Annotated in this window: 59 protein-coding genes (2 of these 59 cut by a window edge); all 59 read right to left on the bottom strand. The window is 38.0% G+C overall.

Annotated features, from left to right (window positions below):
• Positions 1-81 carry the 5' portion of a flagellar type III secretion system pore protein FliP gene (gene fliP, locus EW028_RS18570; RefSeq protein ID WP_048391597.1) on the bottom strand. It extends 585 nt beyond the left edge of the window, so only the first 81 of its 666 coding nucleotides appear in the window; its start codon is at positions 79-81; its stop codon lies off the left edge, out of view.
• A complete protein-coding gene (locus EW028_RS18575) occupies positions 78-755 on the bottom strand; it encodes a flagellar biosynthetic protein FliO (protein ID WP_004269287.1) in 678 nt (225 codons plus the stop codon). Before EW028_RS18575 ends, fliP begins: the two co-directional genes overlap by 4 nt.
• A gap of 10 nt (positions 756-765) precedes the next feature.
• Entirely contained in the window at positions 766-1,128 is a 363-nt protein-coding gene (locus EW028_RS18580; protein WP_004269288.1) for a response regulator, read from the bottom strand.
• 21 nt (positions 1,129-1,149) lie between these two features.
• Positions 1,150-2,373: a flagellar motor switch phosphatase FliY gene (gene fliY, locus EW028_RS18585; RefSeq protein ID WP_131521896.1), complete on the bottom strand. Its 1,224-nt coding sequence runs from the start codon at positions 2,371-2,373 to the stop codon at positions 1,150-1,152.
• Positions 2,366-3,361 (bottom strand): flagellar motor switch protein FliM, encoded by a 996-nt coding sequence (gene fliM, locus EW028_RS18590; RefSeq protein ID WP_004269290.1) that lies wholly within the window; start codon positions 3,359-3,361, stop codon positions 2,366-2,368. Before fliM ends, fliY begins: the two co-directional genes overlap by 8 nt.
• 31 nt (positions 3,362-3,392) lie before the next feature.
• On the bottom strand, positions 3,393-3,821 hold the full coding sequence (gene fliL / locus EW028_RS18595; protein ID WP_131521897.1) for a flagellar basal body-associated protein FliL: 429 nt from the start codon (positions 3,819-3,821) through the stop codon (positions 3,393-3,395).
• Positions 3,811-4,032 (bottom strand): flagellar FlbD family protein, encoded by a 222-nt coding sequence (locus EW028_RS18600; RefSeq protein ID WP_016994570.1) that lies wholly within the window; start codon positions 4,030-4,032, stop codon positions 3,811-3,813. Before EW028_RS18600 ends, fliL begins: the two co-directional genes overlap by 11 nt.
• Positions 4,033-4,125: 93 nt before the next feature.
• Positions 4,126-5,067: a flagellar basal body rod protein FlgG gene (gene flgG / locus EW028_RS18605; protein ID WP_131521898.1), complete on the bottom strand. Its 942-nt coding sequence runs from the start codon at positions 5,065-5,067 to the stop codon at positions 4,126-4,128.
• An 86-nt stretch (positions 5,068-5,153) separates the two neighbouring features.
• Entirely contained in the window at positions 5,154-5,522 is a 369-nt protein-coding gene (locus EW028_RS18610; protein ID WP_131521899.1) for a TIGR02530 family flagellar biosynthesis protein, read from the bottom strand.
• Positions 5,523-5,537: 15 nt separating this feature from the next.
• Positions 5,538-6,230, bottom strand: coding sequence for a flagellar hook assembly protein FlgD (gene flgD, locus EW028_RS18615; protein WP_131521900.1), 693 nt, complete (start codon positions 6,228-6,230; stop codon positions 5,538-5,540).
• Positions 6,231-6,232: 2 nt separating this feature from the next.
• The gene (locus EW028_RS18620) at positions 6,233-7,510 is read right to left on the bottom strand and encodes a flagellar hook-length control protein FliK (protein ID WP_131521901.1); all 1,278 of its coding nucleotides are present in this window, start codon (positions 7,508-7,510) and stop codon (positions 6,233-6,235) included.
• A 25-nt stretch (positions 7,511-7,535) separates the two neighbouring features.
• A complete protein-coding gene (locus tag EW028_RS18625; protein ID WP_009371153.1) occupies positions 7,536-8,144 on the bottom strand; it encodes a MotE family protein in 609 nt (202 codons plus the stop codon).
• Between the two features lie 4 nt (positions 8,145-8,148).
• Positions 8,149-8,598 carry a flagellar export protein FliJ gene (gene fliJ, locus EW028_RS18630; protein WP_131521902.1) on the bottom strand — a complete coding sequence of 150 codons (450 nt, stop codon included), beginning with the start codon at positions 8,596-8,598 and terminating at the stop codon, positions 8,149-8,151.
• Positions 8,599-9,924, bottom strand: coding sequence for a flagellar protein export ATPase FliI (gene fliI, locus EW028_RS18635; protein WP_066037836.1), 1,326 nt, complete (start codon positions 9,922-9,924; stop codon positions 8,599-8,601).
• Positions 9,925-9,929: 5 nt separating this feature from the next.
• On the bottom strand, positions 9,930-10,718 hold the full coding sequence (gene fliH, locus EW028_RS18640; RefSeq protein ID WP_131521903.1) for a flagellar assembly protein FliH: 789 nt from the start codon (positions 10,716-10,718) through the stop codon (positions 9,930-9,932).
• A complete protein-coding gene (fliG, locus tag EW028_RS18645; RefSeq protein ID WP_008180783.1) occupies positions 10,711-11,724 on the bottom strand; it encodes a flagellar motor switch protein FliG in 1,014 nt (337 codons plus the stop codon). The genes fliH and fliG overlap by 8 nt, the downstream gene beginning before the upstream one ends.
• Positions 11,725-11,739: 15 nt before the next feature.
• On the bottom strand, positions 11,740-13,335 hold the full coding sequence (gene fliF, locus EW028_RS18650; RefSeq protein WP_131521904.1) for a flagellar basal-body MS-ring/collar protein FliF: 1,596 nt from the start codon (positions 13,333-13,335) through the stop codon (positions 11,740-11,742).
• 120 nt (positions 13,336-13,455) lie between these two features.
• The gene (gene fliE, locus EW028_RS18655) at positions 13,456-13,761 is read right to left on the bottom strand and encodes a flagellar hook-basal body complex protein FliE (protein WP_004269303.1); all 306 of its coding nucleotides are present in this window, start codon (positions 13,759-13,761) and stop codon (positions 13,456-13,458) included.
• A gap of 26 nt (positions 13,762-13,787) precedes the next feature.
• The gene (gene flgC, locus EW028_RS18660; protein ID WP_054550512.1) at positions 13,788-14,249 is read right to left on the bottom strand and encodes a flagellar basal body rod protein FlgC; all 462 of its coding nucleotides are present in this window, start codon (positions 14,247-14,249) and stop codon (positions 13,788-13,790) included.
• 3 nt (positions 14,250-14,252) lie between these two features.
• On the bottom strand, positions 14,253-14,645 hold the full coding sequence (flgB, locus tag EW028_RS18665; RefSeq protein ID WP_048391621.1) for a flagellar basal body rod protein FlgB: 393 nt from the start codon (positions 14,643-14,645) through the stop codon (positions 14,253-14,255).
• 913 nt (positions 14,646-15,558) lie between these two features.
• Positions 15,559-16,338: a GTP-sensing pleiotropic transcriptional regulator CodY gene (gene codY, locus EW028_RS18670; RefSeq protein WP_004229266.1), complete on the bottom strand. Its 780-nt coding sequence runs from the start codon at positions 16,336-16,338 to the stop codon at positions 15,559-15,561.
• 87 nt (positions 16,339-16,425) lie between these two features.
• Positions 16,426-17,826 (bottom strand): ATP-dependent protease ATPase subunit HslU, encoded by a 1,401-nt coding sequence (gene hslU, locus EW028_RS18675; protein ID WP_004229268.1) that lies wholly within the window; start codon positions 17,824-17,826, stop codon positions 16,426-16,428.
• The gene (gene hslV, locus EW028_RS18680; protein ID WP_004229270.1) at positions 17,826-18,371 is read right to left on the bottom strand and encodes an ATP-dependent protease subunit HslV; all 546 of its coding nucleotides are present in this window, start codon (positions 18,369-18,371) and stop codon (positions 17,826-17,828) included. The genes hslU and hslV overlap by 1 nt, the downstream gene beginning before the upstream one ends.
• Positions 18,372-18,392: 21 nt before the next feature.
• Positions 18,393-19,292, bottom strand: a complete 900-nt coding sequence (xerC, locus tag EW028_RS18685; RefSeq protein ID WP_004229272.1) for a tyrosine recombinase XerC — start codon at positions 19,290-19,292, stop codon at positions 18,393-18,395.
• 287 nt (positions 19,293-19,579) lie between these two features.
• The gene (gene trmFO, locus EW028_RS18690; protein WP_016994086.1) at positions 19,580-20,893 is read right to left on the bottom strand and encodes an FADH(2)-oxidizing methylenetetrahydrofolate--tRNA-(uracil(54)-C(5))-methyltransferase TrmFO; all 1,314 of its coding nucleotides are present in this window, start codon (positions 20,891-20,893) and stop codon (positions 19,580-19,582) included.
• A gap of 19 nt (positions 20,894-20,912) precedes the next feature.
• A complete protein-coding gene (gene topA, locus EW028_RS18695; RefSeq protein WP_131521905.1) occupies positions 20,913-22,991 on the bottom strand; it encodes a type I DNA topoisomerase in 2,079 nt (692 codons plus the stop codon).
• A 91-nt stretch (positions 22,992-23,082) separates the two neighbouring features.
• Positions 23,083-23,979 (bottom strand): DNA-processing protein DprA, encoded by an 897-nt coding sequence (gene dprA, locus EW028_RS18700; protein WP_131521906.1) that lies wholly within the window; start codon positions 23,977-23,979, stop codon positions 23,083-23,085.
• 198 nt (positions 23,980-24,177) lie between these two features.
• The gene (sucD, locus tag EW028_RS18705; protein ID WP_004229280.1) at positions 24,178-25,080 is read right to left on the bottom strand and encodes a succinate--CoA ligase subunit alpha; all 903 of its coding nucleotides are present in this window, start codon (positions 25,078-25,080) and stop codon (positions 24,178-24,180) included.
• 17 nt (positions 25,081-25,097) lie between these two features.
• On the bottom strand, positions 25,098-26,258 hold the full coding sequence (gene sucC, locus EW028_RS18710; protein ID WP_036080495.1) for an ADP-forming succinate--CoA ligase subunit beta: 1,161 nt from the start codon (positions 26,256-26,258) through the stop codon (positions 25,098-25,100).
• Between the two features lie 162 nt (positions 26,259-26,420).
• Positions 26,421-26,723, bottom strand: a complete 303-nt coding sequence (locus EW028_RS18715) for an EscU/YscU/HrcU family type III secretion system export apparatus switch protein (protein ID WP_048391628.1) — start codon at positions 26,721-26,723, stop codon at positions 26,421-26,423.
• The gene (locus EW028_RS18720) at positions 26,720-28,609 is read right to left on the bottom strand and encodes a hypothetical protein (protein WP_131521907.1); all 1,890 of its coding nucleotides are present in this window, start codon (positions 28,607-28,609) and stop codon (positions 26,720-26,722) included. The genes EW028_RS18715 and EW028_RS18720 overlap by 4 nt, the downstream gene beginning before the upstream one ends.
• A 56-nt stretch (positions 28,610-28,665) precedes the next feature.
• The gene (locus EW028_RS18725) at positions 28,666-29,427 is read right to left on the bottom strand and encodes a ribonuclease HII (protein ID WP_131521908.1); all 762 of its coding nucleotides are present in this window, start codon (positions 29,425-29,427) and stop codon (positions 28,666-28,668) included.
• Between the two features lie 164 nt (positions 29,428-29,591).
• On the bottom strand, positions 29,592-30,467 hold the full coding sequence (gene ylqF / locus EW028_RS18730) for a ribosome biogenesis GTPase YlqF (RefSeq protein ID WP_048391635.1): 876 nt from the start codon (positions 30,465-30,467) through the stop codon (positions 29,592-29,594).
• Positions 30,468-30,524: 57 nt separating this feature from the next.
• A complete protein-coding gene (lepB, locus tag EW028_RS18735) occupies positions 30,525-31,094 on the bottom strand; it encodes a signal peptidase I (RefSeq protein WP_048391637.1) in 570 nt (189 codons plus the stop codon).
• 105 nt (positions 31,095-31,199) lie between these two features.
• Positions 31,200-31,544, bottom strand: coding sequence for a 50S ribosomal protein L19 (rplS, locus tag EW028_RS18740; RefSeq protein WP_004269407.1), 345 nt, complete (start codon positions 31,542-31,544; stop codon positions 31,200-31,202).
• Between the two features lie 116 nt (positions 31,545-31,660).
• Positions 31,661-32,398, bottom strand: coding sequence for a tRNA (guanosine(37)-N1)-methyltransferase TrmD (trmD, locus tag EW028_RS18745; protein WP_066037837.1), 738 nt, complete (start codon positions 32,396-32,398; stop codon positions 31,661-31,663).
• On the bottom strand, positions 32,398-32,913 hold the full coding sequence (gene rimM / locus EW028_RS18750; protein ID WP_131521909.1) for a ribosome maturation factor RimM: 516 nt from the start codon (positions 32,911-32,913) through the stop codon (positions 32,398-32,400). The genes trmD and rimM overlap by 1 nt, the downstream gene beginning before the upstream one ends.
• Before the next feature lie 372 nt (positions 32,914-33,285).
• A complete protein-coding gene (locus tag EW028_RS18755; RefSeq protein ID WP_004269410.1) occupies positions 33,286-33,519 on the bottom strand; it encodes a KH domain-containing protein in 234 nt (77 codons plus the stop codon).
• Positions 33,520-33,534: 15 nt separating this feature from the next.
• The gene (gene rpsP, locus EW028_RS18760) at positions 33,535-33,807 is read right to left on the bottom strand and encodes a 30S ribosomal protein S16 (protein WP_004269411.1); all 273 of its coding nucleotides are present in this window, start codon (positions 33,805-33,807) and stop codon (positions 33,535-33,537) included.
• 94 nt (positions 33,808-33,901) lie between these two features.
• Positions 33,902-35,260: a signal recognition particle protein gene (gene ffh, locus EW028_RS18765; protein WP_048391641.1), complete on the bottom strand. Its 1,359-nt coding sequence runs from the start codon at positions 35,258-35,260 to the stop codon at positions 33,902-33,904.
• Between the two features lie 12 nt (positions 35,261-35,272).
• Positions 35,273-35,608, bottom strand: coding sequence for a putative DNA-binding protein (locus tag EW028_RS18770; protein ID WP_054550507.1), 336 nt, complete (start codon positions 35,606-35,608; stop codon positions 35,273-35,275).
• A 300-nt stretch (positions 35,609-35,908) separates the two neighbouring features.
• The gene (gene ftsY / locus EW028_RS18775; protein ID WP_131521910.1) at positions 35,909-37,174 is read right to left on the bottom strand and encodes a signal recognition particle-docking protein FtsY; all 1,266 of its coding nucleotides are present in this window, start codon (positions 37,172-37,174) and stop codon (positions 35,909-35,911) included.
• Positions 37,171-40,752: a chromosome segregation protein SMC gene (smc, locus tag EW028_RS18780; RefSeq protein WP_131521911.1), complete on the bottom strand. Its 3,582-nt coding sequence runs from the start codon at positions 40,750-40,752 to the stop codon at positions 37,171-37,173. Before smc ends, ftsY begins: the two co-directional genes overlap by 4 nt.
• 3 nt (positions 40,753-40,755) lie before the next feature.
• Complete coding sequence (rnc, locus tag EW028_RS18785; RefSeq protein WP_004269416.1) at positions 40,756-41,520, bottom strand: ribonuclease III; 765 nt, start codon at positions 41,518-41,520, stop codon at positions 40,756-40,758.
• Positions 41,521-41,908: 388 nt separating this feature from the next.
• Positions 41,909-42,145 (bottom strand): acyl carrier protein, encoded by a 237-nt coding sequence (gene acpP / locus EW028_RS18790; protein WP_009371143.1) that lies wholly within the window; start codon positions 42,143-42,145, stop codon positions 41,909-41,911.
• A gap of 58 nt (positions 42,146-42,203) precedes the next feature.
• Positions 42,204-42,950, bottom strand: coding sequence for a 3-oxoacyl-[acyl-carrier-protein] reductase (gene fabG / locus EW028_RS18795; RefSeq protein ID WP_054550504.1), 747 nt, complete (start codon positions 42,948-42,950; stop codon positions 42,204-42,206).
• Positions 42,943-43,896, bottom strand: coding sequence for an ACP S-malonyltransferase (gene fabD / locus EW028_RS18800; RefSeq protein ID WP_131521912.1), 954 nt, complete (start codon positions 43,894-43,896; stop codon positions 42,943-42,945). Before fabD ends, fabG begins: the two co-directional genes overlap by 8 nt.
• A gap of 18 nt (positions 43,897-43,914) precedes the next feature.
• Positions 43,915-44,907, bottom strand: coding sequence for a phosphate acyltransferase PlsX (gene plsX / locus EW028_RS18805; RefSeq protein ID WP_048391651.1), 993 nt, complete (start codon positions 44,905-44,907; stop codon positions 43,915-43,917).
• Positions 44,908-44,909: 2 nt separating this feature from the next.
• Positions 44,910-45,482 carry a transcription factor FapR gene (gene fapR / locus EW028_RS18810; protein ID WP_004269421.1) on the bottom strand — a complete coding sequence of 191 codons (573 nt, stop codon included), beginning with the start codon at positions 45,480-45,482 and terminating at the stop codon, positions 44,910-44,912.
• Positions 45,483-45,614: 132 nt separating this feature from the next.
• On the bottom strand, positions 45,615-47,660 hold the full coding sequence (gene recG, locus EW028_RS18815) for an ATP-dependent DNA helicase RecG (protein ID WP_131521913.1): 2,046 nt from the start codon (positions 47,658-47,660) through the stop codon (positions 45,615-45,617).
• 133 nt (positions 47,661-47,793) lie between these two features.
• The gene (locus tag EW028_RS18820) at positions 47,794-48,897 is read right to left on the bottom strand and encodes a mandelate racemase/muconate lactonizing enzyme family protein (RefSeq protein WP_083225383.1); all 1,104 of its coding nucleotides are present in this window, start codon (positions 48,895-48,897) and stop codon (positions 47,794-47,796) included.
• Between the two features lie 33 nt (positions 48,898-48,930).
• Positions 48,931-50,082: a M20 metallopeptidase family protein gene (locus EW028_RS18825; protein WP_131521914.1), complete on the bottom strand. Its 1,152-nt coding sequence runs from the start codon at positions 50,080-50,082 to the stop codon at positions 48,931-48,933.
• Positions 50,083-50,094: 12 nt separating this feature from the next.
• Entirely contained in the window at positions 50,095-51,498 is a 1,404-nt protein-coding gene (locus EW028_RS18830; RefSeq protein WP_066037824.1) for a YfcC family protein, read from the bottom strand.
• Positions 51,499-51,795: 297 nt separating this feature from the next.
• Positions 51,796-52,656 (bottom strand): LysR family transcriptional regulator, encoded by an 861-nt coding sequence (locus tag EW028_RS18840; protein ID WP_131521916.1) that lies wholly within the window; start codon positions 52,654-52,656, stop codon positions 51,796-51,798.
• Between the two features lie 160 nt (positions 52,657-52,816).
• Entirely contained in the window at positions 52,817-53,725 is a 909-nt protein-coding gene (gene sdaAA / locus EW028_RS18845) for an L-serine ammonia-lyase, iron-sulfur-dependent, subunit alpha (protein WP_131521917.1), read from the bottom strand.
• Positions 53,726-53,739: 14 nt separating this feature from the next.
• Positions 53,740-54,402: an L-serine ammonia-lyase, iron-sulfur-dependent subunit beta gene (gene sdaAB / locus EW028_RS18850; protein WP_004269429.1), complete on the bottom strand. Its 663-nt coding sequence runs from the start codon at positions 54,400-54,402 to the stop codon at positions 53,740-53,742.
• Between the two features lie 351 nt (positions 54,403-54,753).
• Complete coding sequence (locus tag EW028_RS18855) at positions 54,754-56,403, bottom strand: DAK2 domain-containing protein (RefSeq protein ID WP_131521918.1); 1,650 nt, start codon at positions 56,401-56,403, stop codon at positions 54,754-54,756.
• An 18-nt stretch (positions 56,404-56,421) separates the two neighbouring features.
• A complete protein-coding gene (locus tag EW028_RS18860) occupies positions 56,422-56,781 on the bottom strand; it encodes an Asp23/Gls24 family envelope stress response protein (RefSeq protein ID WP_004269431.1) in 360 nt (119 codons plus the stop codon).
• A gap of 108 nt (positions 56,782-56,889) precedes the next feature.
• A protein-coding gene (locus EW028_RS18865; RefSeq protein WP_131521919.1) for a GGDEF domain-containing protein crosses the window boundary here: on the bottom strand, positions 56,890-57,671 show its 3' portion. 424 nt of this gene lie beyond the right edge of the window; 782 of the gene's 1,206 nt are visible here — the last part of the coding sequence; the start codon falls outside the window, past its right edge; the stop codon is at positions 56,890-56,892.

Here is a 57,671-nt window from a genome sequence, read left to right on the forward strand (position 1 = left end):
TGTTAGTAAAAGTAAGAGCTTTACAGATGTAGAGACATTCGTTGGATCGCTGTTGGAAAAAATATTGATTAAATCATTCATTTACCATCCTTCTCCTTCTGCTTCCATCTCTCTATCTCATCACTACGCTCCTGTTTTATTTCTGATAGCTTTTTTTCGAATAGATTGCCAAATGAATCTTGCTTTTGCTGCTCATTTTGCACCTTCGCGCTATCTTTTCTCTTAAACTTAGAAAATACTTCTGCAATATACGGTGATGTTGCTGCAAATTCTTGCCTTTCGTTATATAGGGCTAAAAGAGCTTCAACTTCTTCAGGGTCTGTAATTTCTCGTAAAAGCTGAACGTCTTCTCCGACCCCAACTAAATACAATGTTTTACCTACCTGTAAAAGCTGAACTGACTTTTGCGCACCTAACGATAAACCGCCTAAATTTTGTACCATTTGATTACGTTGGAAGTTTAAATTTCGTTTATTTAAAAACTTCATCAATCCATAAAATAAAGCTACAACAAAAATAAGCGCCAAAACCATTTTTATGTATTCCCATGCAGATATATCTCCAGCTGCTGTTACAGTTGTTTCTTGTTTAGCAGCTGGATCAGTCGTATCTCCATTACAAGCTTCTGGGTCTTTAATACAATCCGTGACACTATTTGTATCAGCGTCTGCATAGACAGAAGTCGGTGTCGGGTACAAAAACAGGAAGGATACAAGAAATGCGAAAATCATCGTTAAACGAAATGATTTTAACATTTTCATGCAATCATCCTAGCGCTTTTTGAATCGCTTCAATTACACGATCTGCTTGGAAAGGTTTTACGATAAAGTCTTTAGCACCAGCTTGAATCGCATCGATTACCATTGCTTGTTGCCCCATTGCTGAACACATAATTACAGTTGCACTTGGATCTGTTCCCTTAATAGCTTTAAGGGCTGCAATACCGTCCATCTCTGGCATTGTGATATCCATTGTTACTAAATCTGGTTTTAGTTCATTGTACTTTTCGACAGCTTGTAAACCATCTGCTGCCTCTCCAACAACTTCAAATCCATTTTTTGATAAAATATCCTTGATCATCATGCGCATAAATGCAGCGTCGTCTACAATCAAAATTCTTTTAGACATGGTTAACTCCTCCAATTGAAACTATCTTAAATTATTTAAACGCTCTGCTTGACTTAAAACATCTGTAATACGGACACCAAAGTTTTCGTCAATAACAACGACTTCCCCTTTAGCAATTAAACGATTATTGACTAAAATATCAACCGGTTCTCCCGCTAATTTATCCAGTTCAATAATTGAACCACTTGATAGTTCTAAAATCTCTTTAACAGAACGTTTCGTACGTCCTAACTCTACAGTAACTTGCAATGGAATATCAAGTAGCATATTTAAATTTCTAGCTTCGGATTGAGAGATTACATTTGTATCGAAGCTAGCAAACTGCGCTTGTTGCACATTTACAGGTTGTGCAGGTCTTGCTGGTTGTGCAAATTGTTGTGGCTCCTGATAAATCGGTTGCTGCATCGGTGCTGACTGCTGTTGATAAACTGGTTGTTCAGATGGTGGTGCTACAGGTATTTGCTGTTGAACAGGCGGTGGTGTAACTGGTGGAGCCTCAGGTGCAATAGTTGCTGCCACCGGTTCCTCAAACACTCCTGTTTCACCTAATAATGATTTTACAATATTTTGACTAAATTTAAGCGGTAATAATTGCATTAAATTCGAATCAATTAAATTACCAATTCTTAATCTAAATGAAACTTTCACCAGCAAATCGTCTTCTGGGATATTTTCTCGACCTTCATCTTGCGAGATGTTCATTAAATCAATTGTCGGTGGAGAAATATCTACTTTTTTGTTGAAGACCGTCGACATAGATGTAGCAGCTGAGCCCATCATTTGATTCATAGCCTCTTGAACAGCACTTAGCTGAATTTCACCTAAGTCTGGCTTAGGATTTAATCCATCGCCACCTAACATTAAATCTGCGATAATTGCTGCATCAGATTGTTTAATAACAAGTAAATTCATACCTGTCAAACCAATTGTATATTCAACTTGTACAGCTACATATGGATGAGGAAATTCCTCTTCTAATTTATTACGATTAATCATTGAAATACTTGGAGTTGTAATATCTACTTTTTGACCCAATAACGCTGAAAGAGCTGTGGCAGAGCTACCAAAGGATATATTGCCTACCTCTCCTAATGCATCTTGTGCAAACGAATCAAGGTAATCCTCCACTCGTATCTCATTTATTTCTTCATTTGTTGAAGCATCAGTGTCGTTGTTTTTATCTCCCAACGTCTCGCCCCTTAATAGCGCTTCAATTTCTTCTTGGGAGAGCATTTCATCACTCATCTTCGTCTCCTCCTTTCAAAGGGTCGATAATCTGGATTGCTAATTTTTTGCCTTTTTTACCTGGTTGAACAGTGAACTTTGGCAATGTACCTACTTTTAGTAATAATGGCGCTTCAATTTTTTGATCTAACTGTATGACATCTCCAACTTGCATTGTTAGGAAATCTTCAATAGTGATGTCCGTTAATCCTAATTCAACTGAAAGTGGTAATTGGGCTTGTTTCACACGTGTTTCAAGCATTTTTGTTTGCTCTGGTGACATCTCTTTCGTATTGGTTTGCATCCAATAGCGAACCGAAAGATTTGGAACAATTGGCTCCAATACAACATGTGGAATACAAATATTAATCATACCGCTTGTCTCACCAATTATCGTATTTAACGAAATTACGACAACCGTTTCATTAGGTGAAATCATTTGTAAAAATTGTGGATTTACTTCAAGTTCCACTAATATTGGATCAATTTCCGCAACATTTTCCCATGCTTCGCGTAAATTGTCGAATGAGCGTTCAAAAAGGTTTGTCATAATTTTTGTTTCTATTTCCGTTAGGTTATCTACATTACTATGACTTGCCCCACTACCGCCCATTAGGCGATCTAACATCGAATAGGCAATATTAGGATTAATTTCCATCAATATATTACCATCTAATGGTGGCACTTCAAATACATTAATGAGTGTCATATTTGGAATGGAACGAACAAACTCTTCAAATGGTATTTGGTCTACTGATGCAACCGTAATTTGTACATAGCTTCTAAGCTGTGCAGAGAAAAAGGTTGTCAATAGTCGTGCGAAATTTTCATGTATTCGGGTCAAACTTCGGATTTGATCTTTTGAGAAGCGAAGTGCTCGTTTAAAATCATAAACTTTAACCTTACGTCCCTCGTCCTCTTTTTTTATGTCATCCGCTGACATTTCCCCTGTCGATATAGCGGAAAGCAGCGCATCTATCTCAGATTGAGATAACACATCTCCTGCCATTTGCCCACCTCCAATTCAAGCAGTTTCTGTTTTATTGAGTAATGAAGGAGGTAAAATATACTTCCTGGACTTCTCCCTCTTGCATCAACTCATTTAATCTTGTTTTTAATGATTTTTGGAAAATTTGTTTCCCTTGCTTACCTTCTAAGTCCTTTTGCTCCATTTCAGAAAGCTCTTGAATGGCGATATTTTGCACTTGGAAAACGCGCTTTGTTAACTCTGCACCCGCTTCCTTGCTTGTCGTTTGAATTTTCAATGACAAGCGAACAACTCTTTTATCTGCAAGATTTGTCGTGATCTCTGGTATCTCCACTGTTGCCTCTACAATCTCATCAATGGACGGCTCAACAGCTCCTGTGGATTTATTAAATTGCGTAAGCAATACAAACAAAATAACCCCAATCAAAATGACTGCTACTAGTAAAATAATAATCATTGTTAGCATTTTATTATTCTTCATCTTCTTCACCTCGTAGATGCGGGTTGGATAGTATTTGTATATTGTTATAAAAGGCAGTTACCTTTTGTCGCACCTCTTCTTCACTCTCTAAAACAATTAATTTTGTTCCAGTTGTTAATGTAATAGTCGTATCTGGAAATGATTCGACTGTTTCTATGTATAAAGCATTTAATGTAAATGCTTTGCCATTTAGACGTGTTAGTTCAATCATGAATTAGGGCCGGGTCTAGCATGAGAGCCGGCCCGACCCTCCCTCATATGAAAATATGTTTGTTAAAACGTCCGTTTTGAAAGGACTATATTATTATCGTTTTAAGTTTACTAGCTCTTGTAATATTTCATCAGATGTTGTGATGATACGCGTATTTGCTTGGAAACCACGTTGTGCCACAATCATCTCAGTAAATTCCTCTGAAAGGTCTACGTTCGACATTTCAAGAGCACCTGAAACAGCTTTACCGATACCAAATGTATTACCTACACCTATTTGAACTGCTCCAGAGTTTGCACTTTCTTGGAAGTAGTTATTCCCTTCTTTTGTTAAACCTTCAGCATTCGGAAATTTAGCCATTACAATTTGACCAGCAAATTTAAGCCCTTCACTATCTACGAATGTAACTTTACCATCCGTACTTATAGACATTGATTGTGCATCTGTCGGGATTCGGATTCGGGTCCCTGTTACTTCAGTTTGTAATTCGTCCCAATCTTCCGAATCGTATTCTAGTGCCGTGCCAGCATCTTCAACAAGTGGTAAATCCACATCGTCTTCAGCTGTTCCTTCCCAACCTTGGATACCAACTACATAGTTCCCTGATGCATCTACTAAGAAACCTTGCTCATCCATATAGAAGTTTCCAGCGCGTGTGTAAGCTACACTGTCAAAGTTTTCTCCCGCAACTGATTCTCCGTCACCATCTGGATTGTATTTCGCAACCATAAAGAAGCCTTCACCCTCAACAGCAATATCCAAAACACGACCAGTAGTTTGGCGTGATCCAGATCCATGAATAGTATCAATTGTTGCTAAGCTTGAACCTAATCCTACCTGTTGAGGATTCGTACCACCTGCTGTCAAACTCGGACCAGAGGCACCTGCCTGTGTTTGCGACATTAAATCTTTGAAAATTACTCGCCCTTTTTTAAAGCCATAAGTGTTCACGTTGGCAATATTATTACCAATCACATCTAGCTTTGTTTGGAAGTTTTTAAGACCTGAAATACCTGAATACATAGAACGTAACATATGTTTTCGTTCTCCCTTCGTTTTATATAGGTGAGCTTCTATCACTCAGCATCACCAAGGCTTCCTTACGTAAGAAGGTCCAGCCTTTAAAGCACAATCGTGCCATCAATATTTGTAAATAACTGCTGTTTTGCTTCCGTGCGATCCATTGCTGTAATGACAGTAGCGTTTTTAGCACTGACAATTAAAGCTGCTTGATCCATCAAGACTAATGGTTGTTTGACACCTTTTGAGTGTGCTTCAAATACCTTATCCGATACAACCTGCCATTCTTGTTCAGTGATATTAATTTTACGCTCAATAATACGTTCATTCGCATGCTTACTCACCTTTAGCTCTTGTTTAGAAGCTTCCTGTAAATGAGCTTTAAATGATTGTTGTGTATTGACTGGCTTAGGTTGTGTGGTACGAATAGATGGATGCAAGGGTACACGATGAATTGAAAATTTATCCATCACTTTTCTCCACCTTTATTCGCTAATCACTGTAAAATCTCTATCTGTTAGTCTTTTATCATTATCTAGTACGTAATTAATGACCCCATCTTTATTGGAAACAGAGACGATTCGTCCTTTTAGTTCTTGATCACCGTCTTTATACGTTACATTTTTACCAATCAATTGGCTAGCCTTCACTAATGGAGATTCTGGTACATTATTATTGCCATTTGAACTAGAGTCGCTAGCTCCACCTAAAATACCAGATATATTACCAGGAGCAATCTCTTTCCCATCAGCTAATTTGAACACAACATTACCATCTACAAATTTAAGAGATTCAATTACGCCTGTTCCTTCATTAACCACAGGATTTCCTTTTTCATCTTTCCCCTCTGTAATCTCATGCCATTTGACTTCTTTGCCTATAAAAGTTGTATAACTCATCATCTGTGTTTGTTGCTGAGATGCTAGTAAAGATTCCATTGCCTTTGTCATATTTTGCATTTGCTCTAAAGAAGAGAACTGCGCCATTTGAGAAATAAATTCTCGATCATCCATTGGATTCGTTGGATCCTGATGCTGTAATTGTGTAATTAACAATTGTAGAAAGGCATCTTTGCCAAGCTCACTATTGCCTGTTTGCTTCACTGGCTTCTGATAATTTGAGTAATAAAGATCATCAGTTATAGCCGGATTTGTCACTTTCGTAGTTGTATCTGCCATTTTTACACCTCCTCACTTATTAAATAGTCACTAAAGGACATTCCTTCATCTTCATCATCACTTTTTTGATCCTGTTCTTCTTCCTGCTGTTGTTTAAAGAAATTATTGAAGAAGCTTTGATCACGTTGTTGACGATCGGCATCTTGCAGAGATTGTGCAATATCAAGGCGATCTACTTGTATATTTTGCTGAGTAAATGCCTGTTTTAGCTGGTGTGCTTGACTATCAAGTAATTCACGTCCATGAGCTGTAGAAGCCAGCAAACGGGCTGTAAGGACACCATCATTTTGTACAAGTTCAATACGAACCGTCCCTAGATTTTCTGGATACAATTTTATGGTTAAACGTGTAATACCTTGAGCATTCGAAATCTGTGCTCGATTGATAATAGCTTGCATTTCTTTTAGTAAAGCTTCTGATTGAGCAGGCTTCGCCGTTGGTAACGTTACATGGAATGTGTCTGGTTTCGTTTGTACAGTTTGTGGCGTAACCATGTCATTTGTAGTTGTTTCACTTTGTTTGATCACTTGGACTTGATGAACTACTTGCTGGAAGCCTTGTAATGGCAATGTAACAGTTGTTTTTGTTGTTACCTGCAAAGTTCCTACCTGCGTTTGTAATGACGTTAATAGGCTCTTCACAGTCGTTAACAGATCTTCTTGGGATGCTGTTAAGTCTGTCTTTTGCCCTACTAATTGCGCTAATTTCAACACTTGGAGAAGTTGTGATGCCTCTTTTGGTGTCACATGACCTTCACCTTGTAAAGCCGTGCTTATATTCGCCTGTAGTACCGGCGATTGAGCATCTACTAATGTTAAGAGCTCCCAAACATCACTTGCTTCCTTTTCTTCTCCTAGTAGCTGTTGAACTATTTTTTGCAGCTGCTCTTCATTAATGCCTAATGCGTTTAATATATTGTCTAAATTAAGCATTTCATCCATCGCCACTGCTTTTCCGTCTTCACCAAGCTGAAGCATTAATAAGCCATCATCGTGAGAAATCCCTAGTAAATCTAGTACTTCCTCCATTGAGTCAGCATTTAATAACGCTTGTAAATCCTCGAGTTCATTTGTTGAGAACGTCTGTGTTGACTGGGTTGTTTGGGTTGTTTGGGTTGAAGAAGTTAATACTTGCCCAAAAACAGAACCAAAATTTGATAAATTTTCTTTCTTCGGTGTACTGTCTATTTTTCCTTCAGCGTTTCCAACTGTTGTTGACTTTGTTGCTGCAGTTTTAGTAGGTACTGTTTTATTAATCATTTGCATCATTGCTACATCCACTATTTTTCACCTCCTTTCAATTATCCTACTGTTTAGCCATAAGCTCCGTATATTTTGCTGCATCTTTTGCATCCATTTTCTCTAAAATAGCTGCTAATTTATCTGGCTTTAAATTCGTTAAAATCCTCAGTGCTTCTGTATCACTCATATTGATTAAGACAGGTGCCGCAGCTTTCGGCGACATCTTATCAAATGTTGATAAAATATCGTTAAAGTCACGCTTCACATCATCTTGTTCACGATTTAATTTTTCAATTTCAAATTGAAGCTGTTCCTTTTCTGTCAGCAGCTTCTCTTTTTCAGTTATTGTTGAATCTAATTTTTTTTGAAGCTGGGTAATCTCTGCTTCTTTTTCTTGTACCTCTGCCTGTAAACTCACTATTTTAGAGTCGTTATTAACGACAGCATCCTTTGCTTGTTGTTCTTCTGAGGGGATAAAAGGTAAACTACCAATTGCCTTTTTTCCTAAATCAAAGACATTTGTATTCATTAAAGTTGCCACAACAAGCAAAACCGCTACTACAAACATAATCGGCAGTACAATCCAAGTAAAAAACTTAAGAAAGCCCCCAGATTTTTTCTTTGGTTGCTCTTCTACTAACTCTGTTGCTAATCGATTGTCTTTCTTTGCCATGAAATCACCTGATTTCTTTCTTGTTATACGTTTGTAATGAAATTTCATCTAAAAAAAGGCTTTCTATACGATCTTGCTCTTGTTGGAAATGCTTAAAATCCTTTTCTCTCATTTTTTCAAATTTACGTACTTCCAAGTTTTTTTCTAATAGTTTTTCTTCGTGCCAATTCATCTTTGCACGAGCTTGTATCACTTTCTGTTGTACATCTGCAATTGTTTTTTCGAGACTATCAATAAAACGACTATAATGATGGATTTCATTTATGGATGAACCAACCATTAAACGCTCTTGCTGGAATGCAATTAAATCTTCTTTCTTTTTTAGCAATTCATATAATTTCGTTGCTATTTCTTCAAAAGAACGGACAGATTCCTTATAAGCCATTTCGGTTTCGTTTTTTTCTTGTTCGCGAATTGTTAATACTTTTTCAAAACGATACACATAACTGACCATCTATTTCGCACCACCGTTCGATAATGTTATTAACTCATTGACACTTTCTTCAAGTGTCACTTTATCTAAGTAACCCTGTTTAAGATAAGCAGTAATGAGCGGTTCATAATGAATTGCTTCATCAATTTCTTTAGAGGTTCCTCTTTTATAAGCACCAATATTGATCAAATCCTCTGATTTGTCGTAAGTATAATAGAGTTCTCTTAATCGTTCAGCAGCTTTCTTATGAGTTGGCTCTGCAACATGATTCATCAAACGACTCACACTTTTCAAGACGTTTATGGCTGGATATTGCCCTTTGTTGGCAAGATTTCGATCCAATACAATATGACCATCTAATATCCCTCGCACAGTATCCGCAATGGGCTCATTCATATCGTCACCATCTACTAAAACAGTATAGAATGCTGTTATAGAACCCTTTTCATTAGTGCCTGTACGTTCTAGTAATTTAGGCAATATCGCAAAAACAGAAGGCGTATAACCTTTTTGTGCTGGTGGTTCTCCTGTGGCAAGTCCAATTTCACGTTGTGCCATAGCCACACGTGTCACGGAATCCATCATCAGCATGACATTTAAGCCTCGATTTCTAAAATATTCGGCGATTGCTGTAGCTGTAAATGCCCCTTTAATCCGCATTAATGCCGGTTGATCAGAGGTAGCTGCAACAACAATCGATCGACTTAAGCCCTCAGCACCCAAATCACGTTCGATGAATTCCCGAACCTCACGACCACGCTCACCTATTAGCGCAATGACATTCAAATCTGCTTGTGTATTTCTTGCGATCATACCAAGTAAAGTACTTTTACCTACCCCTGAACCCGCGAAAATACCAACACGTTGTCCATTTCCAACTGTTAGCATACCGTCAATTGCCTTGACTCCCACTTCAAGCCTTTCATTAATTGGTGGACGAGTTAGTGGGTTTGGTGGATCTTGCTCTGTAGGGACTGTCATGAGACCTTTAGGTAATAGAGTGCCATCAATTGGATTTCCCATAGAATCTAATACTTTGCCGATTAACTCAGGACCCACTTTTACTTCCAGTGGGGCTCCCGTTCCTTCGACAAGGCAGCCAATAGATATTTCACGTAAAGAGGTAAAAGGCATCAAGACGACTATTTCATCTTTAAAGCCAACGACCTCTGCTAAAATAATCTGGTGTCCATGATTTACAGTTTCCACATGAATTTTACAGACATCACCTATAGAACTATCTGGACCTTGCGACTCAATCATTAAGCCAACAACTCTAGTAACCCTACCGAACTTTTTAAAAGTTGGGATATGCGGAATTTGTTCAATTAATTGAGCCGCTTTCATCAAGATCATTCCTTACTCTCTAATATTTCATGTAACTTTAATCTCAGTGCATTTAATTGCTCATCGATGCTAACCATAATTCGCCCATGATTTGTTTCAATATAGCAATCTGTCTCATTATCTAAATCTTCATTAACAAAAATCATAAATGGTACGTCTATTGGGAACATTTCTGCTAATTCATCTCGGTTGGTCGTAATTAAAGCATAATAAGCTGGCGAAACATAAATTTTAATTTCCTTCATTTCTCTTGCTTCTTTCAGCCCTCTACGCACAATCGATACAAATAGTTCGTTATCCTGTTCTAAAGAAGTACCAATAATTCTTTCTGCCGCAGTTAAACCTAACTCTAAAATTACCGCTTCTTGATCCTCAATATATTTTTGAGCATTTTCTTTCGCTAACATCATTATTTCGTTCGCTGTTTGAAGTGACTGAGCCATTGCTTCGGTGGCCTTATTCACGCCATCTTCATAGCCTTGTCCAAATCCCTCATCATAAGCTTCTTGAACACGATTGGGTCTCTCTTCCTCCCAACTTAGCTTTAAATGTTCAATCTCTTGAAAGTGCCTATGCTTTTCCTGTTCAAACATCTCTCGTTCAGCTTGCAAAGCAGTTCTTGCTTCAGTAAGTAAACGATCTCGCTCTGCCACGACTTCATCCAACGTTAATTGATGCTGAGGAGGCTCTTCTTCTTGGTATTCTTCCATCGCTTCAAACATATCGCGGATTTGAATTTCTTTGACATTATCGCTATCAGATTTAGTGTAAATAGAACGGATGATTCTAGACAATGACGTCATCTCCTCCACCACGAGCAATAATAATCTCTCCAGCATCCTCTAGACGACGAATAACAGCAACAATTCGAGATTGTGCCTCCTCTACGTCACGTAAACGTACAGGTCCCATAATTTCCATTTCTTCTTTAAATGTTTCAGCCATACGTTGTGACATATTACGGAATATAATATCTTTTACCTCTTCACTTGATACCTTCATTGAAAGCAGTAAGTCTTCGTTTTCGCAATCACGAATAACACGCTGAATGGAACGATTGTCGAGTGTAACAATATCCTCGAACACAAACATACGTTTTTTGATTTCCTCTGCAAGTTCTGGGTCTTGTATTTCCAGTGCATCGAGTATTGTTTTTTCTGTTTGTCGATCTACTCCATTTAAAACTTCAACGACTGCATCAATACCGCCGGTTTCTGTATAATCCTGCGTAACGGTTGATGATAATTTACGCTCTAACACAGATTCAATTTCGCTAATCACTTCTGGTGAAGTCGATTCCATGACCGCTATACGTTTAGCAATGTCAGCTTGTACTTCCTGTGGTAAAGAAGATAAAATAACCCCTGCTTGCCCTGCCTCTAAATAAGAGAGGATTAGGGCAATTGTTTGAGGATGTTCATTTTGGATAAAGTTAAAAATTTGCGCTGGATCAGCTCTTCTAGCAAAATCAAACGGGCGTACTTGTAAAGAAGATGTTAGTCGATTGATGATTGTTTGTGCTTGTTCTACGCCAAGTGCTTTTTCTAATACTGTTTTTGCATAGCCAATACCACCTTGTGTGATATAGTCCTGCGCGAGTGCAATATTGTGAAATTCTTCAATAATTTCTTCTTTTACATTTGATTCTACTTTTTTAACACTTGAAATCTCTAATGTTAAACGTTCAATTTCTTCCTCTGTTAAATGCTTATAGACAGAAGCTGAAACTTCAGGCCCTAATGAAATTAACAAGAGAGCGGCCTTTTGTTTTCCGGTTAATTCTTTATCTTTCTTGGACACAGCCGAACCTCCTAGTTAGTCTTCAGCAATCCAACTACGCAGTAACTTTGCAAAATCGTCTGGCTTATCTTTGGCCATTTTTTCTAGCTGCTTACGACGCATTGTAGCTTCCGTTTCAATTTCTTCATTAATATCATCAACCATTAATTCTTCTTGTTCTTCTAGGATACTTAACTCTTCTTCTTCCTTCGCACGTTTACGTGAACGGATAATGAAGAATGCTAGTAATAAGATAACAGCTAACAAGATACCTCCGATAACCCAAACCCACCATGGAATGATTGGTTTTTCATCAGCTACCTCTGTTGCCTTACCGTATAATGGTTGTACAGATACCGCCACTTTTTCATCGATCTGCTCTTGAGTAAGTTCTGCTGCTACGTCTTTGGAAATTGTTGTACGTACAATTGTACTTAAAATTTTCTCAATATCTTCTCGAACACCGTCTGGTAATGACGCTGCATCAGTTGCTGTCGGTGGTTCAACAATTACTTGAATCCCAATATCCTGAATTTTATAAGGAGCTTCTTGAATATCCTTACGTATACGGTTCACATCATTATTAATCGTTTCTTCCGTACGCTCGTAATCACCATTTCCTGCTGTACCTTCATTATAAGTTGTGAAGTTATCAGTAGTTGTTTCAGCTTCAGGTGTTCCAGCAGCGGCAGCTGCGCCTGTACCAGAATATTGCTCTGTAATTCGCTGAGCACTTATGGCAATACCTTCCATATTTTCTTCATCAACTGGTGTCACAAGATTTTCTTCACGATTTTCTTTCTTGAAATCAATATCCGTTGTGACAGAAACCATTACTTTATCTTGTCCCATCAACGTTCCAAGCATATTTTGCACTTGACGTTGTAGATCTCGTTCTACCAATTTCTTCATTTGTAACTGGCCTTCAGCTGTTGTTGTGGAAGTACCATCAGCTGTTGCTGCATTCAGATCAAAGTACTCTGAAAATTGGTTAGAGATCACGATATTTTCAGTCTTTAAATTCGGAATACTTTTTGACACTAAATTGTACATTGTAGTTATTTGCTGTTCCGTAAATTTATAGCCAGGATCAGTATTTAAAACGATAGATGCTGTTGCCTCTCCCTGAACATCAGTTACGAATACACCTTCCTCAGGAACAGTAATCATCACTTTTGCATCTTTTACACCTTCCAGATTTTTGAAAAGTTTAGCAATTTCAGTTTCAGTAGCTGCTTTTTTTAATAGGTTAAATTCATTATCAGTCATACCAAAACCTGAACTATTAGCAAATGAGTAATCGATTGAACCTGTTTGTGGATATCCCTCTGAAGCTAATTGCACTAATAAGGAGTCAACTTGTTCTTCTGGCACTAAAATAGATGTTCCACCTGGAGCAATTTGATAAGTCACACCTTGGGAATCTAGCGCTTCCTTTACCTGTCCAATTTCCCGTGTTGATAAATCTTTATAAAGTGGAACATATGTAGTTTTGGAAGCAAAAAATGTCACAATTGCTGCTATTGCGATTACAACTACCACGGAGCCAATCATAACTATTTTTTGCTTTTTACTTCGACTTGTCCAAAATTGACTGGTGTCGTTTTTTATTTTTGTCAATCGTTCATTCATTATGAATCCTCCGGTTATAGTGAATAACCTAGCCATCAATAATTTGCGAACATAATGAGCCACTCTGAATTGTGGTTGTTAATATATATTGAAAAGAGGTTTCTTATCTTTACAATATAATTAAACACTCATGCGCATTATTTCTTGGTAAGCTTCAATCACCTTATTGCGAACTTCAATTGTTGCGTTTAGGGTAATGCTTGCCTTTTGCGAAGCAATCATCACTTCATGCAACTCCACATCTTCACCTTTAATTAGCTTCTGAGTAAATTTATCAGAAGTTATTTGTTGATCATTTACTTTTGCAATTGCTTCTTTTAACGAGTTCGCGAAGCTTTGTTGCGCTTCATAAGGTGTAGCATTCAGTTTATTCGTGTTATTTACAACCTGAGTAGGTGTCATTAGCGAAATGGACGAAATGGCCATGTATGTATCTTCCTTTCTACTTAAATTTATTTACCAATCTCTAAAGCCTTTGTAAGCATGGATTTATTCGCATTAAATACAGTTATATTAGCCTCATAAGAACGAGTAGCCGACATTAAATCAACCATTTCTTTTAATGGATCGACGTTAGGCATGTTTACATAACCATCTGCATTTGCATCTGGATGAGTTGGGTCATATACAAGTTTGAAAGGTGTTTCTTGATCTTCTGAGATTCGAGTAATTTTCACACCATTACCAACACCACTTTTTGCATTTTTACCTAGTGCTATATTCAAAAAATTAGAAAATTGTCCTTCTTGTGCTGACAGCGTCACGGACTTACGTCGATATGGTTCCCATTCCCCATTCACTTGACGAGCGCGAGTTGTATCCATGTTAGCCATATTAGAAGAAATAACGTCCATACGTAAACGCTGCGCTGTTAATGCGGAGGCAGTGGTATTCATCCCATGAAAAATAGACATCTATTACTTACCTCCTTTAATAACGGTATTCAATGTGTTTAATTTCCCATTAACACGATCGATTAGCGCATTATAATAAATTTGATTCTCTGCTAATTTCGCTTGCTCAGCATCCATATCTACAGCATTCCCATTGTTTCTATATCGCAAGTTCTCAACAATATTGACACCTGGTGTAGATTGTCGAAACGTGAAATCATAATGTCTATTATCAGTGCGGTATGCAGAAATAGCTATGCTCTTCTGCTCTTCCAACATATCCTTAAAACTAACATTTTTCGCCTTATAATTAGGTGTATCGACATTCGCGATATTATTTGCGATTGTTTTATGATTTAAAGTGGCATAGGAAAGTCCATTTTCCAGGCTACTAATAGTTCCTCCAAATAAATTCAAAACTGTTCACCTCATTTTATTTAAAATCTATGTACTTGTTAATTTATCCAATAATACAATTGTAATTAAGATGATACCTAGTGTCTATTGTCTTTTGTCACTTTTTAATAGTCTATACGCCCTATTTTTTCTCCCTCTTAACCATGACAAAACTTCCCCATCCTTTGTGTCTCTAAGCTTCAGTAAAGATTATTAATCATCTAGTTATTTTACACCATTTCGACAGTGTTTACGATTTTATTGTGAAAAATGCCTTTTTATGAGGTTAATCGCCTTTTTTAACCCTTTTAAATAAAGGTCCCTTTTTACTAGATTGACCACTAAGGGGGTATTTTTTATACAGTGACTATAAGTTTATTCACCATTCTTCAAAAGTAACATATCAGCATTTTTTATATGCTAATTGTAGTGACAAATTATCGAACATTTTTAGGATAAAAGCAACGATATCCATGTTTTTATATTAATTCTCTACAAAATAAGTGCCCTAAAATTTCGAAAATACACAAAAAAGCGTCTATATTTACTATAGACACCACCATTATTTTGAAAAACAATACATTATACGAAAGATGAAATCAGCTTTCATTCCACCCTACCGGCTTGCCACTATACTTCTTTCTCACTCAGTTTAAAGTACAAAACTACTGCTCTGTTTAAGGTCTCCCCTTTCTCACATGGGAATCAATTAGCCTTCTACTCCACCGTTCTACATTAAAAGCAAAAATTACAATCACTAGTCTGAAAAGTCACTTTTCCTCATGTTCGACTAACAGATTCATTGTACACTCCTCTGGATTGGACGATGACGAAACCTAAAGCACCCCTCACCTTTCTAAAAGGTCTTTTTCAACAACATAAAAAGCGTCTATGTTTACCATAGACGCTTTCATTAGCTTCTTAAAAGAAGTATTTATTTCATTTTAATTTCTGCTAAAGCATTTAAGAATTTATCGTTTAGTACTTTAATATAAGTACCTTTCATGCCTAAAGAGCGAGATTCAATGACACCCGCTGATTCAAGTTTACGTAATGCGTTTACGATCACTGAGCGTGTAATACCCACTCGATCAGCAATTTTAGAAGCAACTAGTAAACCTTCATTACCATCAAGCTCTTCAAAAATGTGTTCAATTGCCTCTAACTCACTGTACGAAAGTGAATTAATAGCCATTTGCACGACAGCTTTGCTACGAGCTTCTTCTTCAATTTCTTCCGATTTTTCACGTAAAATTTCCATACCAACTACCGTTGCACCATACTCAGCTAAAATTAGATCATCATCTTCAAATTGTGAAGATAAACGAGCAAGGATTAATGTGCCTAAACGCTCACCACCGCCAACGATTGGTACAATTGTTGTTAAAGCATTTTGGAATAAATCTTTATTTTCTACTGGGAAAGCAGTATGTTCATTATTAATATCTAAATTTGATGATGTTTCAGAGATCGTAAATAAGCTATGTGTGTATTCTTCTGGGAACTGTCTCTCTTCGAACATTTTTTTCATACGTTCATTTTCAATTTGTTGGTGAATTGAAATACCTAATAATTTACCTTTACGACTTAAAATATAGACATTACTATCGATAATGTCGCCTAATGTATCGGCCATTTCCTTAAAGTTTACTGGCTTACCAGCAGAAGCTTGAAGCATCGAGTTAATTTTACGTGTTTTTTCTAATAAATTCATTATATGTTCCTCCTATAAATAATCCGAAGAGTATTTACTAAATATTCTAAAGGTTTTTACTATTGAATGATACTAATCAGCTTTATCTTACAGTATAAACTGTGACAAATCTTTGTTTTTTACTATTCCCGCAAGTTTTTGATCCACATACGCCGCATTAATCGGGATACTCGCTGGCGCAATCTCAGATGCCTCAAACGATAGTTCTTCCAGTAAACGTTCTAATATCGTGTGTAAACGACGAGCTCCGATATTGTCTGTTTCCTGATTCACTTCAGTTGCTATCTCAGCAATTCGTTCAATAGCATCTGTCGTGAAATGAATTTCTACGCCTTCTGTCTCTAAAAGTGCTTTATATTGCAAAATTAATGATTGATCTGGTTCTTGTAAAATACGGACAAAATCCTGTTTTGTTAATTTTTCTAGCTCTACTCGAATTGGGAAACGGCCTTGTAACTCGGGAATTAGGTCTGATGGTTTTGACATATGAAATGCCCCAGCAGCAACAAACAGCATATAATCCGTTTTCACTGCACCATACTTTGTTGTAACCGTAGAACCTTCTACAATTGGTAAAATGTCACGTTGAACTCCTTCACGGGAGACATTCGCCGAAGTATTTCCTTCTTTACTAGCAATTTTATCGATTTCGTCAATAAAAATGATACCCGTTTGCTCAGCTCTATTAATGGCTTCCTGTGCTACTTCATCAGCATCTATCAGCTTATTTGCTTCTTCTATTGTTAAAATACGACGCGCGTCTTTTACTTGCACACGGCGCTTTTTCTGTTTTTTAGGCATTAAACTAGAGAGCATATCCTGCATACCGCTATTCGCAGACATATCCATCCCAGTTCCTTGTAAGGCATCAAAAATGGATGGATTTTGTTCTGTTACCTCTACAGTAACCCACTCATTTTCTAACTTACCATTGCGTAAATCAATGGCAATTTGAGCACGCTTCGAGCGAACTTCTCCATCATCTGCTGATGAATCATCATTTGTCGGTTGTTCTTTCCCACCAAATAGCATTTCAAACGGATTTTGCATCGCCTGTTTTTTACGTAAAGAAGGCACCAAAAGTTTCACGATTGCTTCATTTGCTAATTCTTCTGCTTGTTCCTTGACAGACTCCATCATTTCTTCTTTAACTAGACGGTGAGAAGCTTCTACCAAGTCACGAACCATTGATTCAACATCTCTACCCACATAGCCTACTTCGGTAAACTTTGTCGCTTCAACTTTTACAAAAGGTGCATTGGTAAGCTTTGCAATCCTTCTGGCTATTTCTGTTTTACCGACACCAGTAGGCCCAATCATCAAAATATTTTTTGGAATAACTTCAGCCTTCATATCTTCATTTAACAACGAACGACGATAGCGGTTTCGTAACGCAATAGCTACTGCTCGCTTAGCTTCATTCTGCCCAACAATGTAACGATCTAAATGCTCAGTAATTTGTCTTGGCGTTAAATTTTTTTGTGTCATTAGTTCAGCGCCTCCACGATAATATTATGATTTGTAAATACACAGATCTCAGCAGCTGTTTCTAGTGCCGCTTCAGCAATTTCACGAGCAGTCATTGTTTCACCTGCATATTTTTTTAATGCTCTACCCGCAGACAATGCATAATTGCCCCCAGAGCCAATGGCCAAAATACCATCATCAGGTTCAATCACTTCTCCTGTACCCGAAACGAGTAATAAAGTCGTTTTATCCATTACTAGTAGCATCGCTTCGAGCTGACGCAGCATTTTATCACCACGCCATTGCTTCGCTACCTCAACGGCTGCACGTTGCAAATTACCATTATATTCATTTAATTTGCCTTCAAACATTTCAAAAAGTGTAAAGGCATCCGCAACTGAACCTGCAAAACCAGCGAGGACCTGCCCATTAAACAGACGTCTGACCTTCCTTGCTGTACCCTTCATCACAACTGCATTTCCCAATGTTACTTGGCCATCACCAGCCATAGCACAGCCTCCGTTATGATGAACCGCAAATATCGTTGTTGCATGAATTTGTCCCATCTGCCTTCCTCCTTAGCTCTATTATGCCCTTGGATGAGCATTCATATATGTTTGACGAAGATGCTCTTTTGTTACATGTGTGTAAACTTGTGTAGAAGATAAATGTGAGTGACCTAATAACTCCTGCACCGTCCGTAAATCTGCGCCATTATTCAATAAATGAGTAGCAAAAGTATGGCGAAGCATGTGTGGGTAAATTTTTGTATGGAGTGAGGCCTTGTCAATCATTTCGTTTAAAATATGACGTACCCCTCTAGGAGTAAGTTCCCCACCACGCATATTGACAAACAACTGCAGATGATTCGTTTTTTTCATCAATCGTGGACGAGCTTGCTCTATGTAGTCCTGCATTGCTAAACTCGCAAATTGACCAAATGGAATGATTCGTTCTTTTCGACCTTTGCCCATTACTCGTATAATCGAATAATGAAAATCTACATCCTCTACTTGAATTGAAGTCAGTTCACTCACACGAATACCTGTTGCATATAACAGCTCTAATATAGCTATATTTCTTAATGATTTCAAATCATCACCAGTATTCGCATCAAATAACTGTTTCAATTCCTCTTCGTAGAAAAAATTAGGTAAACGTGATTCTTTTTTCGGATGATAAAGCGAACGAAAGGCTCCGTCATCTAATCCGTACTGTCTATTTAGAAAGCGAAAAAAGGAGCGTATTGAGGAAATTTTCCTTGAAATAGAAGCCCTTGCCCTTTTCTCATCGTACAACTTTGTTACATAAAGACGTGCATGTATATATTCAACACTTGCTAAATCATCGATTCCCTCCGTTTGTAAAAAGGTTAAAAAATCTAGCAGGTCTGATTCATATTCTCGCACTGTATGAACAGAGAAGTTCTTTTCAACTTGGATGTAAAGCATGAACTGTTCGAGTGCATCTTGGGACGAAACTAACACAGAAAGATTCACCACCAATAATTTATTAATAATTTTCTTAAATGACTGACACTTGTAATATAACGGATATACAATCCTTTGTCATCTCTTACAAGTTTGTATCGTTTTCCTGATCATTAATAAACATACATATTGACACTAAACCTATCTTCATAATATAGCAAGTGTAAATAGTTATATTTTGAGAAAAACTTCATACAAAATAATAAAATACGTCTAATTAAGCATTTTGTCTACAAAAAGAAAAAGCCTCTAAGAGTATAACAACTTTTAGAGGCTTTTGGCAATTAAATTGTTTGTGAATTCACAAAATTTCGAATTGTGCTTATTGCGCGTGTTGCATGCATTTCCGCACGCTCTGGCTTCGAACGACGACCAGGTGGTAAGTCAGGGAAGATGCCGAAGTTTACATTCATAGGCTGGAAGTTTTTCGACTGTGCTTCTGTTATATAACGCGCCATGCTTCCTAATGCCGTTTCGAATGGGAAAATAATCGGCTCTTGTCCTAAGGCTAAACGAGCTGCATTTATTCCTGCAATTAATCCACTACCTGCTGATTCAACATAGCCTTCTACACCAGTCATCTGACCTGCAAAGAAAATATTCTTTTGCTCACGAAGTTGATATGTTTTTTCTAAAACTTTCGGTGAATTAATGAAGGTGTTTCTGTGCATGACGCCATAGCGAACAATTTCTACATTCTCTAACCCAGGAATGAGCTGTAGCACTTCCTTTTGTGGCCCCCATTTTAAATGCGTTTGGAAGCCTACAATGTTGTAAAGCGTGCCTGCTGCATCGTCTTGACGAAGTTGAACAACTGCATATGGACGTTTTCCTGTTTTTGGATCCTCAAGACCTACTGGCTTCATCGGACCAAATAACATAGTTTTCTCTCCACGAGCTGCCATGACTTCAATTGGCATACAACCTTCAAAGTAAATTTCTTTTTCAAATTCCTTCAATGGTACAACTTCAGCTTCGATTAATGCTTGGCGGAAACGATCGAATTCTTCCTTTGTCATAGGACAGTTTAAATAAGCCGCTTCCCCTTTATCATAACGAGATTTTAAATAAACTTTATTCATATCAATACTATCTTTTTCGATAATAGGAGCTGCTGCATCGTAAAAGTATAAATAATCTAAACCCGTTAAACCTTGAATTTTTTCAGCTAAAGCTTTTGAAGTTAATGGTCCTGTTGCAATAACTGTAATACCTTCTGGAATTTCTGTGACTTCTTCATGAATAACCTCCACAAGTGGATGGTTTTTCACAGTTTCAGTTACATACCCTGCAAATTCGTGACGATCTACTGCTAAGGCACCTCCAGCAGGTACTGAACATTGGTCTGCTGCCTTTAAGATAACAGAATCTAACATACGCATTTCTTCTTTTATAACGCCTACAGCATTTGTTAACCCGTTTGCTCGCAATGAGTTAGAACAAACAAGTTCTGCAAATTTATCTGTATGGTGCGCTGGTGTCTGCTTTACTGGACGCATTTCATAAAGTTTAACTTTTATACCACGCTTAGCAATTTGCCAAGCTGCCTCACTACCTGCCAGCCCTGCTCCAATTACATTTACTACTTGTTCAGTCATGTTTCTTACCATCTTCCTATCATTGAGTTGGTGCTTCTTCATAGTCACACTTCGTACATTGAATTTGCACACCTTTTTTTATCTTTTTCTCTACTAATAATGCACTACATTTTGGACATGGTCTATTAATCGGCTTGTCCCATGAGACAAATTCACATTCAGGATACTGATTGCAACCATAGAATAGACGCTTTGTTTTACTTTTTCGCTCCACTATCTCGCCCGTTTCACAGGAAGGGCATTTCACACCAATAGGCTTCATAATCGCTTTTGTATTTCTACAATCAGGGAAATTAGAACAAGCCATAAATTTGCCATATCGTCCAAGCTTATAGACCATTGGAGATCCACAAAGCTCACAGTCTTCCCCTGCAGGCTCATCTTTAATGACAACCTTTTCCATAGCTTCATCCGCATGTTTTACATGGACTTCAAAGTCTTTGTAAAATTCCTCCACGACTTTTTTCCATTGTCGATTGCCTTCTTCAATATCATCTAAATCTTGTTCCATTTGTGCTGTGAATTCGATGTTTATGATATCTGGGAAAAATTCTAGTACGAGTTGGTGTACGATCTCTCCTAGCTCTGTTGGCATAAAGCGTTTAGCATCTAATACAACATAGCCACGGCGCTGAATTGTATCGAGGGTCGGTGCATATGTGGACGGGCGCCCAATTCCTAGTTCTTCCATTGTTTTAACAAGTCGCGCCTCAGAATAACGTGGTGGTGGCTGTGTAAAATGTTGTTTAGGCTCAATTTCGAGCGATTTTACTTGATCACCAATTTCCATCTCAGGTAAAAGTTTTGTCGTCTCTTCAGTTTGATCATCAGTACCTTCAATATATAGTTTCATAAAGCCTGCGAATTTAACTTGTGAGCCGTTTGCACGGAATAAAACATCACCATTTTGAAGATCTACAGCTACAGTATCAAGTACTGCTGGTGCCATTTGACTCGCAATAAAGCGCTCCCAAATTAAACGATATAAGCGTAGCTGATCACGGCTAAGTACTGCCTTTAATTCATCTGGTGTGCGCATTGTACTTGTTGGGCGTATTGCTTCGTGCGCATCCTGTGCATTTGAAGCTTTCTTTGTTTGTTTTATATCTGTTGCAATGTATTCTTTTCCATATTTACCCTCAATGTAAGTAACTGCTTCTGCTTTTGCCGTATCAGAAATACGTGTGGAATCGGTACGCATATAAGTAATTAACCCGACTGTTCCCTCTTTTTTTCCAATATCTATACCTTCGTATAATTGCTGAGCTAGCATCATGGTCTTCTTAGCACGGAAATTTAATTTTCGTGCTGCTTCTTGCTGTAAAGATGATGTTGTAAAGGCTGGTGCAGCATTACGCTTACGTTCTTTTTTCGTTACATTGACAACATCAAAGTTTGTTCCTTTAACATCTTTTAAGATTGCCTTGACTTGTGCTTCATTTGTTAATTTTATTTTGTCTTTACCATTTCCATAGTAAAGGGCATCAAATGATTTTTTTCCCTTTTCAAACGTTCCTTCAATTGTCCAATATTCTTCAGGTTGGAAGTTTTTAATTTCATTTTCACGATCAATGATCATGCGTAGTGCTACAGATTGTACTCGACCTGCCGATAAACCTTTTTTCACCTTTTTCCATAGAATCGGGCTAATGTTATAACCAACAAGTCGATCCAATATACGTCTTGTTTGCTGCGCATCTACTAAATCCATGTTAATTGGACGTGGATTTTTAAAAGACTCTATAATTGCATCTTTAGTAATTTCATTAAATACAACACGACAATCTGAGTGAATATCAATATTTAATGCAGTCGCAAGGTGCCAAGCAATTGCTTCTCCCTCGCGGTCTGGATCGGCTGCTAGATAAACTTTCTTTACTTTTTTAGCTGCAGACTTTAATTCCTGTAACACAGGTCCTTTACCACGTATCGTAATATATTTAGGCTCGAAATTATTTTCCGCGCTAACGCCCATCTGACTACGTGGAAGATCCCGTACGTGTCCAACCGACGCTTTCACTTTATATTTCTTTCCTAAATACCGTTCAATTGTTTTTGCTTTTGCTGGTGATTCTACAATCACTAAATAATCCGCCATCTATGTCTCCCCCTTAGCGAGGTCTATTACTAATTTTTTAAGTTACCTGTTGCAAAATGTATAACAGATTTTAAGATAATGCAACTTTTTTTCAATTTTTGTTAGAAAAGAGGTCTAATGTTTCAATGATTTGATGACCATTCACTATGGGAATTGCTCCTTCAAAAAGCAATTGATTTGTCCCTTTTGATTGCGTTGCGTCTATAGGTCCTGGCACCACAAACACATCTTTTCCTTGCTCTAATGCAAGCTCTGTTGTAATAAGCGTGCCACTTTTTAATGCCGCTTCTGTCACAACTAATGCTTGAGATAAACCACTAATGATTCGGTTACGCATTGGGAAATGCCATTTTTCAGGCTTCATATAGGGAGGATATTCTGTCATTAATAACTGTTGCTCTGCCATTTGCGTAGCGAGAATGCGGTTTTCTGATGGATAGAGATAATTAAAACCATGTCCAAGCACAGCTATTGTATGACCGCCCATATCGATAGTCGCCCTATGTGCCATTGTATCTGCACCTCTTGCAAGCCCACTAACAACCGTATAATCACGTTGAATAAGCGGCGGAACAATTAAGTCTATCGCTCTTTTTGAATACGCTGTCGCCTTCCTAGAGCCTATAATAGCTATCTGTTTTTTGTTTGTTAACAGGGAATATTGACCTTTCACATACAATACAGTAGGTGGACTTGATATTTCAAATAATTGCGCCGGGAAATAAGGATGATAAAACGGGATGGGGAATATATTAGCCCGTGCATAGGCCTCTTCAAGTGGTGTTGTCATAATTTGTCGAAAGCGCTGAGAAAGTTGATGTGCTTTTTGTGCCGATATTTGTAAAACTTTTGCGAGGTCGTCATAATGAATGTCTTCAAAAGAGCTTAAAATATTCACAGGGGACAACAATTGCTGAAGTTTCTGTAGTGGTAATGGGTACACATAATGTAAGGCTAGTAATCTCTGCGTATCTACTGCGAGAATCATTCAATAAACCTCCTTTTATAATAGAAGAAATTAAATGACCGCATGATAATTTTCAACACAACATTGCATTATTTTTTATAACATCTGCCACAAAATTGTTGATTTCTTCATCAGTAAGTAGGTAATTGTTGAATGAAGTATGATAAACAGTGTATAAATAATGAAAAAGATGTAGCCGTAATGGCTACATCTTCCATTTTAATGGGTTTTACACTTTTCGTATAGCCCTTTTTCTTTAATTACTTTAATCAATGTTTCACCAATTACAGAAGGTGTTTCTGCAACTTCAATACCAGCTTCGTTCATTGCTTTAATTTTCTCCGCTGCTGTTCCTTTACCACCAGAAATGATAGCACCAGCGTGACCCATACGTTTGCCAGGAGGTGCAGTTTGTCCACCAATAAAGCCTACAACAGGTTTTGTCATATTTGCCTTAATCCATGCCGCTGCTTCTTCCTCAGCTGTACCACCGATTTCACCAATCATAACAACTGCGTATGTTTCTGGATCATTATTAAAGGCTTCAAGTACATCAATGAAGTTTGTACCGTTGACAGGGTCTCCACCAATACCTACTGCAGTTGTTTGACCAATTCCAGCTTGTGTTAATTGGTGTACTGCTTCATATGTTAATGTACCAGAACGAGAAACAACTCCTACATGGCCTTTTGTATGAATATAACCAGGCATGATACCAATTTTACATTCATCAGCTGTAATAACACCTGGACAGTTTGGACCTACTAGTCGAGTGTTTTTGCCTTCCATATAACGTTTAACCTTAACCATATCAAGGACAGGAATATGCTCTGTGATACAGATTGTTAATTCTAATTCAGCATCAACAGCTTCTAAAATTGCATCTGCCGCAAATGGTGCAGGTACATAGATAACTGAAGTTGTAGCACCTGTTGCAGCTACAGCTTCTGCTACTGTATTGAAAACAGGAACTCCCTCGATTTCAAGTCCACCTTTACCTGGTGTTACACCTGCTACGATTTTAGTACCATACTCAAGCATTTGCTTCGTATGGAAAAGAGCTGTTTCGCCCGTAATCCCTTGTACAATTACCTTCGTATCTTTGTTAATAAATACAGCCATTGTTCTCCCTGCCTTCCTTAGCCTACTAGTCCCACAATTTTTTGTGCACCGTCAGCCATTGAATCCGCTGCAACGATGTTTAAACCAGATGCATTTAAAATTTCTTTTCCAAGCTCAACATTTGTACCTTCTAAGCGTACAACTAATGGCACAGCTAAACCAATCTCTTTAGCAGCCGTTACAACACCTTCAGCAATAATGTTACACTTCATAATTCCACCAAAGATGTTTACGAAAATGCCTTTTACGTTTGGATCAGAAAGGATAATTTTGAAAGCCTCTGTTACTTTTTCAGCTGTTGCACCGCCCCCTACATCTAGGAAGTTAGCAGGGCTTCCGCCATAATAACTAATTGTATCCATCGTTGCCATTGCAAGACCAGCACCGTTAACCATACAGCCAATATTTCCATCTAATGAAATATAGCTTAAGTCATATTTTGAAGCTTCGATTTCTTTTGCATCTTCTTCGTCAAAATCGCGTAATTCGACAATATCCTTATGTCGATATAATGCATTGGCATCAAAATTGAATTTAGCATCTAATGCTACTACTTCGCCTTGTCCAGTTACAACAAGTGGATTAATTTCTACAATTGATGCATCTTTGTCGATAAATGCTTGATATAAGCCTAACATTAATTTAACAGCTTTCCCTACAAGGTTTGCTGGAATATTCATATTAAACGCCATACGACGTGCTTGGAAGCTTGTTAATCCAACTACAGGATCCACAACTTCTTTGAAGATTTTTTCTGGATTTGTTTCTGCTACTTCTTCAATATCCATACCGCCTTCTTCAGATCCCATCACTGTTACACGAGATGTGGCACGGTCTAATACTAGACTTAAATAGTATTCTTTTTGGATATCAGAACCCTCTTCAATATACAAACGTTTTACTTCTTTTCCTTCTGGACCTGTTTGATGAGTCACTAAAATTTTTCCTAATAACTCTTTTGCGTATGTGCGCACCTCGTCAAGGTTTTTAGCGATTTTGACACCGCCTGCTTTACCGCGTCCACCTGCATGGATTTGCGCCTTGACTACTGTTACATTTGAGCCAAGTTCCTTCGCTACTTTTACTGCTTCATCAGGGGAAAAAGCAACTTTTCCGTTTGGTACAGCTACACCATATTTTCTCAGAATCTCTTTCCCTTGATATTCATGGATATTCATAATACATCCTCCCATCAAACATTTGCATAGAATTGTTTTACTAACATAGACTATTCTAACGAAAGATTCTGATAAAGTCTACACTTTGTCTTTAGTTCGAATTTTCTCTCTTATTATGACGTTTTTTTCTATTTTGTGTACTAAAACAGCTTGTAAAAATAATCAGAATAATTCATTTTTTCTATATTTTTGCGCATGTTGCTGATCCAAACGATAAATAAATGCGAAAACTTCTGCTACTGCCTGATATAATTCTTCAGGAATAGACTCATTTAAATCTAATTGACCAAGTAACTGCACAAGGTTAGGATCCTCATAAATCGGCACATTATGCTCATTTGCTCTTGCCAAAATGTTCTCGGCAATTTTCCCTTTTCCCTTTGCTACAACAGTGGGACTATCAAATTGACCAAGCTTATACGTAAGCGCAATTGCCTCTTTTCGAGTAAGTTTTTCTTCGCTCATACGCGGATATCCACCCCACTCTGCTCCTCTCGCTGTTCTACTACAGGACCTACTTTTTCCGTTTGCCCTTTATCAAATTGTTTAATAAACACACCTGAAAGTTGATAATTTTTTTCAGCCAGTCCAATTTTTAAAGCAGCCTTCAACGGCTCAGCAAGTGATTGAATTTCCGAATTTTCATTAAAGACCGTTACTGTGACAACTCTATTTTGAACCTGCATATCAATCACTGTTTCTTGCATAGATGCCATTTGTAAATAAAATAATACGCGTGCATAGTTAGCATCAATTTTGCCATTATCTTTCATGCGACCATTCCATTGTAAGGTTGCATCCATCTTCTTGCCAAAAAATTCAAGTGGAACTTGCATGATGAGCTGATGTTGGTGACCATTTTCTCCTGAAGATAGCTGCATTCCATTCATACGCGTCATAAGCATCTCTGCCGCTTCCTTCATTTGAGGTGGTATATTAGTTTCCTGCAATAATGTATGGAGTTGTGGCTTTAGCTGATGCGCAATCATGTGTAAATCAGCCGACTTGTTTCCGAGTGTAGCCTCATAGCTAATGCCTAAATTTTTCAACACCGTTTTAAGTGCATGTTCCATTGCTTTACTATCCATCGAATTTTGTACTAGTGCATCTGCTTGCGTCACAATTTGCTGTATAAATGGTTGCGAAGAATTAATACTATTTTTCACCAGATTGCGCATGAGTGCCTCAGTCTGTGAAGGAGAATGGGCCTCTTGTTTAAATAGGGATAACAAATGATCCTTCATCGAAAGTGTGTGGGCATCTTGTGTAAACAAACGATCAGCTGTATTTTGAGTAAATGCTTTTAATAGCTGATCCTGCATTTGTTTAGCAAAAACATCTAGCGTTTGTTTTGATACTGGTAACTGATTAAAGCGTTCCACCAGCTGATTGATTTGCTGTTTTTGCTCATTTGTTAATAAATTTTGACTTTCTGTCCATGATTTAAGCTGTGCCACCAGTTGACTAGCATTTTCTGGCTTTGTAGCAAGAATGGTTTGAATAACTTGACCAGCTTGCTGTATTGGCTGAAAGGCTTTTGCTTCATTCATCTTTGACCAGTTTTGTAATGTAGCCTGCTGGGGAAGAATTCCCGACTCTTTTAGCATTGTTAAAGCTTGCATTTTTTCATTCATTGTCGCAGCACTATTCGTTAAACTTTGTAAAAGCCTTGCAAGCACTGCACTGCCTGTTTCTACTTCAAAGGGCTTGGCAATCGCTTGTACTTGTTGCATTAAATTTTGCCTCAATGACTCAGATAGGGTTGTATCCTTCGCTAAAAGCTGAGCAAAGTTATCCATGATAGCGGTCATCCCAGATGTCTTTTGACCACTCATCAATGCTTGAAACACATCGTTTATCATAGGCATTTTAAGCTCTATCATTTTTTGAATGGTTTGTAGAGCATCTACTTTTGATATACCCTCTGGCAAGGCCTTTAACCACATTTCTGCTTGCAGCATTTGTTCTTTAGAAATGGGTAGCTGCGCTTTCATAAAATGCCCTAATAATTGCTGCATCTCTGGTGATTTAGGCAAATTCATGGAATCTAACAACTGATTAATTTGCTGACTTGGTGTAGATGCCTGCGCCATCGGTCCAGTCACTATTTTCAATTCCGTTTGTGGATTTGTCCCTGTTACCTGAAAGAAGTGGGCATCCCCAGCTTTTAACGGCACTTCGAGTTTAGCTATAAATTTTTGATTACCTACTTGGATTTCTGCCATTTGATCTGGATATAATTGCTTAATTGTTCCGTGAAATACTTGACCTTGTTTTAAAGCAAGTGGTTGATTTGTCGAAGTCATTGCATTTTGCTGCAATTGAATTGGATTAAATGATGTGGCTGTCATATACATACTCCTTTCATCAATTACTCCTTCGTGTAATTGTCTACCGTTTTTTAGCTTTATGAAAACATAGATTTTATTGGTTCAAATGATTTACGATGGTGAATAGTTGGTCCAAATTCTTCTAACGCTTTTAAATGTTGCTTAGTCCCATACCCTGCATGTTGCCCAAAACCATACATTGGAAATTCCTCGTCTAATTGCTCCATATACTCATCCCTTGCCGTTTTAGCTAAAATGGATGCGGCTGCTATCGCTAAGCTCTTAGCATCTCCTTTTATAATCGAATCTTGAGGAATTGTAATAGGCAAAGTCATTGCATCTACTAAAACAACATCGGGCTTCGTTGACAATGATTCAACACTTACCTTCATAGATTGTTTTGTTGCCTCATATATATTCAGTTCATCAATTTGTTGGGCAGATTGAAAATGAATAAAATAGCTTATGGCATGCTCTTTAATTAATGTAGCAAAGCCGTTTCGTTTATCCTTCGATAATTGCTTCGAGTCATTCAGACCAACAAGTGCCTCACAATTTGTCGGTAAAATTACTGCTGCCGTTACGACTGGTCCTGCTAGTGGTCCTCTTCCTGCTTCATCTACACCCGCAATAAATGTATCTGTTCCCCCATAACTTAAATCAAATGTAACTTTTTTTTGATGCTCTTGCAGTAATTGATGTTTTTTATCTTGTCTCTTTTGCCAAGTTAGCCAAGCCTTTTGTACACCTGCTCTTTCATCGGCTGCAACTTCTTTCATCCAATCTTGCCATTCCTCAGCAGCTTTCAATGCAGTTGTAATTTCCTTAATGGTTTTCATTGTGTACTCCTTCTTGCTTCTATTCATTCAAACTATATCATGGTCAGTTCTTATGTAGTCTCTTTAACTTGAAAACTATTTTCCTCTCTATAGTCATTATCGGTTAAAAAATGTATTCCTAAAAGAAAAACTGTCACAAAAGAACGCGTGACAGTTTTAAATACTTATAATTGTTCAGTTTCCTTTTCTAACTGCTCATCCACAAAATCAAAGGTAAGTTTACCTAATTGTAATCCACGGATATCTCGAACAATTAGTTGAGCTACTTGATCATAATCTATTTCTCCACCAGGACCAAATACACGACGCAGCTTACCAATATGGTCAAAAGTATCCACTAACTCCTCATGGATAAACTCAAGACCGTAACGCTCCTCCATACGCTTTGGATAATGATTAGATAAGAAGCGTAACCCATAGACAGCTAGGTCTTCCATATTTGTAATAGTATCCTTAATAGCACCAGTTAAAGCTAATTTAAAGCCTACTTCTTGATCCTCAAACTTCGGCCATAAAATACCTGGTGTATCCAATAGTTCAAGCTCTTTACCAACTTTGATCCATTGCTGTGCCTTTGTCACACCTGGTGTATTGCCTGTTTTAGCGATATTTTTTTTCGCTAATCGATTTATCAATGTAGATTTTCCCACGTTTGGAATACCCACAATCATGGCACGAATAGCTCTAGGCTTCATTCCTCTTGCTTTCATGCGATCAAATTTTTCTTTTAAAATATCTTGTGCCGCTTTTGTGACTTGCTGTAAGCCCTTGCCCTCAAGTGAGTTAATGGCTACTGCTTTATGGCCACGCTTTGCAAAATACTCTACCCATTTCCGTGTTTCTTGTTCATCTGCCATATCCGCTTTATTTAAGATCAAAAGACGAGGTTTTTGGTTAATGACTTCGTCAATCATCGGATTACGTGAGGATAGCGGTAAACGTGCATCTATTAATTCAAAGATAATATCGACAAGCTTTAATTTTTCAGTTACTTCACGTCGGGCTTTAGCCATATGCCCTGGAAACCATTGTATCGTCACAGCTATACCTCCTAAACTAAAAGAAAAAGGGAGTGATTATGCTCTCCCTTTCTTACATTACTTTACAATTTTTATATCACTAAATGGCCAGAAAATCAGACTGGTATTACCGATAATTTCTTTTTGGTTAACAAGGCCAATATGTCGACTGTCTTTACTATATCGACGATTATCTCCCATAACAAAGATATACCCCTCAGGAATGGTATTGCTATCCAAGGAAACATCAATGTCATTTAAGGTGAAATCTTCTGTTAAAGTGCCCTCTGTGATTTGCGCTTTATAGGCATCTAAATAGGGTTCTTCAATTGGTTCACCATTTATATACAATTGATCATCCTTATACTCTAGTGTATCTCCTGGCAATCCAATTACACGCTTTATGTAATTTTTTTGTTCAGGTGCATGAAATACAACGATATCAAAACGTTTAGGCTCACCTATTTTATAACCAATTTTATTCACAATCATTCGGTCGCCATCTTCAAGGGTTGGCATCATGGACTCTCCATCAACTGCAATGGGTGTAAATAAAAAATATCGAATAACTGCAGCAATCGCAAATGCAATTAATAGTGCTTTTGTCCATTCCCATAATTCATTTTTTTCTTTCACTTGTTTTTCCATTGAGAATTGCCCCCTTGTCTAACACCATTTTAGATGATAGTCAATAAAGATGACAAGCAAAAAGAAAAGAGGCTTGAACACAAGCCCCTCACTTTTAAGTCATAATTATCGAATTTCTTTAATACGAGCAGCTTTACCACGTAGGTTACGTAGGTAGTAAAGTTTAGCACGACGTACTTTACCACGACGTACAACTTCTAAGTTAGCGATTTTTGGTGTGTGTACAGGGAATGTACGCTCAACACCTACACCATAAGAAATTTTACGAACTGTGAAAGTTTCGCTAATTCCGCCACCACGACGTTTAATTACTACACCTTCGAAAATTTGGATACGTTCACGAGTACCCTCTACTACTTTCACGTGTACCTTAACAGTATCACCAGGACGGAAAGTTGGTAGATCAGAGCGAAGCTGAGATTTTGTAATTTCTGCAATAATGTTTGACATTGTTTTCTCTCCTTAGACAGATGCTCATGCACGCAATCTATGCCACAGCGGAACACCGTAATTCAGTACTCTACATAGAAGTACAGATTAGATGTTATCATAAATAGATTCAGCAATCAAGCATCTAGACGATTGTTTTTTAGTTTTTCTAGATACAATTTTTGCTTGTCTGTTAATGGGTATTGCTCCAGTAAGTCAGGACGGCGCTCAAAAGTTCTCTTCAGCGACTGTTCCTCTCGCCATTGCTCGATTTTAGCATGATTCCCCGATAATAAAACATCAGGTACCTTCATGCCACGGAACTCCGCAGGACGTGTATAATGTGGATGCTCAAGTAGACCCGTTGAAAAAGAATCCTGGATATGAGAATCCTCTTGCCCTAAGACACCAGGTAACAATCTCACTACGCTATCAATAACAGTCATAGCACCTAGTTCCCCACCTGTTAAGACAAAATCGCCAATAGAAATCTCGTCTGTCACGAGATGCTGCCGTATACGCTCATCATAACCTTCATAATGACCACATAGGAACACTAACTCGGTCTCCTGCGCTAGCTCCTCTGCTTTTTTCTGGGTAAATCGTTCACCCTGAGGACACATTAATATGATACGTGGCTGTTTCCCTGCAGTTATAGCCTCTACTGCACTAAACATTGGTTCAGGCTTTAATACCATACCTGCACCTCCACCATATGGATAGTCGTCAACCTGATTATGCTTGTTCCCTGAAAATGTACGAATATCCGTTACCTCTAAATTTACAGCTCCCTTTTCTTGTGCCTTCTTTAAAATAGATGCACCAAAAACGCCCGAAAACATATCAGGGAACAGGCTCAATACATGAATATTCATCATAATAAGCCTTCCATAACATGAATGACTATTTTTTTGTCTATAACATCAATATCTTTCACGATATCTTCTATATAAGGGATATAATGTTCTTTCTTAGTCCCTTTCACTACCCATACATCGTTTGCCCCTGTTTGCAGGATATCTGCTACAACACCGATTGTTTCGCCCTCTTCAGAAATAACTGTGCAGCCTATTATTTCATGGAAAAAGAACTCATTTTCTTCAAGAAGATCATCACTCATTTGATCCTTTGTCACTTTCAACATGCCTTCTTTAAATGGCTCAACCAAGTTGATATTGTTCATGCCTTCAAAAGTTAATAAAATAAAGTTTTTATGACGACGCACAGATTCAATCGTTACCCAGGTTGGCTTCTTATCGTCCTTTTTAAAGGCAGCAAGCTTATTTCCTACTGTAAAGCGCTCTTCTTCAAAGTCTGTTGTCGATAATACACGTACCTCACCACGAATACCGTGCGTATTGACAATTCGACCTACATTAAACCATTCCATTCTATTTCACCTCGTAAAAACATGCTTATCTTCACAAAGCATCTGGCTCATCCCAAAAAGGTTCCGTTCTTGCAGATGTGCTTTGGAAGAATGTAGTTTTAGCTAAGACGCATTTGTCTTGTCAACAATAATATAAGCAATATCCTTTAGCTATACTCCTTATTTAAGCTTTATTTTCCACTTAAAGAGCAGTCATAGCGATATGCTGATGTTAAAAAAAGATAAAAAAAGGAAGGAACCTACAAGCTCCCTCCTTTTTCGTCCAGATTTTACGCTTTATACTAAAAGGCCACTTCGAACTCCTAAGCGACATGTAAACACACCTATCAGGACTCGCTAGTACTTGTTGCAAGAGCGTGAAAATCTTTTCTATTAATCCAATATATCGACGTAGGTCTTCTTTTGATGGTGACTACCTGCCGCTGAATAAACAATTGTACGAATCGCTTTTGCTACTCGCCCTTGCTTGCCTATGACTTTCCCTCTATCCTCTGGATGAACAAAAAGTTTATAAACAATTCGATTTGCATTTTCATCCGTCTCAATACGAACTTCTTCTGGATAATCGACTAACGGTAAAACGATTGCTTCAATCAGCTGCTTCAAAGACGTCGCCCCCGATTATTTACTGAATTTTTGGTTATGGAATTTTTCCATGATACCTTGTTCTGAGAACAGGTTACGTACTGTATCTGATGGTTTTGCACCGTCAGCTAACCATTTAAGAGCTTTCTCTTCATCAATGTTTACAGTAGCTGGTTGAGTTAGTGGGTTGTAAGTTCCAACTGTTTCGATTTGACGACCGTCACGTGGTGAACGAGCGTCTGCAACTACGATACGATAGAAAGGAGATTTTTTAGCTCCCATACGTTTTAAGCGAATTTTAACTGCCATTTTAATAGCACCTCCGAATAAGTTTCACACAAGATAGTATATTATCAATGTTTAGGTTGTTTGTAAAGTGTTTTTTCTTAACACCTAAAAATTATTATTTAAACAATGAATCAAAGCCTGGTAATTTCATTTTTTTCTTCCCTTTACCACTTGCCATTCCAGTCATTTGTTTCATCATTTTTTTCATTTCATCGAATTGTTTAATGAGACGATTCACCTCTTGAATAGATGTCCCAGAGCCTTTCGCAATACGCTTTTTACGGCTACCATTAATGATTTCTGGGTTGGTCTTTTCAGCAGGCGTCATCGAGTAAATAATGGCCTCTACACGCCCCATTTGCTTATCATCAACTTTTACATTATCTAAGCCTTTGATTTTGTTAGCACCTGGTAGCATTTTTAAAATTTCATCAAGAGGGCCCATTTTCTTGACTTGCTGTAATTGCTCGACAAAATCATCAAAAGTGAATGTTTGAGATTTAAACTTTTCCTCTAATTCTTTGGCCTTGGCTTCATCTACATTTGCCTGAGCTTTCTCGATAAGGGACAGAACATCGCCCATACCTAATATACGAGAGGCCATACGCTCTGGATGGAATGGCTCAAGCGCATCCATTTTTTCGCCCATCCCGACAAATTTAATTGGTTTTTGCGTCACAGAACGGATAGATAATGCAGCACCACCACGCGTATCACCGTCAAGTTTTGTTAAAACAACCCCAGTAATACCGATTGCCTCATTAAAGCTTTCTGCTACATTGACTGCATCTTGACCCGTCATGGCATCAACAACTAGGAAAACCTCATCTGGCTCTTTTAATGCACGAATATCCTTTAACTCTTGCATTAGGTCTTCATCGATATGAAGTCGACCAGCTGTATCAATAATCACTACATCATGATGCTCTTCCTTTGCCAATTCAATTGCCTGACGTGCAATTTCTACAGGAGATACCTCAGTACCTAGCGCAAAAACAGGTAGTGATAACTGTTTTCCTAATGTTTGTAATTGTTGGACAGCTGCTGGACGATAAACGTCAGCGGCAACTAATAATGGTTTACGATTATATTTTTTTCGTAGAACATTTGCCAATTTACCTGTAGTGGTCGTTTTACCCGCACCTTGTAGACCGACCATCATAATGACAGTGGGTGGCTTCGTATTAAACTTAATGGGACTTTGTTCGCCCCCCATTAATTCTGTTAGTTCATCCTGTACAATTTTAATAACTTGCTGACCTGGTGTTAAACTTTGCATAACATCAACACCGACAGCACGTTCACTTACCTTTTTCACGAATTCTTTGACTACTTTTAAGTTAACATCCGCCTCGATTAAAGCAAATCGGACTTCTCGCATCATTTCTTTAACGTCTTGCTCTGATACTTTCCCTTTGCCTTTAATCTTTTGGATCGTTCCTTGGAGTCGTTCCGCTAATCCTTCAAAAGCCATTGCTTTCGCCTCCTAATCCCATTCTTTCAGCTGCTCAATAAGTGCTAGCTGCTCTTCAGCTGTCATACTTTTTTCTGTAATCCCCTGTGTTAGCTGTAACAGCATTTGGGTACGTTGTTGAAATTTTTCAAGTAAACATAATTTTTCTTCATATTCCTCAAGCATCGCTTCAGTTCGACGAATATTATCGTAAACAGCTTGGCGTGAAACACCATACGATTCAGCAATTTCTCCTAGAGAGTTATCATCCAAATAGTATAGCTCCATATAACTTCTTTGCTTATCTGTTAATAATGCTTGATAAAAGTCGAAGAGAAAGTTCATGCGTGTTGTTTTTTCAAGTAGCATCGAATGTTTCTCCTCCCGCTATTAGTCATTTGTATCATAACGAAAAGCGCCCGTCTGTGTCAAGGTAATCTCCTTGTCTAAAAGCCTAAATTGCAGCTTTCAGGCATTTTTTGCCTTTGGCCAGTATTACGCTTTTAAACAAGTCAATTATCCTATACACAATCGAGCGTTTTTATCTATTATGTGTCAGTGTCATTTTATCCAATTTTGTTCAAAAACTGAAGCAAACTAAGCATCCAGCTTTCTCAATAGAAGACATACATGGCAATCAATTTAAAACTATTCAGCCACTGTTAGCTGTTACTCATCATTATTTTGTAGTTCCTTATCCAAACCATCAGCAAATAATCCATAGACATATCTTTCTGCATCAAATGGCTGTAAATCATCCATTTTCTCACCAAGACCCACAAATTTCACAGGAATGTGCAGCTTGTTACGAATAGCAAGAACAATACCCCCTTTAGCAGTACCGTCTAACTTTGTTAAAACAATCCCTGTCACATTCGTTGCCTCTTTAAATGTTTGTGCTTGAACAAGCGCATTTTGACCAGTTGTTGCATCTAATGCTAATAATACTTCATGTGGAGCATTTGGAATTTCACGTGAAATAACACGATGAACTTTTTCAAGCTCATTCATTAGGTTCACTTTGTTCTGCAAGCGTCCCGCTGTATCACAAATCAACACATCTGCTTTTCTGTTTTTTGCTGCACGAATCGCATCATACATGACTGCCGCCGGGTCAGAGCCTTCTGATTGTTTAATAACCTCACAACCAACTCGATCTCCCCATACTTGTAATTGATCAATAGCACCTGCACGGAACGTATCACCCGCAGCTAATACAACCGTTTTCCCTTGAGATTTTAAACGGTGTGCTAGCTTACCTATCGTTGTTGTTTTCCCAACACCATTTACGCCAACAAATAGAATAACAGTTAGTTCACCATCTGGCTGCATAGTTAGTTCAATTAAATCTTCTTCACCTTGCTCATAAATTTCGACAAGCTTCTCAGAAATCACTGCTTGGATGCCATTTGTATCTTTAATATTTTTACGTTGCACTTCATAACGCAGTTTATCCATAAGTTCCATGACTGTTTCAAATCCGACATCAGCCTGTAATAGTAAGTCCTCTAATTCTTCAAAGAAATCCTCATCCACTTTACGATAGCGTGCCACAAGGTCATTCACTTTTGATGTAAAAGAATTACGTGTTTTTTCAAGACCAGCCTTGAATTTTTGTGTTATTGACCAAGCAGAAGGCTTTTTCTCTTCCAGTTGTTCATCCTCTACTACTGCTAGCTCCTGAACATCTAGCTGTGCTTCTTCTATTTCATGCGAGGCCTCGGCTTCCACTTCTTTCACAATCTCCATTTCTGGTGATTCTTCATCTTGTTCAGACACTTTTAGATCAACGGTCTCAATGGCAGCAGGTTCGTTTGATTCTTTAAGCTCTGGCTCCGAATGGTCAGATTCCTGTTCTTTGTCGGTTGCGTCTAGCTTCTCTTCCTCTGCTGGATTACCCATTAATTTATCTTTTAAACGTTTAAAAAAACTCATGCTTGTTCGCTCCTTTGCTCCGCAAGTACGGGTTCATCTTCTAGTTTTACTGATACAAGTTTCGACACACCTGATTCTTGCATGGTTATACCATACAAGACATCAGCTCCCTCCATTGTTCCTTTACGATGAGTAATCACAATGAATTGTGTGTCGAGACTAAACTTTTTCAAATACTGGCTATAACGCACAACATTCGCCTCATCTAAAGCCGCCTCTACTTCATCCAGAATACAAAATGGTACAGGTCGAATATTTAAAATGGAAAATAGTAAAGCAATGGCTGTAAGTGCACGCTCACCACCAGAAAGCAAACTTAAATTCTGCAATTTTTTTCCTGGAGGCTGTGCCACAATTTCAATACCTGTTTCCAATAAATTTTGTGGGTCAATTAAAACCAAATCAGCTTGTCCCCCACCAAACAGTTCACGGAAAACACGTTTAAATTGCTCTCTAATAGCATAAAACGTTTCACTAAAGCGCAACGTCATTTCTTCATCCATTTCTTTGATTGCTTCATGTAATGTTTCCTGTGCAGCAAGCAAGTCCTCCCGTTGTTCAGTTAAGAAAGTATGACGTTCTAGTACTCTATCATATTCCTCAATCGCACTTAAATTAACAGGTCCTAGCTCTTCAATGGATCTTTTTAACAATTTAACACGTCTTCGCACAAACTCTTCATCTTCTATTGCCAGAGCTTCTTTTTCAGCCTCTTCGAATGTTAACTGATAATTTTCTTCGAGTTGTTCGATAAAATTATCCATTTCAAATTCTACACGATTACGTTTTAACTCATTGGCACGAATTGCTTCAAGGTATCCTTTATGAATACGTTGCAGTTCCTTGAGTTGTTCTTCCAATGTAGAGAGTTCTTGTTGTTGTCCTATTTTCTGCTCTTTCTTTTCAGAAATAGTCTCTTGTAAGGCATCTCTTCTTGCTTTCCATGTCGCAACCTGTTCCTCAACCTCTTCATCACTTAAATGATTTGTCGATTCATCAGATTGCAGCCACATTATTTCCTGAGAAATATTTTTAACTTTTTGTTGTGCTTTGTTTAATTGTAGTGCCAGTTCAGCAGTTGTAATTTGAACTTGGGACATTTGTTCTTGCATAACCGCTAACTGTGAACGCTTTTCGGCAAGCTGTTCTCGTAAGACGTCTTTCTCTGTCTCCCCTTGTAACTTTACCTTACTTAATTGTTCGACAGTTTCATTGATTTCGACAAGCTCTATGGCAAGGGTATTTAAGCGCTCCTCTGCTGCTTGTTTTTGTGTTAACAATGCTTCCTCACGTGTTTTTACATCCTTTGTTTCAGTTGAAGCAAAGGTTACTCTGGCTGATAAGCTGTTTTCAACGACTTCTAGCTCACGAATACGACTTGACTGTTGCATCTCATCTTTTCGTAATTGCTCTCCTTCAAGCTTTAATTGCTCTACTTGATCTCGCAGTACCGCAAGCTTCTCTTTTTCGGCTGCAACAGCCTGTTCTGCACTATAAATGGAGGCCTGTAACGATTCTAGCTTAATGATTAAATCATCTAACTCAGCTTTTCTTGTAAAGAGTGAGGATTGCTGTTTCAGTGCACCACCTGTTAAGGAACCCCCTGCATTAACAATATCTCCTTCAAGAGTGACAACTCGGTATCGGAAACCACATAATCGGGCAATTTGACTTGCGCCTTCTAAATTTGATGCCACAATGACATTACCTAAAAGATTTTCAACAATTGTTCGATTGTCTTCGTTAAAAGTGACAAGTGCATCTGCCATTTGAATAAAGGCAGGATGTTCAGTTGCTAGCTGAATAGTTCCTGGATTAATTTTGCGTGATTTCATGACTGTTTTCGGTAAAAAAGTAGCACGTCCAGCCCGTTTTTGTTTTAACCAGTGAATGGCCTGTTGCGCATGACGCTCATTGGTTGTGACAATATGTTGAGAGGCAGCACCTAAAGCTGTTTCAATCGCTTGCGAATACTTTCCTTCAACTTGGATTAACTCTGCTACAGCACCCTCAATACCTTGTAAATCACCTTTATCTCGAGCAAGCAAAACTTCTTTAACACCTTGGAAGAACCCAGAAAAATCAGCTTCGAGTTCAGCTAATGTATCTTTTCTAGCCTTTAGTTGTTGTTGGTGTTGATACGCTTTGTACAACATATCCTGCTTTTCAGCAAAGGAAATATTGACATTTTTTAACTGTATTTGTAAGGTTTCATGTTGCTCTATTTTTTTCTGTAAATCATTGGTTGTTAAGGCATGTTCAACCACTAGCTTTTCTTTTTCAGCAATGATTTGCATAAGCTCTTGTCCAATTTCATCTGTTTGATCGGACATTTTTGCCGCCATTGCCTTTTGTTGAGCTAATTGCTGATCGATATTTTTCAATTCGTTCTTGACTGTTGCTTCTTCATTTAATGAATCAATATATCGATTTTTATAGTCTTCTATTTCTTCCTCGATTTCTGTCACAGATCGATTTAATGATTGCTCTAACTGCTTGATGCTCTGCTTTAATACTGATACGGCTTGTTGCTTCTCAGAGAACACTTCTTTTTTCTCCTGTTCTTGAACCAGGAGTAATTCTACTTCTGCCTTAGCCTCTTGTAATGTTGTATTCAGTTGTAGTAGTTGATTCGATGCATTTTGGCGTTTTTCAGCCATTAATGCCTTACGACCATCCCAACGCTCTACCTCCATAGTTGCATTGACAAGCTCAGCCTGCGAAACATCCAAGTAATCATCTAGATCTTTTAATAGCTTACGTATATTAGCGGTCTGTTTATCAATCATTGAAATATTTTGAGCTTGTTCTAGCTCTGTTGCAGAAAGCTCCGTAAATTCCTCTTTAAGCGCATGCAAAGATTGTGCACAATTTCTAAAATCATGCACAAGAATTGCAATATCAAAATCCTTTAGCTCAGAAGACATTTGTACATAATCTCTTGCACTAGATGCCTGCATTTCAAGCGGCTCTAATCGGTTGTCTAATTCATGGAGAATGTCTAATACACGATACAAATTTTCATCTGTTTCAACAAGCTTATGTTCAGCTTTTTTCTTTCTTATTTTATACTTTAAAACGCCAGCTGCCTCTTCAAAAATAGAACGACGGTCATCAGGTCGACTATTTAATATTTCATCAACACGACCTTGAGAGATAATTGAAAATGCCTCTTTCCCAAGTCCTGAATCCATAAACAAGTCCGTAATATCCTTCAGGCGACACTGTTGGTTATTTAATAAATATTCACTATCACCTGAACGGTATACGCGTCTTGTTACACTGACTTCTGTATAAGAAAAAGCAAGTTGCTCGTCAGTATTATCTAAAATAAGTGTTACCTCTGCAAAGTTGAGTGGCTTACGAGAGTCACTCCCAGCGAAAATAACATCTTCCATCTTTGCTCCACGTAACGACTTTGCCGATTGCTCCCCAAGTACCCAACGAATCGCATCTGTGACATTACTTTTTCCACTGCCATTTGGTCCAACAACGGCTGTAACACCAGGTACAAAATCAATTCCAATGCGTTCCGCAAAAGATTTAAAGCCAATCACTTCTAGTCGTTTTAGGAACATCTATTAAGCCTCCTCTTTTGCAGCTTCTTCACGCATCATCCGCATTGCACATTGTGCAGCTTGCTGCTCGGCTTCTTTTTTTGATTTTCCACGACCAATACCAAGCTCTTGTCCATTTAATAATACGCTTGATACAAAGGTACGATTATGTGCTGGGCCCTTTTCATCGATAATCTCATAATGAAGAAGTCCATTATTCGTTTGCTGTACCATTTCTTGCAATTGACTTTTAAAATCCATCACATGCGAAAAAGCACCTACTTCTACTTTTGGGAACACGACTCGTTCTAAAAATGACACGACCGTCTGTAAATCTTGATCTAAATAGAGTGCACCTACAAATGACTCAAAGACATCTGCAAGCAACGCTGGACGTTCCCGACCACCTGTTAATTCTTCACCTTTTCCAAGTAATACAAAGCGTCCAAAGCCTAGCTCGTTAGCAAAAATCACTAGTGATGGCTCACATACAATGGAAGCTCTTAGCTTTGTTAACTCACCCTCGCTCATATTTGGGTATTTCTCAAAAAGATATTTAGAAACAGACAGTTCAAGTACTGCGTCTCCTAAAAATTCAAGACGCTCATTATCCGTAAATAATTTACGGCGATGCTCATTCACATAAGATGAATGCGTGAATGCTTGATACAATAAATTTTTATTAATAAATGTGATATTTAATTCATGCTGTAACAGCTCAAATTGGTTGCGTACTTTTTCAGGAAGTACGCCAGATTTCTGCATAGTTCCTTTTCTTTTCATAGCCATTGAACAAATCTGCCTTCCTAATAGTTTCTACCGTTTTAGTGTACCTTTTTCAGGGCGTTTATGCAAAAGTATTTCGGCTTAAACACAATGTTTTGGAAATTTTTCCGAAAATTCCTCTTCATACAGCATGCATCTCCCATGAGAGAGAAGTCTGAAGCTGACTGGTCATTAGATTTTTAACATAAAAAAGGGACGTTAATAGATCGAAAACCGATCCATTTCGTCCCCTTTAAATACATCTTCATTCATTGAATCTGCTCCTTCAAACAAGGGATGCAGAAAAAGTAATTTCTACTTTATTCAAGCTACCATAAAACCATTGTATGATTACGATGACCATTACACCATTAGAGGTGATCTATTTTCACTAAATAAAGTTTTAACGAAATTAGTTTAATTTACTTTCGATGTATGAGATTGCAGTACCTACTGTTGAGATTTTTTCAGCATCTTCATCAGAAATTTCCATATCGAATTCGTCTTCAAGCTCCATTACAAGCTCAACTACGTCTAATGAGTCAGCACCTAAATCATCACGGAAAGAAGCTTCAAGCGTTACTTCGCTTTCTTCCACACCTAAACGGTCCACGATTACTTTTGTTACGCGTTCTAATACTGTAGACAAATGATTCACCTCCCCTCAAATGATTATACAAAAAATCAGCTTATATGCCTAATTGAAATTACATAACCATACCGCCATCAATATGAAGCGTTTGTCCAGTCATATAATTTGCGTCCTCCGATGCAAGGAAAGCTACTGCTTTTGCGATATCCTCTGGCTGACCAAGTTTCGCAAGAGGAATCTGTGTTAGCATACCTTGTTTGATATCCTCTGGCAATTGTTCTGTCATTTCCGTTTCGATAAAACCTGGTGCAATAGCATTAACTAAAATATTACGAGAAGCTAATTCCTTTGCCGTCGTTTTCGTTAGTCCAATAACACCTGCTTTAGCCGCAACATAGTTGGCTTGACCAGCATTACCCGCTACACCAACGATGGAAGAAATATTAATAATGCGACCTGCACGTTGCTTCATCATTTGACGTGTGACTGCTTTTGTACAAAGGAAAACACCTTTAAGGTTCGTATTTAATACATCGTCCCATTCGTCTTCTTTCATACGCATGAGCAAGTTATCTCTTGTAATACCAGCATTATTCACTAAAATATCAAGAGAGCCGTATGTTTTCACAGCAGCATCCATTAATGCTGTCACTTCTTCTGTCTGAGAGACGCTAGCTTGTACAGCAATTGCTTCGCCACCGTTTTCTTGAATCATCGCTACTACTTCCTCTGCTTTTGCCTGAGAGCCACTATAGTTCACAACAACCTTAGCACCTTCTTCTGCAAGCTTTAAAGCAATAGCACGTCCAATCCCTCTTGAAGCTCCTGTTACAACAGCTACTTTTCCTTCTAATTTACGCATTAATTGACCACTCCTTCGACGCTTCTAAAACCGCTTCTAACGAAGCTTCATCATAAACACAATAAGTTGCAACAGAGCGATCAATTTTTTTCAAGAGACCGCTTAATACTTTACCAGGTCCACATTCGATAAAGACGTCAACACCTTGCGCAAGCATTTCACGCATAGAAGCTTCCCATTGAACAGCACTGTATACCTGTTCAACTAGCTCTTGTTGTATTGCTGCTACATCTTTTAATTCCTTCGCCATCACATTGCCAATTACAGGAATTTCAGGTGCAGATAAAGAAATCTCTGCCAATGCTGCTTGCAGTTTCTCTGAAGATGGACGCATTAAATCAGAGTGGAAGGGACCACTTACAACTAAAGGTATTGCTCGTTTTGCACCAGCTTCTTTGGCAGCAACACTTGCTTTATCCACACCTGCTTTAGTGCCCGAAATAACAATTTGTCCTGGACAATTCACATTAGCCACCTGAACAGAGTCACCTGATGCTGATATCTGCTCTGTTACCTCGTTCAATGCCTCTAGTTCCATTCCTAAAATTGCCGCCATTGCACCTTGTCCTGCTGGCACAGCTTCATTCATATAAAGACCTCGTTTATGCACGATTGACACGGCATCATCAAATGACATAACACCTGCTAACACCAATGCACTATATTCTCCAAGTGAATGACCCGCTGCGTAGTGTGGTTGAATACCTGCTGCACGTAACTTTTCAGCCACCATTACACCAGTAGTAAGTAGCGCTGGCTGTGCATGATATGTCAGTGTTAACTCTTCTGCTGGACCTTCTAACATTAATTTAGATAATTCGAATTGAAGAGCCTGATCTGCGCGATCATAAAATGCTTTACTTTCTGCAGCATTTTCTACAAACTCTTGACCCATTCCAACTACTTGTGAACCCTGTCCTGGAAAAATAAATGCTATTTTTGTCATTTGAATAATCCCCTTTGCTTAATCAATTTCTATGTGGCGTACTGTCTCCGTAATCGTCGAAATAACCGTATGCTCTACCATCGTATTGGCTTGTCGAATGGCACTGAAAATCGCTTTCGCATTTGATGATCCATGTGCCTTAATAACAGGTGCTTGTAAGCCAAACAATCCTGCGCCACCATACTCTGTATAGTCCATTTTATTTTTCAAGTCTCGTAAATTATTTTTCATGAGCGCTGCTGAAATTTTCGTTTTCGTTGAAGACATAAAGGCCTCTTTCAACATAGAAAATAAAGCACCTGCTGTCCCTTCAATAGACTTCAACACCATATTTCCTGTAAAGCCATCTGTTACAACAACATCAGCTACTCCTTCAAGTAAATCACGTGCTTCTACATTTCCAATAAAATTCAAATCTGCTTCCTTCAATAATTCGAAGGCAGCTTTTGTTAATTCATTCCCTTTTTTATCCTCGGTACCGATATTTAATAAGCCAATTCGTGGTTTTTGCAAACCTCCAACCTTTTTAGCATAAATATCACCCATAATGGCATATTGCACTAAATGCTCTGGGCGAGCATCTGCATTTGCCCCTAAATCAAGCATTAAAAACCCTTTACCGTCTAATGTTGGTAGCGTTGTAGCTAATGCTGGTCTGGCTATTCCCTCTATGCGACCTACTTTAAATAGGCCACCTGCCATCAGGGCCCCTGTGTTCCCTGCAGAAAGGCAAGCATCTGCTTTACCCTCTTCTACTGCATCCATCATACGTGCCATGGAAGAATCCTTTTTTCTACGAACAGCACGGGCAGGATCATCAGTCCCTTCTACTGCTTCCTCACAATGTATAACCTTTAATCGATCATGTTGTTTTAAAAATGGTTCCAGTTTATCTTGATGACCATATAGTTGAATTTCTAAGTTTGGAATTTGCTCTAATGCTAAAAGTGCACCTTCCACAACTGATTTTGGAGCATTGTCTCCACCCATTCCATCAAGCGCTAATTTCATTGTTACTCACCTTTACCTTTCGTGCGGTACATATCAAACTCACCAACAAAAACGGTTTCACCATTAACGGTAGATGTTACCTCAACTTTTGTTCGATGTGTTTGTTCATCTCGTCCGATAACAATCGCTTTTGTAATAACACGATTTCCAGCTCGTACAGGTTTCACAAACGTAATATTGGAATGTACGGTTAGTGCTAGTTCGTCATCAATTACTGCAACCGCTAATGAATTTGCTTGCGCAAACAAATGATGCCCACGTGCGATGCCATTACGCTGAAAAACATGCTCTTCTTGTACATCAAAAATCGAGAGTGCTCGATGATCTAATTCAATATCTACTATCTCCCCAATGACCTCATCAATCGGGAGAGATTTTACTTCATTTTCATAGTTTTTTGAAGCAACATCTTTAATTCGCTCGCGTAATTCTGGTATTGATAATTCCATACGGTCTAAACGAATTGTTTGGACACTTACCTGAAACTGTGTTGCTAGCTGTTCATCTGTGACGAATGGATTTTCAGCTATCGTTTCAGATAGTAGTCGCTGTCGCTCTTTTTTCGTTCGTCTCAACTTCATTCGCCACCTTTTGAGTTGTTATTAGCACTTGGTACTAATATCAGTATATAGAGGTTAAAAAAAGAATGCAAGACTTGTTTTGAAATCAAGTACTTACATTCTTTCTGTGCTAACAAGCTTCTCAGATTAATCGAAGCGCTCTCCTTGTAAAACACCAGTATCTTCTAGCATTTTACGCAAGTATTGATAGCCGTCATCCTGCCAAAATGCTTTTGTTTCAAGCATCTCTGAGGCATCTTTTCTTGCGGTCTCCAATATACGATAATCATGTACTAAATCAGCTACTTTAAAATCAGGTAAACCACTTTGTTTTCTACCAAAAAAGTCTCCTGGCCCCCTTAATTCAAGATCTTTTTCAGCTAAACGGAAACCATCATTTGTTTCTGTCATCGATTGCATACGTTCTTTCCCCTCATCAGACTTAGGATCTGCAAGTAAAATACAGTATGATTGGTGCTCACCACGACCAACACGACCTCGAAGCTGATGCAACTGCGCTAGGCCAAAGCGTTCAGCATCATAGACAAGCATAAAGGTAGCATTTGGCACATTTACACCTACCTCTACAACGGTTGTCGAAACTAAAACTTGAATAGTCCCTTCACTAAAAGCACGCATAACCGCATCTTTTTCATCAGCTGATAAACGTCCATGCATTAAACCGACATGATAACGATCTTTAAAGTAAGTCGCTAGCTGCTCATAAATTTCCACAGCATTCTGAACATCAAGCTTATCGGATTCCTCGATAAGCGGACAAATCGCATAGGCTTGTCTTCCAGCCGCTAACTCTAATTCTAGCTTAGATAAAACGGAGCCGAATTGTTCTTTCTTCATCCAATGCGTTTCAATCTGCTTACGCCCTGCTGGCATTTCATCAATCATCGATACGTCCATTTCCCCAAATGCAGTAATAGCTAATGTTCGTGGTATCGGGGTAGCTGTCATAAAAAGCACATCGGGATTCTCCCCTTTATCACGCAAAATACGTCGTTGCTCCACACCAAAGCGGTGCTGTTCATCCGTGATGACAAAGCCAAGTTTATGAAAAACAACATCTGGCTGGATTAGTGCATGTGTACCAATAACAATATCAAGATCTCCATTTGCCAAATCAGCTAAGATCACACGTCGCTCTTTTGTTTTAGTGGACCCGGATAAGAGTGCAACACGAACGCCAAATGGTTGGAACCATTCTTTCAAATTCTCTAAGTGCTGTTCTGCTAATATTTCAGTTGGTGCCATTAAGGCTCCTTGAAAACCTGCTGTTACGGCTGCATATAGCCCTATTGCTGCTACAACGGTTTTACCCGAACCTACATCCCCTTGTAGCAAGCGATTCATTCGATGCGGCTCCTTCAAATCCTTACAAATTTCATTCACCACGCGTTTTTGAGCATTCGTTAATTCATAGGGTAAGGAAGCGATAAAATCTCGTAACTTATGCACATTAAATTGAATAACTGTACCGTGTTCACTATCCTTCCTTATTTTCCGTAAAGCTTGAATACGCAATTGGAAGTTTAATAGCTCCTCATAGGCAAAGCGTCTCCTTGCTTGTTTAGCATGCCCAGCATCCAGTGGAAAATGAATACCCTCCAAGCCCTCTCTTATTGAAACAAGCTTATACGACTCTTGTAAATAATATGGAATGGTCTCTGGCAGTACTTCTCCACAATCGTCTAACACTTGTCGCATATATTTTCGAAATCTTTTTTGGGGGATCAAGCCTTTCAGACTATAGACAGGCTCAAAGTCAACTTGATCTGTTTTAGGACCAAATGTAACTGAAGTGCCATTGATTACTTGTCTACCCCGATCCCATTTACCAGTCACAGTAATAATGGAACCAGGTACAAGCTTTTGCTTTAAATAGCCCTGATTGAAAAATACGACTTTTACTAAATGTCTTCCTGCTAAAACAGTTACTTGGAGTCTTGACTTATTACGACCTAAAAATAAAATCGTAGGCTCCCGCTCCACCTTACACTCAACTGTAACCCGTTCGTTATGTGGTGTTTGCGCTAAATCTTTTAAACGAAAATCTTCATGTCGATGTGGGAACGTCCATAATAAATCAGCTATTGTATTGATTCCTAGTGATTCAAGATGGGCTGCTGTTTCTTTCCCGACGCCTTTTAATTCATTGACGGGACCATATAATTCAGTCATCTTATCCCACAACTCCCTTCATTGATTGTTTATGTAGTGTTATACTCTCTCTATCTAATGTACCATAAATTATTTCCCTAACCCTACATATAAGCAAAAACCCTACCAATGATTGATAGGGTTAAACTTGTGATTATTTAATTTCACAGGAGAAACATGTAATTTCTTTCACATATTGCTCATCAACTTCTATTCCTAATCCAGCTTTATCACTTAACTGCAGGATGTCTTTATAGTATGTAACATTTGCCACATCTTTTACAAACATTAATGGTCCGACCATCTCGTTTGTATGGATAATCGACTTACTGATGGCTAGGTGTGCCCCAGCCATTGTTCCGATTGCTGATTCAACCATAGAGCCAACTTGGCAAGGCATCTCTGCAGCCTCCGCAAGACTTGCAAGCGCTAAAGCTGGATAGATTCCACCTGATTTCATTAATTTTATATTTAGCATATCGGCAGCACGCATTTCTATGACATCGACTAAATCATAAATATTATGAACACCTTCGTCTACCATAATACTACAAGGTGAAAGGGCTCTGATTTCTTTTAACGCTCTTAAATCATGTGCTTTTACAGGTTGCTCGTACCAGTCTACATGACAAGCTGTAGTTTCTCTTATTACTTTTAGTGTCTCCATTCTATTCCAACCTTGATTGGCATCTACTCGCAGTTGCACCTCCTCACCTATTGCTTCTCTTACCGCACGAATACGAGCAATATCTAAATCAGCATTTGTACCAACCTTAATTTTAATATTACGGAAACCCGATTTTACAAATTCACTTGCATCTTTAGCCATTTCCTCAGGACTCTTAATGCTAATCACTCTTGGTACCTGTAATTCCTCATGTGCTTTTCCACCAATTAATTGATAAACTGGTTGACCAGTCATTTTCCCCATCAAATCGTAGAGTGCAATGTCCAATGCGGCTTTTGCTGAAGGGACTCCATCAATTTTTTCATTAAACTTTTTATGGATACGGTCTACTGCAAATGGATCTTCATCAATCAGTAATGGTGCTAGTTCATGTTTAATAACGTGATACGTGCTCTCCCAAGTTTCACCCGTCACATTTTGATCAGGCACAGCTTCACCCCAGCCAACTACACCCTCATCCGTCTCGATTCTGGTAAGAATAGTTGGCATATCATCTAAATGAACATAAGAAATAACGAAGGGTTCCTTTAATTGTAAACGTGCTGCAAACACTTCAATCTTTTTTATCACGATGTAAAACTCCTTTTCGTATAAATAGTCTGATTATTTATGTTGCAAGATAATATTTATAAATAGTTGAATCGCATCAGGGAAAACATCTTCATCTAGATCAAATCGTGGATGATGATGTGGATATTGGCTTTTTTCACCACCCATACCTACAAAAACAAATGCTCCAGGCTTATGTTGTAAATAATAAGAAAAATCTTCTCCACCCATGACTGGTTCGACTACCTTAAATGCGGTATCTCCGAATTGTTCCCGTACAATCGATTCAATAAATCGTGATTGTGTTGGATCATTGACGAGCGGAGGTGTTCCTAAAATAAAATCGATTTTTCCTTCTGCTCCAAATGCTCGGCAAATCCCTTCTGTTAAACTTACCATTTTCGATTTAATGATTTTTACAGTGTTCGGTGTCAATGCTCTGATCGTTCCAGTTAATTTTGCCGTATCAGGAATAATATTATAAGTGGTTCCCGCTTGTATATTACCAACTGTAATGACACCCGCATCGATAGGATTGACATTTCTACTTATGATACTTTGAAAAGCTTGCATTAAATGGCTAGCTATATAAATAGGATCAATTGTTTCATGTGGCATCGAACCATGACCACCATACCCTTGAATGATAATTTCAAAATCATCAATAGAAGCCATCATCGGTCCATGTGTTAAACCTATCTTCCCTTTCTCTAAACCTTGCCATAAGTGAACGCCAAAAATAGCATCTATATCTTCCAACACACCTTTTTGAATTAATAAATCAGCGCCACTTGGCGTGATTTCCTCTGCTGATTGAAATATAAGCTTGATATTCGGCTCGATTTTCTCTCTATTTAAGCTTATCCATGTTGCAACTGCTAATAAAATCGCTGTATGACCATCATGGCCACACATATGAGCAACACCTTGCCTGTCTGAAATGTACGGTTTGTCTCCCTCTTCTTTTATAGGTAAGGCATCTATATCGGCACGTAATGCAATAGTTTTTGTTCCCTTTGTCCCTTTTATAAACGCCACTACACCTGGAGGTTCATAATCTAGAATTTCTATATCTAACTCCTCTAGTCTTTTACGAATAAACTCACTTGTTTCGTATTCTTCACCAGAAAGCTCTGGGTATTGGTGCAGATGACGGCGATCCTCTATTGCCTTTTCTGCTAATTTTTTTATATTCATTATTTCCATTGTTAAACTCCTTTAGAAAGGTCCGTATTGTATGACTTGTGCAATAATGAGCGATATTACCGCAACTGTTACTTGAATAAGCATAAACGGAAAAATCCACTTTATCCATTTACCCCAAGGAATACCCGCAATTGATAATCCCGCCATTAAAAAACCTACTGTTGGGAATATAATATTCGACATACCATCGCCAAATTGATAGGCAAGTACGGCTGTTTGTCTTGTAACACCGATCATATCTGATAAAGGTGCCATAATTGGCATCGTTAAGGCAGCCTGTCCACTTCCTGATGGTACTAAAAAATTTAAAAATAACTGGAAGATAAACATCCCTACAGCATTTAGTGCAGGTGGAACTGAATCAAGCAATGCAGATGTGTAAAAGAGAATTGTATCAATTAATCCTGAGTTATTGAAAATCACTAAAATAGACTGAGCTAACCCAATGATAAGAGCGCCACCTACTAAATCACCTGCACCCTTCATAAATGAATTAGCAATATGCGAAGGTGATAATTTGCCAATAAGCCCCATTAAAATACCAAACAATAAAAATAAACCAGCTATTTCAGTAATGTACCAACCTAGTTTTACAACCCCGTACATTAATACGATAAAATTCAAAAGAAATGTAGCCATAACAAGCTTATGTCTTATTTCCATTTTCGAATTCCCCTGTACGAAATCACCCTCATCATTGCGAAAATTTCCATAAAAGCCGAGTTTAGGATTATTTTTCACTTTTCTTGCATAGCGATAAACATATATTGTTGCTACTGTGTATAAGACAATAAAAATGACAATTCGAAAAGCAATTCCTGAAAATAATGGCAAGCCCGCAATCTCTTGCGCTATTCCTACTGTAAACGGATTCATAACAGCTGCCGAAAATCCGACAGATGCACCAAGAATAACAATTGCAAAACCTGTAATTGCATCAAACCCTAGGGCAACAGCAAGCGGTGCAAGAATCCCTACATATACAATCGTTTCATCAGACATCCCCATTAATGACCCAGCACAGGCGAAAAACAACATTAATACTGGTATTATTAACATTTCGCGTTTTGCCATTTTTACAGATAGCATGGCGATAAAGGATTCTAATGCCCCTGTGGCTGATAGTATTCCAAAGGTACCTCCTACAATCAATACGAAGAAAATAATACTTGCTCCTTGCATCATGCCTGAATGTACACTGCTAAAAATATCCAAAAATCCAATGGGGTTCATATCTGTAAAACTAAATGTCCCAGGTTGAATCACTTGACGTCCATTAACTTCTTCCCGTTGAAATGAACCAGCTGGAATAAAATACGTTAAAATAGATGATATAACAATAAGGCAAAAGATTAACACATAAACATTAATTCCTTTTTGTTGCTCTATTTCTTTATTAGCTATAAATTTACTCATCCGCCATCCTCCTTAATTGAATCATTGAATAAAAACAAATTTTTATGTCCACTATCAATACGTAACATATCTCTCCAACATAAAAAGCCATCCCCTTTTTTTGAAATTTCCGTCTTATTCATTGTAATTGATAAAAAAATAAATAAAAAATTACTATTTTGAATAGTTACTATTGATAAATTTACATATAAATTCATCGGGATACATCAAAAAAAATTACAAATAAAAAGAACGTTACATCCCTGCGATTTCACCAGGCAGCAACATTCTTTTCATTCTTTTCGATATACAAACCAATTAAATTGTTTTCCATGTGTCTTTAACTAAATCAATAAATGTACTTACATTACTAAATGTTTTAGCATTTTGAGGAAAAATTAAATAAGTGGGTAACTTTTTAGGGAATCGGTACAGAACTTGAAGACTCCCTTTGGTTACCTCTTTTTGAATAATAATATCACTCAACAAGGCTAGACCCACTTGTTCCATTACTGCTCTCTTAATTGCTTCCTCGCTTCCAAATTCCACTATTGTTTGTGGCTTACACTTAATTTCTTGCAGGCAACTGACAATACACTCATCCATTCCATAGGTTATAAAGGGATAATCATCAAATATTTCCTGCACAGTACGATCCTTTATAATAAGTGGATTTCCAACCAATACTAAATCCTCTTCCTCCAATAAAATCCCCTCTACACCAGCGTAACTAGGGGATCCAGCTACAAAACCTATATCTGCTTGGTTTGAACTCACAAGTTTGGCTGTTTCTTTACTATTGGCACAAAGAAGTTTTAGGTTTACCTGAGGGTACTGTTTTAAAAACGAGCCGATAATATGTGATAAATAATAGCCGCAATAAAACTCTGGTGCAGCGATTGTCAAATGACCAAATGGCTTTTCGAAATTCTTCAAATCCTGTTCCATTTCTTCAATAATCCCAAATAATTGATCTGTATGTTCCTTTACTATTTTTCCTACTTGAGAAAGGAACATCTTCTTACCCATTCGATTAATTAAGATATGCCCTAACTCTTCCTCTAACGCTTTAATCTGTTGGCTAATTGTAGGCTGGCTATAATTAAGAATTTCAGCCGCTTTTGTAAAGTTGAGGTAAGTTGAAACAACATGAAATGTTTTCAAATTACGCAAATCCATCTCTATTCACGTCCCTGCTATATAATTAAGATAAATACATTTCCTTATTAAAATTTAATTATACTTAAATCGACTATGTACGTAAGAGGTTTTTTCTTTCCAGTAAGTTATCAACCAACATAAAAACATGCTACCTATTTAGATAGCATGTTTCTTATATTTATTGAAGTGCTTTAATGCTTTGTAAGCCACCATTTTCAAGAATGGCTTTACTGATCGCCTTACCAGTTGGTGTTGCTGCTAGACCGCCTCGTGCCGTCTCTTTAAGATTAGGACTCATAGATTGTCCAATGCGATACATAGCACCAATTACTTCATCACATGGAATACGACTTGTTACACCAGCAAGTGCCATATCCGCCGCTACAAGGGAGTTAGATGCACCCATAGCATTACGTTTGACACAAGGCACTTCAACCAAGCCAGCCACTGGATCACAAACAAGACCTAGCATGTTTTTTAGTGTAATGGCAAACGCTTCTGAACATTGCTGTGGTGTACCTCCAGCCATTTCGACAATAGCAGCGGCAGCCATACCTGCAGCTGAACCAACCTCAGCCTGACAACCACCCGCAGCCCCAGAGATGGAAGCGTTATTGGCTACCACAAATCCAAATGCTCCTGACGTAAATAAATAACGAATCATTTGCTCACGAGTTGGATTTAGTTTGTTTTTTACTGCAAACAGTGTTCCTGGCACTACACCTGCTGAACCTGCTGTTGGTGTTGCACAGATTGTTCCCATTGCAGCATTTACTTCATTAGTTGCAACCGCTTTACTTACTGCATCTAATAATAAATCACCTGAAAGTGACTTTCCTTGTGCAATATAATTTTGAAGTAATACGGCATCCCCACCAGTTAAACCTGTTACTGATTGCACACCTTGTAATCCACGTTCAATTGCTTCTTCCATCACTGTTAGATTTCGATCCATTTGCCGGATGATTTCTTCACGCGTTCTACCAGTTATCAATATTTCTTGTTCAATCATAATTTCTGATATTAATTTATCTTCTTTCTCTGCTCGTTCAACAAGTTCCCGAACATTATGAAATAAAACGTCCATCACAGGACACCTCCTTAGTTATTAATTTTCGAGACCTTTGTAATATATGGAATTAAAGATATTTGCTGTAGCACCTTATCCTCAATGTTTTGATCAACTTCAATTACCATTAAAGCAGTTAAGCCACGTTCGATACGTGATACCTCCATATGCCCAATGTTGACTTCATGCATCGCCAAGCAATTGGCTACATTGGCAATACAGCCAGCACGATCATCATGAACAACAAGAATAGCTGGCATACCACCAGTTAAACGTAATTTAAAGCCATTGACTTCACTGACTTCAATTTTTCCGCCACCAATTGAAATACCGACTACTGACATTTCCCCTTCATCGTCTCCAATGACAAGTCGAGCCGTATTTGGATGCTCGGTATTAGCTGTTTCAGGAATGAATTCGTATTCTAATCCTGCTTTTTTGGCATCTTCAAATGCCGTTTTAATACGATCATCAAATGTATCGTAATTTAATAAGCCTCCTACAATCGCAACATCTGTACCATGCCCTCTATACGTTTCTGCAAACGATCCATATAAATGAATTTTTGCCCATTTAGGTTGTCTACCAAATAAATCCCTTGCAACACGCCCGATGCGAGCTGCTCCTGCCGTATGAGAGGAGGAGGGCCCAATCATGACTGGTCCAATAATATCAAATACTGAAGTAAACTTCATACAAACACCCCTCTATTCTATCCGTATAATAATATTTATTTTTATTTATATCATGCTTGATAGTTACTATAAAAGTAAAGCATTTAATTTATCAACTTTCAGAAAATTACCACTACTATAATTTATAGTAAATATTTATGCTTATTTATTGTCCGCACCATATATACACAACTACGAAAGCGTTGACATTCCAATATTTCCAAATTTTATATCCTGTGGGTACGTACATTGAATGATTCATATTTAGTACGTTTTTAATAAATTTAATCCAATATTCTCTTTGTAGCATAAACAAAAGCAGTACACGTTTTGTGCACTGCTTTCTTTACGGAATAGCAAAGTAGCATGTAATTATTCTACTGAAATAATATATGGATATAACCCTTGTTTACCATCAAATAATTCAACTTCCACATCCGGATAGTTCTCTTCAATGAAAGCTACCAACTCAGAGGCAGCTTGTTCAGTTGTATCTTCACCATAAATGACTGTAACAATCTCAGCATCTTCATCGACTAAATCCTTAATTACTTTTTCAGCTGCATCCTTTAGTGCTGGTGTAGAAAGGACAATTTTCCCTTCTGCCAATGCCATAAAATCATCTTTGTGAATTTCAACACCATCAATAGATGTATCACGCACTGCATAGGTAACTTGACCTGTCTTCACATTTGTAAATGCTTCTGACATTGTTTTTTTATTTACATCAACAGCCGCCTCTGGGTTAAACGCTAAAATCGCTGCCATTCCTTGAGGAATCGTCTTTGTAGGAACTACTGCTGCATCAATTTCTAATAGTTCAACCGCTTGCTCCGCTGCCATCACTATATTTTTATTATTCGGTAAGATTAATACTTTCTCTGCACCGATTTCTTGTACAGCCTTCACGATATCTTCAGTTGAAGGATTCATTGTTTGACCGCCTTCAATGACATAGGAAGCACCGATAGAGCGCAATAATTCAGCCACACCCTCACCCATAGCAATCGTTACAATAGCATATGGATGTTTTTCTACTTTTTTAGCAGGCGTAGGGGCTTTATGTTCCTCGCCAACGATTGCTGAATGCTGCTCACGCATATTATCAACTTTAATTTTTATAAGACTACCGTATTTTTGGCCAATTGATAGAACAGAACCTGGTTGCTCGGAATGGATATGAACCTTCGCAATTTCCTCATCTGAAATAACAAGTAAAGAATCACCTAAAGGATTTAATTCATTACGGAATTGTTCTTCATTAAAAGGTTCTTTTCCTTCTTCTAAGCGTACCATTATTTCTGTACAGTAACCAAATTCAATATCCGCAGTGTTCATGAAATCTTGGGCTCTATGATGTTCTGCATTGATTAAATCATCTAGCGTCGCGTCATTTTTCTCTGGAAGAGCTTCCCCCTTCAAGGAAGCTAAAAATCCTTCATACACAAATAGTAAGCCTTGACCACCACTATCTACCACACCTACTTCTTTTAAAACAGGCAGTAGTTCAGGTGTACGATCCAGCGATGCCTTTGCCTCTGCTGTAAAAGCTTCCATTACGGCAATGATATCGTTTTCAGTTTCTGCTACTTCTACACCTTTTTTTGCAGCTTCACGTGCCACCGTTAATATCGTTCCTTCTACTGGCTTCATAACAGCTTTATATGCCGTATCAACCCCCGCCTGGAATGCTCCAGCAAAGCCCTTTGCATCAATTGTTGACTCCTTCTCAATAAACTTCCCAAAACCACGGAATAATTGAGATAGAATAACGCCTGAATTCCCACGCGCTCCCATTAACAAGCCTTTTGATAATGCCTGTGCTGTTTTACCAATATGCTCTGAGGCAGCATGCTCTGTTTCCTTTGCACCAGATGTCATCGATAAGTTCATATTTGTACCTGTATCACCATCTGGAACGGGGAAAACATTTAATGAATCTACATAATTTGCATTTTGGTAAAGGTGATGCGCCCCCATTTGTACCATTTCAGCAAACTTTATACCGTCTAAAGACTGCATTCGATTTAGTTCCTCCTCTTAATTCGCTACACGAACGCCCTGTACAAAGATATTGACAGATTTTACGCTCATACCTAATGTTTTATCTACTGTATATTTCACTTTCGATTGTACTTGATAAGCCACTTCCGAAATTTTTGTCCCGTAACTAACAATAATGTACATATCTATATGTAAATCGTCGTCCTGTTGTCGAATTACAACACCTTTTGCGAAGTTTTCTTTACGTAAAATATCAGTTAGACCATCACGAATTTGATGTTTAGATGCCATGCCAACAATACCGTAGCATTCTACAGCAGCTCCACCAGCAATTTGTGCAAGTACATCTGTTGAAATATCAATTTGGCCGAATTCATTGTTTAATTCAATTGACATAGAAATGCCCCCTTGGCTCTTTTTGACTAAACTATATTGTAACACTTTCGTTATAATTTAAGCAACCTAAGGGGGTATTGAAGGGCTTCGTAGCAACGTTTTCTGACTTCAAATAGACGCATTTGCTTCTTCATCGAAAATTGCCATTTTGCAGAAATAGTTATTTCGTCCGTTTTGCTTTGCCAAATATAGCGCTTGGTCAGCTAATTCACAACATGTTTGTAAATGCTCATATTTTGCGATTTTAGCTTGACACATTCCAATACTAACAGTAACTTGTTGGGCAATAGTAGATTGTAAATGCGGTATATTAAGTTGTCGAATTTCTTCTAAGATTTCTTCACATACAGGTTCAGCAACCTTATGAGTATGCTGGCTTATCATAACAAATTCCTCGCCACCCCAACGGGCAACAAATGCATTATACTTCCCTGCAATTTCCTCCAATAGAGATGCGACTTTGACAATTGCTGCATCTCCCTGCAAATGACCATAATAATCATTAAATTTTTTAAAGCAATCAATATCAATCATTATGACTGTTAAAGGTTGTGTTTGATAAAGTTGCTGTCCTATCTTATTCAATTTTTGGTTAAATGCACGTCGATTAGGTAGATTCGTTAAAGAATCTTTTAATGCTTGCTCTGCTAATTCATTATTTTTAATAGCCAACAATTCTGATAGTCGCTTCGTTTTGGTCATTTCCTCATTCAATAAAATATGCTGGGTATGGATTTGTTTACGAACCTTATAGGTTTGATATTGAATCATTACACCAATAGGTATTAATAAGGACATGGGTAATATAATTTTTATATTTTCACTCGATATTCCAGCACTCATATATGCACTCACAATAATGGCTGATGCAGAAAGCAAAATAATCCAGA

Origin of the sequence: Lysinibacillus sp. OL1 (genome assembly GCF_004332175.1) — a bacterium.
In the GTDB taxonomy this organism is placed as follows: Bacteria; Bacillota; Bacilli; order Bacillales_A; family Planococcaceae; genus Lysinibacillus; species Lysinibacillus capsici.

Coding starts and splice junctions, on each gene's coding strand:
- rnc (WP_004269416.1), bottom strand. CDS start 41,520: ATGGCTATGAAAAGAAAAGGAACTATGCAGAAATCTGGCGTACTTCCT.
- sdaAB (WP_004269429.1), bottom strand. CDS start 54,402: ATGAAGTTTACTTCAGTATTTGATATTATTGGACCAGTCATGATTGGG.
- fliY (WP_131521896.1), bottom strand. CDS start 2,373: ATGAGTGATGAAATGCTCTCCCAAGAAGAAATTGAAGCGCTATTAAGG.
- trmFO (WP_016994086.1), bottom strand. CDS start 20,893: ATGACTGAACAAGTAGTAAATGTAATTGGAGCAGGGCTGGCAGGTAGT.
- EW028_RS18855 (WP_131521918.1), bottom strand. CDS start 56,403: ATGCAGTCTTTAGACGGTATAAAGTTTGCTGAAATGGTACAAATGGGG.
- EW028_RS18580 (WP_004269288.1), bottom strand. CDS start 1,128: ATGTCTAAAAGAATTTTGATTGTAGACGACGCTGCATTTATGCGCATG.
- ffh (WP_048391641.1), bottom strand. CDS start 35,260: ATGGCTTTTGAAGGATTAGCGGAACGACTCCAAGGAACGATCCAAAAG.
- fliE (WP_004269303.1), bottom strand. CDS start 13,761: ATGGCCATTTCGTCCATTTCGCTAATGACACCTACTCAGGTTGTAAAT.
- fliJ (WP_131521902.1), bottom strand. CDS start 8,598: ATGGTCAGTTATGTGTATCGTTTTGAAAAAGTATTAACAATTCGCGAA.
- EW028_RS18575 (WP_004269287.1), bottom strand. CDS start 755: ATGTTAAAATCATTTCGTTTAACGATGATTTTCGCATTTCTTGTATCC.
- codY (WP_004229266.1), bottom strand. CDS start 16,338: ATGAATTTATTAGAAAAAACACGTAAAATTAACTCGATGCTTCAAGCT.
- smc (WP_131521911.1), bottom strand. CDS start 40,752: ATGTTCCTAAAACGACTAGAAGTGATTGGCTTTAAATCTTTTGCGGAA.
- topA (WP_131521905.1), bottom strand. CDS start 22,991: ATGGCGGATTATTTAGTGATTGTAGAATCACCAGCAAAAGCAAAAACA.
- flgC (WP_054550512.1), bottom strand. CDS start 14,249: ATGTCTATTTTTCATGGGATGAATACCACTGCCTCCGCATTAACAGCG.
- sdaAA (WP_131521917.1), bottom strand. CDS start 53,725: ATGGACGTTTTATTTCATAATGTTCGGGAACTTGTTGAACGAGCAGAG.
- EW028_RS18720 (WP_131521907.1), bottom strand. CDS start 28,609: ATGACAGCCACATCATTTAATCCAATTCAATTGCAGCAAAATGCAATG.
- plsX (WP_048391651.1), bottom strand. CDS start 44,907: ATGAAATTAGCGCTTGATGGAATGGGTGGAGACAATGCTCCAAAATCA.
- dprA (WP_131521906.1), bottom strand. CDS start 23,979: ATGATTCTCGCAGTAGATACGCAGAGATTACTAGCCTTACATTATGTG.
- EW028_RS18600 (WP_016994570.1), bottom strand. CDS start 4,032: ATGATTGAACTAACACGTCTAAATGGCAAAGCATTTACATTAAATGCT.
- sucD (WP_004229280.1), bottom strand. CDS start 25,080: ATGGCTGTATTTATTAACAAAGATACGAAGGTAATTGTACAAGGGATT.
- EW028_RS18625 (WP_009371153.1), bottom strand. CDS start 8,144: ATGGCAAAGAAAGACAATCGATTAGCAACAGAGTTAGTAGAAGAGCAA.
- fabD (WP_131521912.1), bottom strand. CDS start 43,896: ATGACAAAAATAGCATTTATTTTTCCAGGACAGGGTTCACAAGTAGTT.
- fliL (WP_131521897.1), bottom strand. CDS start 3,821: ATGAAGAATAATAAAATGCTAACAATGATTATTATTTTACTAGTAGCA.
- EW028_RS18860 (WP_004269431.1), bottom strand. CDS start 56,781: ATGTCAATTGAATTAAACAATGAATTCGGCCAAATTGATATTTCAACA.
- fliI (WP_066037836.1), bottom strand. CDS start 9,924: ATGAAAGCGGCTCAATTAATTGAACAAATTCCGCATATCCCAACTTTT.
- rplS (WP_004269407.1), bottom strand. CDS start 31,544: ATGTCAAACATTATTGCAGAAATTACAAAATCTCAGCTTCGCTCTGAT.
- EW028_RS18840 (WP_131521916.1), bottom strand. CDS start 52,656: ATGGATTTGCGTAATTTGAAAACATTTCATGTTGTTTCAACTTACCTC.
- ftsY (WP_131521910.1), bottom strand. CDS start 37,174: ATGAGTTTTTTTAAACGTTTAAAAGATAAATTAATGGGTAATCCAGCA.
- flgD (WP_131521900.1), bottom strand. CDS start 6,230: ATGGCAGATACAACTACGAAAGTGACAAATCCGGCTATAACTGATGAT.
- trmD (WP_066037837.1), bottom strand. CDS start 32,398: ATGAATATTCATGTATTGAGCCTGTTCCCTGATATGTTTTCGGGCGTT.
- EW028_RS18830 (WP_066037824.1), bottom strand. CDS start 51,498: ATGAGTAAATTTATAGCTAATAAAGAAATAGAGCAACAAAAAGGAATT.
- fabG (WP_054550504.1), bottom strand. CDS start 42,950: ATGCGTAAATTAGAAGGAAAAGTAGCTGTTGTAACAGGAGCTTCAAGA.
- lepB (WP_048391637.1), bottom strand. CDS start 31,094: ATGGAAAAACAAGTGAAAGAAAAAAATGAATTATGGGAATGGACAAAA.
- EW028_RS18770 (WP_054550507.1), bottom strand. CDS start 35,608: ATGCTACTTGAAAAAACAACACGCATGAACTTTCTCTTCGACTTTTAT.
- fliF (WP_131521904.1), bottom strand. CDS start 13,335: ATGAATGAACGATTGACAAAAATAAAAAACGACACCAGTCAATTTTGG.
- EW028_RS18715 (WP_048391628.1), bottom strand. CDS start 26,723: ATGAGCGAAGAAAAACTTACTCGAAAAGAGGCAATTGCGCTTACGTAT.
- EW028_RS18725 (WP_131521908.1), bottom strand. CDS start 29,427: ATGAAAACCATTAAGGAAATTACAACTGCATTGAAAGCTGCTGAGGAA.
- hslU (WP_004229268.1), bottom strand. CDS start 17,826: ATGACACAAAAAAATTTAACGCCAAGACAAATTACTGAGCATTTAGAT.
- rimM (WP_131521909.1), bottom strand. CDS start 32,913: ATGGAATGGTTTAATGTAGGTCGAATTGTCAATACGCACGGTATTCGT.
- fliM (WP_004269290.1), bottom strand. CDS start 3,361: ATGGCAGGAGATGTGTTATCTCAATCTGAGATAGATGCGCTGCTTTCC.
- EW028_RS18825 (WP_131521914.1), bottom strand. CDS start 50,082: ATGGAAATAATGAATATAAAAAAATTAGCAGAAAAGGCAATAGAGGAT.
- sucC (WP_036080495.1), bottom strand. CDS start 26,258: ATGAATATCCATGAATATCAAGGGAAAGAGATTCTGAGAAAATATGGT.
- EW028_RS18610 (WP_131521899.1), bottom strand. CDS start 5,522: ATGGATAAATTTTCAATTCATCGTGTACCCTTGCATCCATCTATTCGT.
- flgG (WP_131521898.1), bottom strand. CDS start 5,067: ATGTTACGTTCTATGTATTCAGGTATTTCAGGTCTTAAAAACTTCCAA.
- recG (WP_131521913.1), bottom strand. CDS start 47,660: ATGACTGAATTATATGGTCCCGTCAATGAATTAAAAGGCGTCGGGAAA.
- hslV (WP_004229270.1), bottom strand. CDS start 18,371: ATGGGACAAATTCATGCAACAACGATATTTGCGGTTCATCATAACGGA.
- rpsP (WP_004269411.1), bottom strand. CDS start 33,807: ATGGCAGTTAAAATTCGCTTAAAACGTATGGGAGCTAAAAAATCTCCT.